The sequence below is a fragment of the Bacillus taeanensis genome (assembly GCF_003318295.1).
Classification (GTDB): domain Bacteria; phylum Bacillota; class Bacilli; order Bacillales; family UBA6769; genus Maribacillus; species Maribacillus taeanensis.
This window is the reverse complement of sequence record NZ_QOCW01000013.1, coordinates 57,672-115,342: the sequence shown is the minus strand read 5'-3', so window position 1 is coordinate 115,342 and position 57,671 is coordinate 57,672. Positions and strand designations below refer to the sequence as shown.

The window sequence follows — 57,671 nt, the reverse complement described above, 5'->3', positions numbered from 1 at the left end:
GACGTATATAAATATACCATCTCTATTTATATTGCGCAAGTGTTTTTTTGATTTTTTTAAAAAAATTTATATCCTTATCCTACTTGTAATAGGAATAGGAAAACGAGAGTCTGCCTCAGCATGCTCTCGCCCTTTTACCCTTCTTATTCTTCTCGATCCTCTTGTTCTTCTAAGTCTGATAGTGCTTCTTTTTCACTATCTTCTATTATTTCATTTTCTAACTCTTTATTTTCCAGCTCTTCGTTGTCAAGGTCCTCTTCATCTTCAGGCGCTACTTTTGCAACAGTGGCAACTTGTTCGCCATCTCCTAAACGAATAACACGAACTCCTTGTGTGTTTCTCCCCATTTGCGAAATTTCCTTCACACTTGTCCGAATTACGACACCACTTACTGTAATAATCATTAAATCTTCATCCGTGTTTACCGTATTAAGAGAGATAATATTACCATTTCGTTCTGTGATATTACATGTGCGAATTCCTTTACCGCCTCGACTTTGCACCCGATACTCTTCCATTGAAGTTCGTTTTCCATAGCCGTTTTCCGTTACAATTAATACGTCTTGGTCTTCTTCTAGAATACCAATCCCAATTACTTCATCATCTTCCTGAAGGTTAATTCCTTTTACACCTGTTGCTGTTCTTCCCATAGAACGTACATCTGTTTCATGGAAGCGAATCGCCATACCTTTTTTTGTTCCAATAATCATTTCTTTATCGCCATCTGTTAAACGAACAGCAATTAATTCATCATCTTCCCGGAAATTAATTGCGATTAGTCCGCCTTTTCGGATGTTTGCAAAATCTGAAAGGGTAGAACGCTTTGTTACACCTTGTTTTGTAACAAAGAATAAATGCCAGTCATCAACAAACTCTTCTACAGGAATCACTGCGGTAATGTATTCATCTTTTTCGATTTGCAATAAGTTAATAATTGGAATTCCTTTTGCTGTTCGACTAAGCTCAGGAATTTCATAACCTTTTAATCGATAAACTTTTCCTTTGTTTGTAAAGAAAAGAATCGTATCATGCGTCATCGTTGTGAAGAGATGTTCAACAAAATCTCCGTCATTTGTGCCCATTCCCTGTACGCCTCGTCCTCCACGCTTTTGGATTCGATACGTATCAATTGGAAGGCGTTTAATATAGCCATTATGCGTCATTGTAATCACAATATTTTGCTTTGGAATAAGGTCTTCATCTTCAATCATGTTCATTCCAATAGTAATTTCTGTACGACGCTCATCAGCAAATCTTTCTTTTACTTCAAGAAGCTCTTCACGAATAATTTCGAGAACTTTTTCTTCATCAGCTAATATGGCTTTTAATTCGGCAATCAATTTAACAAGTTCTTGGTATTCATTTTCAATTTTATCACGCTCTAAACCTGTTAAGCGCTGCAGACGCATATCTAAAATAGCCTGTGCTTGTTCATGAGATAACGAAAATGTTGTAATTAAGCCTTCACGTGCAATATCTGTTGTTTGTGAATTTCTAATTAACGCGATAACTTCATCTAAATGATCAAGCGCAATGCGCAGCCCTTCTAAAATATGAGCGCGTGCTTCAGCTTTTTTGAGCTCGTACATCGTTCTGCGGCGAATCACTACTTTTTGATGTTCTAAATAATGATATAAACACTCTTTTAAATTTAAAACTTTAGGCTGACCATCTACAAGAGCTAGCAGATTAATGCCAAAACTTGTTTGTAGGGCTGTATGTTTATATAAATTGTTAAGAAGCACATTTGCATTTACATCGCGGCGAAGTTCAATCACAATTCGCATCCCATTACGGTCGGATTCATCGCGTAAATCTGTAATTCCTTCAAGACGCTTTTCGCGAACAAGTTCTGCGATTTTCTCAATTAGTTTCGCTTTGTTCACTTGATAAGGAAGCTCTGTTACAACAATTCGAGTTTTACCATTGTCTTGCTCCTGAATTTCCGCCTTTGCACGAATAATAATAGAGCCCCGACCTGTGCTGTATGCTTTTCGAATCCCTTCACGTCCAAGTATTTCCCCTGCTGTTGGGAAATCTGGACCCGGAATATATTCCATTAATTCAGGGATACTAAGATCAGCGTCTTTACTTAATGCTAATACTCCATCAATCACTTCTCCGAGATGATGCGGCGGAATATTTGTCGCCATTCCAACTGCAATTCCTGATGCCCCGTTTACAAGAAGATTTGGAAAACGAGCAGGCATGACAATTGGTTCACGTTCTGATCCGTCATAGTTGTCTTGATAATCGATTGTATCTTTATTAATATCACGAACTATTTCCATTGAGATTTTAGACATTCTCGCTTCTGTATAACGCATCGCAGCCGCTGCATCCCCATCAATAGAACCAAAGTTACCATGGCCATCTACAAGCATGTGACGATAGTTAAAATCTTGAGCCATACGTACCATTGTCTCATATACAGCTGAATCACCGTGTGGGTGATATTTACCAATAACTTCACCAACAATACGTGCAGACTTTTTATATGCTTTATCTGCTGTCATGCCTAATTCATTCATTGCGTAAAGAACACGTCGATGAACAGGCTTTAGACCATCACGTACATCTGGTAAAGCACGACTAACGATAACACTCATCGCATAATCCATAAACGAGGTACGCATCTCTTGGCTAATATTAATTTCTTTCACTCTTGGATTTTGGATATCCGACATGCCGTAAACCTCCATCTTTCATTCATTAAAGTTAGAAAAACCCGGTTTGCAGTTAGGTAAACTGCTCACCAAAGTTTTTCTCATACTTTCATTTCTTATTTTCTTTCACATTAAATATCTAGATTTTTGACATAGTGAGCATTTTCTTGGATGAAGTTTCGGCGCGGCTCCACTTTATCACCCATTAAAATCTCAAATGTTTCATCTGCTTCAATCGCATCTTCTAAACTAACTTGTAATGTTGTTCGTGATTCAGGATCCATTGTTGTTTCCCAAAGCTGGGTTGGATTCATTTCCCCTAAACCTTTGTAACGCTGTACACTAGGTTTTGGAGACTGCGGCAGCTCTTTCATTAACTGTTCCATTTCACGATCATTATACGCATAAAGAACTTTTTTACCCTGCTGCACCTTATAAAGAGGAGGTTGGGCAATATAAACATAACCATTTTCCAACAGCGGACGCATATAACGATAGAAAAATGTTAATAACAATGTCCGAATATGAGCGCCGTCTACATCAGCATCCGTCATAATAATGATTTTATGATAACGAGCTTTTGTAATGTCAAAATCTTCGCCCACTCCCGTACCAAGCGCTGTAATAATGGCACGAATTTCATTGTTTGATAAAATTTTATCAAGCCTTGCTTTTTCAACATTAATAATTTTACCTCGAAGCGGCAGGATTGCTTGGAAATGACGGTCTCTTCCCTGCTTGGCTGATCCACCGGCAGAGTCACCCTCAACAATATAAATCTCCGAAATAGTCGGGTCTTTTGACGAACAATCAGCAAGTTTACCTGGAAGAGAACTTACTTCTAATGCACTTTTACGCCGTGTTAACTCACGTGCTTTTTTTGCTGCCATGCGGGCACGCGAAGCCATAATTCCCTTTTCGACAACTTTCTTTCCGTCTTGGGGATTTTCAAACAAATACTTTGAAAACTCTTCGCCAAAAACAGATTCGGTAATCGTTCTTGCTTCTGCGTTCCCTAATTTCGTTTTCGTTTGTCCCTCAAATTGCGGATCCGGATGCTTAATCGAAATAATCGCTGTTAATCCTTCACGAACATCATCACCAGTTAAATTTGGATCACTTTCTTTAAAAAGGTTATTTTTTCGCGCATAATCATTAATAACCCTTGTTAAGGCTGTTTTAAAGCCGAATTCATGTGTACCGCCTTCATGGGTTTTAATGTTATTTGCAAACGAATAAATGTGGCTTGCATAGCTGTCATTATATTGAACAGCAATCTCAACAGAAATGCCGTCTTTTTCCCCTAAAACAAAAATCGGCTCCTCATGCAGCACTTCACGAGAACGATTTAAATGCTCTACATAAGATTTAATACCGCCCTCATAGCAATATTCAAAGCGTTTCTCTTCAACACGCTTATCTTCAGAAATAATCGTTAAGCCGCGATTTAAAAAGGCGAGCTCACGGAGACGGTGATTTAAAATATCAAAATCATATTCTATTGTTTCGTGGAAAATTTCTGTATCTGGAATAAAGTGAATCGTTGTACCTGTTTGATCCGTTTCTCCAATCACTTCTAAATCCCCTTGAGGAACACCGCGCGCAAAAACTTGGTAATAGACTTTTCCATCGCGGTGAACGGTAACTTCCAGCTTACTTGAAAGAGCATTTACAACGGAAGCACCTACCCCGTGAAGTCCACCGGAAACTTTATAACCGCCGCCGCCAAATTTACCGCCTGCATGAAGAACGGTCATAATCACTTCAACGGCAGGACGTCCCATTTTTTCATGAATCCCTACTGGAATCCCTCGTCCGTTATCTGAAACGGTAATGCTGTTATCTTTTTCAACTGTTACGTTAATTGTCGTACAATAACCTGCTAATGCTTCATCAATACTGTTATCAACAATTTCCCATACAAGGTGATGCAGGCCTCTTACATCGGTGGAACCAATATACATTCCTGGACGTTTTCGCACTGCTTCAAGACCTTCTAAAACTTGAATTTGACTTTCATCATATGTTTGTTGTTCAAATGGTTCTGTCGTCATTTTTTCACCTACACTTCTCTCTCAATATCAGACAAGCTTAATTTTCAACATCCTCTAAAGGTTCAAACCCTGCCACCATTTGTGCCCTGCGTTTTAACGTAATAGAAGATAGTGGAGATAAATAAATAGTATCGGTTGTTACTACAATCGATTTTGCAATATCCCCGCTAATATCCACAACAAGTCCATCTTTTTTATAACGATCGATAAACTCATTTGTTACTTCAGATGTTGTAAGCAGCTGTCGATCTAAAATTGTCACCACATCACTTGAGCGAATTACAACATCTTCTCCTAAGTGAATAAACATATAGATCACCTCATTTAACTTGTGAAATTTCGCCGTTTACCACTTGATAGGTTGTCGCCCTTTTCAAGGTTTCATGGTGAATGCCGTCCACACTTGTTGTTGTGACAAATGTTTGTACCTTTCCTTGAATCGTATTTAACAGATGAGATTGCCTGTGATCATCAAGTTCTGATAAAACATCGTCTAATAAAAGAATGGGATATTCGCCAACCTCTGATTTAATCAACTCAATTTCAGCAAGCTTTATTGATAAAGCAGTTGTGCGCTGCTGTCCTTGCGAGCCAAACATTTGCACATCTTTCCCATTCACTAAAAAACCGAGATCATCCCGGTGCGGTCCTGCTAGTGTAACACCGCGGTCAATCTCCTTATCTTTTATTTTATCAAACTTTTTCTCAAGCATTTCTATTATTTTCGACAAATCCATCTCCTCTGATACATCTAAAGAGGGAAGGTATTGTACATTTAATGTTTCAAGCCCACGACTAATTCCTTGATGAATCGGTTCTGCCCACTCTTGGAGCAGCTTTAAGAAGTCAAAGCGCTTTTTAATCACTCTTCCTGCAGCTTCGACTAAACTAGCTGTTAAAACATCAAGCATAAGTAATTTTTCTTTACTTTTATGGCGCTGTAAATCTTTTAAAAGGGAATTACGCTGTTGGAGTATTTTTTGGTATTGGGTTAAATGATGAATATACACAGGATGAACTTGTCCAATTTCCATATCAATAAAACGCCTTCTTATGCCCGGACTTCCCTTAACCAAATTTAAATCTTCTGGGGCAAACATGACAACATTTAAGGCGCCGATATAATCGCTTAATCTTCTTTGTTCAAGCTCATTTAATTTTGCTTTTTTCCCTTTATTTGAAATGACAAGCTGAAGAGATAACGGACCGTTTCGCTTTTTTATCCTACCTTCTATTTTAGCATATTCTTCGTCCCAGCGGATTAATTCTTTATCACGTGATGTACGATGTGACTTTACCATTGCTAATACATAGATGGCTTCCATAACATTTGTTTTCCCTTGGGCATTTTCCCCCAAGATTACATTTACGTTATTTTCAAATGACACTTCTGCTTTTTTATAGTTTCGATAATTTGTTAACGTAATGGTTTCTATATTCAACGAAGCTCCTCCATTCAACGACGAGTCACTACGATTTCCCCAAATTCTTCAACTTGTACAATATCGCCTTTATAAAGCTTACGGCCACGGCGGTTTTCTTCCTCACCGTTCACATGAACAACATATTCAGATAAAAACCATTTCACCATACCGCCTGTTTCAATAACATCAGCACGCTTTAACAGCTGACCAAGTGTAATATATTCCGTTCCAATTGAAATTTTCTTTTGCATTTTATCACCTACTTTCAACTCTTCCCATCCTATCATTTTTTACATAGATCTTTAAATATATATACCTTCAACTTAATTTGTGGACAAACTGTTGATAATAGATTGCTCAATTTCTTCCTAAACAACTTTAATCAGTAATAAAAGAAAGCTATTAGTATGAAAATGGTTGTCATTAAATCACTTAATACTAATAGCTTTCAACTTTTTTAATACGTACGTACCGGTAAAATTAACTGAACAATGGAATCCTCATTAATTGGACGAATTAAGAACGGTCTCATCGCACCTGTAAAACTTACTACAACATCGGCGCTGTCAATGGCTTTCAAAGCATCCATCATGTATTTTGCACTAAAGGAAATTTTTACTTCATCTCCTTCAAAAGATTGCGCCTCTACATGTTCAAATACTTTTCCGATTTCTGGGGAATTGGAGGAAATTTCCATGTTTTTGCTTTCTAAGCTAACGAGCTTTACAACATTATTTCTTCCCTCTCTTGCAAGTAAAGAAGCACGCTCAATTGCTTGTAAAAATTTCTTTGTGGATAACACAACATCTGTTTTACTCTCATCTGGAATTAGCCGTGATGTATCTGGATAATTGCCATCTAATAGACGAGAATAAAACAAAATATTTTTTGCTTTAAATAAAATTTGATTTTCAGTTACCACAATATCAATTAATTCATTACCGTCGTCAATAATTTTCGAAAGCTCGCTCAAGCTTTTGCCTGGAATGACAACATTTGAAAATTTTAAGTCTGCTGTATTGCTTTCAATTGTCGCATGACGCATTGCTAGGCGGTGACTGTCCGTTGCCACACATGTTAATCTGCCATCCTCCATTCGCCAGTTGACACCTGTTAAGATTGGGCGTGTTTCTGATGTAGATACCGCAAATACTGTTTGGCGAATAATTTGTTTTAACAGATCTGCTTGAATACTGAATAAGTTCTCTTCTGCAATTTCAGGTAAGCGCGGGTATTCTTCAGGATCTAATCCATTTAAATTAAATTCAGATGCCCCGGATCGAATTCGTGTGGTAAGGCGTTCTAACACTTCGATTTCTACTTGACTTGCTGGAAGCTTCTTAACAATATCTGCAAAGAAACGAGCTTGAAGGACGATACTTCCCATACGCTGGACTTCAACATATTGCTTGTCATCTTCTTCAATGGGAATAAAGCGCTCAATTGAAATATCAGAATCACTTCCTGTAATCGTAATGCCCTCATCATGAGCAACAATTTTAATCCCCGTTAAAATTGGAATAGTAGTTCTAGACGATACAGCTTTCATTACATCTTGAACACTTTGAACGAGTTGGTCTTTATCAATAACAAAATGCATAATGGTCCTCCTTTATGATTACCGTTAAATTCATTTTAATTGGAACGTTAACTATATAAAATAATGGCCTGTGAATCAATGAAAATTAATCGTTATTATTTATATATTTATTATTAATAAAAGTAATAGTATTAGTAATAAGGGCTGTGGATTTGTGGAAAAGCCTCGAAAAACGTGATGTTTACTAGGTTTTGCATGTGGGTATAATGTGTATAACGTAGTAAAAATGTCCACAAGTTATCCACCGTTATCCACACTACTTGTTTATAATCTGCCCTTTACTTCTTCTACTACTTCATTAATTTGTTGCTTTAATTCAGGATCACTGTTAATAAGTTTTGAGATTTTTTCATGAGCGTGAATGACCGTTGTATGATCGCGTCCTCCAAATTCTTCGCCGATTTTTGGAAGCGAGTAATCGGTAAGCTCTCGCGATAAATACATGGCAATTTGTCGCGGGAATGCAACTGATTTTGTTCGTTTCTTTGCAGGAAAATCTTCAATTTTTACATTGAATTTTTCTCCGACTACTGCTTGAATATTTGGAATTGTAATAACTTTTGGTTTTGAAGATGGAATAATATCTTTTAAGGCCTCTGCTGCTAAATCTGCGTTCATGTCCTGGTTAATTAAAGATGAATAGGCAACAACTCGAATAAGCGCCCCTTCTAATTCTCGAATATTTGTATCAATTTGATTTGCAATATAAAGCATGACTTCATTTGGAATATCTAAGTTTTCAGCTTTGGCTTTTTTACGTAAAATTGCAATTCTAGTTTCGAGATCTGGGGGGGTAATATCTGTAATAAGTCCCCATTCGAAACGTGAGCGAAGCCGATCCTCTAATGTAGGAATTTCTTTAGGAGGCCGGTCACTTGAAATAACAATTTGTTTGCTCTCTTCATGAAGAGCATTAAATGTATGAAAAAACTCTTCCTGTGTTTGTTCTTTTCCTGCTAAAAATTGAATATCATCAATTAACAGCACATCAACATTTCGATACTTATTACGAAAATTGACAGTTTTATTATCACGAATGGAATTAATAAACTCATTCATAAATTTTTCTGAAGATAAGTAAACGACTTTAGCATTTTTATTATGATCAATTACATAATGACCAATTGCATGCATCAAGTGTGTTTTCCCAAGTCCTACCCCTCCATAAATAAATAGGGGATTATAAGCCTTTGCCGGCGCTTCTGCAACAGCAAGTGATGCAGCATGTGCAAAGCGATTTCCTGATCCAATTACAAATGTATCAAAAGTATATTTTGGGTTGAGCATGCTTTTTTGAGCTTCTTCAGATTCAATTGTAATTTTAGGCGGCTTCTTTATTTGTTCAAGCTCCATTTCTTCTTCAAGCTGGTTTGGGGGAATAATAAATTTTACATCAAGTGCTGTTCCCGTAATATCTTGAATCGTATCAGAAATCAGACCGGAATAGCGTGATTCCAACCAGTCTCGTGCAAATTCATTGGGGGCTGTAATAGTTAATGTATCTGCTTCTAATGAATGTGCTGCAGTTGATTTTAGCCATGTTTCAAAACTTGGCTTGCTTAATTTTTTTTCAATTTCCCCTAGTGCTTTGTTCCATAAATCACTGAGATTATTCAACAAGTTTCCCTCCTTCAACAAAAAAATAACAGCCAGGAATCTGCACGCTGCGTACAATGTAGTAAATTAGAACATTGTACAACATTTGTACAACCCGACTATTCATCATAAACCTATTTATTATTCACATAAAAAAAGGATAATAATAATATAGTAGAAAAACGACTTATCGACAGTTTTCACAATATCGCAACTATTATTATCCACAAAAGAAAATACCTGTAAATAAACTTATCCACACCGTGTGGATTACAATACGAAAACCAAAAGTTACTAACGAGAGAAAACACAACTATAATATCAGAATACCCCTTTAATTGCAAGGGGTTTTTAAATTTATCCACAGTAATCATACCCTGTTGATAACCACTTATCCACAAGGTATGATTATGTGCAAAACCTGTAGATAAGTGGTGTGGATAGTCGGAAAAAGAGGAATAAAAGTTATCCACAGAAAAAGAGGGAGAAAGCTGTATAAGGGATTTGTATAAAAAACGCCATTAAGAACAGAAATGCGTTGAAACATTTTAGCGATTGATCCAAAGCATTGTGGAAAAATGGTGGAGAGGTGAGAAAGAACTAAAAAAAGAGGGAAAATGGGGAAGAAAAATTACTCGAAGAAAGACTTGACATTTCCTTATTATTATCAATATAATTAGTAAGACTGCCTTAATAGTAGAACATTTACCTCAGGGAGGTGTAATAGAATGAAACCAACATTCCAACCAAATAACCGTAAACGTAAAAAAGTTCATGGTTTCCGTGCACGCATGAGCACGAAAAATGGACGTAAAGTGTTAGCTCGTCGTCGTCGTAAAGGAAGAAAAGTATTGTCTGCATAATAATAGGCCACTGAATAATCAGTGGTCTTTTTTCACGAAGACGTTTATAATGAGTGAGAATGAGTAAGACTTTCTAAAAGAGTATAATTGTGTAAAAAGAGGCTGCTTCAAACCGAGGCAACCTCTTTTGAAAGATTTTGATTATAATCATGGAGTGTCACAAATGAACAAAAAGTACCGCATTAAGAAAAATGATGAATTTCAAAAGGTATTTAAAGCAGGGAGTTCGTTTGCAAATCGTCAATTTGTTTTATATGTGCTTGATAAACCAGAACAAGATCATTTTCGAATCGGATTATCAGTAAGTAAACGAATTGGAAATGCGGTAACAAGAAACCGTGTAAAGCGGTTAATTCGTGAAGTGTTTTCGCAAATTCAAGATCATTTAGATATGCATAAAGATTATGTTGTGATTGCTAGAAAACCTTCTTCAGATATGGATTTTCATCAAACAAAAAGCAGCCTTATTCATGTTTGTAAAAGGGCGAAAGTTTATCAACAATATCCTGTGAAAAATGTGGATAAGAAATGATGAAGGTTTTTGTCATCAGTTTAATCAAGTTTTACCGTAAATTTATTTCTCCCGTTACTCCCCCTAGCTGTCGATTTTATCCAACATGTTCACAATACGGACTTGAAGCAGTAAGGCGTTTTGGCGCATTAAAAGGGGGATGGCTAACGGTAAAGCGAATCGTTAAATGTCAGCCTTTTCATCGGGGTGGGTTTGATCCTGTTCCGGAGAAGGATGAGTAGAGAGCTGCTTAGAGGGATAACCCTTTGATAATAGAAGAACAAGGTTAAGGAGGATATAGGTGTGAAGAAGAAGCTGGTCACCGCTATTGTGCTTCTTGGATTAATGATGGTAATGGCAGGATGTAGTGAAGTCAATGATCCAATTACATCAGAAAGCGAAGGAATTTGGAATCAGTGGTTTGTTTATCCGCTATCATGGCTTTTAACAGAAGTAGCAGAGTTTTTTAGCGGAAACTATGGATTATCCATTGTTATTGTAACGCTGTTAATTCGCTTTATATTATTACCGTTAATGATTCAACAAACAAGAAGTTCAAAAGCTATGCAGGCACTGCAGCCTGAAATTCAAAAGTTAAGAGAAAAATATAGTTCAAAAGATCAAAAAACACAGCAGCAGCTTCAGCAGGAAACGATGAAGCTTTTCCAACAAAATGGAGTCAATCCATTAGCAGGTTGTTTTCCATTAATTATTCAAATGCCAATCTTACTTGGTTTTTATCATGCTATTATGCGTACACAGGAAATTGCATCTCATAATTTCTTATGGTTTAGTCTTGGACAACCTGACTATGTATTAGCGCTGACTGCCGGTGTGACGACATTTATTCAACAAAAAATTATGATGGGGAATACAGATAATCCAAATCCTCAATTAAAAATGATGCTGTATATTATGCCAGTGATGATTGTTGTTTTCGCTATTAATTTCCCTGCAGCACTTTCATTATATTGGGTTATTGGTAATATCTTTATGATTGCACAAACATACTTTATCGCCAAACCACAGGTAAAAACAGGAGGAGCGAAAAAGTGAGAAAGGTTACGGTAACGGGGAAATCGGTCGAAGAAGCAGTGGTACAGGCATTAAAGCAGTTAAATACAGTGAGAGATCATGTAACGATCAATGTAATGGATGAAGGAAAAAAAGGTTTTTTAGGTTTTGGTGAAAGACCAGCTGTTGTTGAAGTAGCACTAATTCCTGATCCAGTCGAAGAAGCGGCATCTTTTCTTAAAGCAGTTGCTTTTGAAATGGGCGTTTCTCTTTCAATTGAAAGAAGTCGAATTGATCGAGAAGTAATGTTTCGGCTATCAAGTGAAAAAATAGCTTTGTTAATTGGAAAGCGCGGGCAAACATTAAATGCGCTGCAAAGCTTAGTAAATTTAGTGGCCAATCGTTATGCAGACGGTTATATACGTATTACTCTTGATGCTGAAAATTATCGTGAGCGCCGCAAAGAAACATTGGAACAACTAGCAAAGCGCCTGTCACAAAAAGCAATTCGCACAAACCGAAACGTTGTACTTGAACCGATGCCGTCTTTTGAAAGAAAAGTTATCCATGCGTTTTTAAAAGGAATTTCAGGCGTACAAACACGATCTCAAGGGGAAGAACCAAATCGTAATATTGTAATTATTCCCAAGCCTGTTCGTAAAAAATAGTGGATAAAAAATTTTCCTCTTAGGATTTATCCTAAGAGGTTTTTTATGTCCAGCTTTAGGCACCTTATGCTTTTCTTAAAGAGTAAGAAAATATAAATTTGGTGTCTAGCTCCAGCGCATACCCCCTCGAGTCAAATAACCTTATGCCGTAAAGGTAAAAAGCACCTTTTCGTCGTAAGAACATTTGCTTGTCGGGGGTGAGCAAGGCGCTTGCGCTTTTCTTATTGCTTTTATCTAATAAAATCAGTTAAACTAAAGGGTATTGTGGATAAATAAAAAGCATAAAAAGTTATCCACTTGTTGATAATTGGGGATACTTTAAATAAGTTTAAATGAAACGGCAGAAAGATGGATGTTTGGAATGAAACTGAACATAGCTCTTCCACATAGCATATTTAAAATATGTTATCCTATTGTGTTAGTAGTTATAACTAATTTGTGTAATATTTATATAAATTTTTAAGGATGAAGAAATAGAAAATTGAGGTGAAGAGATGGAATACGATACAATTGCCGCCATATCAACACCAATGGGAGAAGGGGCCATTGCGATTGTTCGTCTAAGCGGCGAAGAAGCAGTAGAAATAGCAGACCGGGTCTTTCAACCAAAAGGGAAAAAACGCTTAGTTGAAGTAGACTCCCATACCATTCATTATGGTCATTTAGTTGATCGAAAAGAGAACCAAACGGTAGAAGAAGTAATGGTATCTGTTATGAGGGCTCCAAAAACATTTACAAGAGAAGACGTGATTGAAATTAACTGTCACGGTGGTCTTGTCTCTGTAAATAGAGTGCTGAAACTTTTATTGAATAATGGAGCACGCCTAGCAGAACCAGGTGAATTTACAAAGCGTGCTTTTTTAAATGGCAGAATTGATTTATCACAAGCAGAAGCGGTGATGGATTTAATTCGTTCAAAAACAGATCGTGCCATGAATGTGGCATTAAACCAAATGGAAGGTCGTTTATCCACATTAATTCAAAAACTTCGTCAAACATTATTAGAAACGGTGGCACATGTAGAAGTAAACATTGATTATCCTGAATATGATGCAGAAGAAATGACACATGAAATGCTTCTTAACCAAACATCCTATGTAAGAGATGAGATTAATAAGCTTCTTGTCACAGCTCAGCAGGGAAAAATTTTAAGAGAAGGGTTATCCACAGTTATTATTGGACGACCTAATGTAGGAAAGTCTTCTCTTTTAAATAGTCTTGTTCATGAAAATAAAGCAATTGTTACTGATATTCCTGGTACTACTCGTGATGTAATTGAAGAATATGTCAATGTACGAGGTGTACCACTTCGTCTTGTTGATACGGCTGGTATTCGTGAAACAGAAGATATCGTAGAGCGAATTGGGGTAGAACGTTCTCGTCAATATTTAAAACAAGCTGATTTAATTTTACTTGTTTTAAATTATGGCGATGATCTTACAGAGGAAGATGAGCGATTATTTGAGGCTGCATCTGGTATGGACGTGATTGTAATTGTAAATAAAACCGACTTAGAGCAAAAAATTAATCTAGAACGTGTGAAAGAGTTAGCGGAGAATCACACATTGATTACAACTTCTTTGCTTCATGAAGAAGGAATAGACCGTTTAGAAGAAGCAATTGCTGCACTGTTCTTTCAAGGAGACCTCGAAGCACAAGATTTAACCTATGTCTCCAATTCCCGTCATATTGCACTTTTAGAACAAGCAAAAGGAACAATTGAAGAAGCAATGAATTCGATTGATATGGGGCTTCCGATTGATATGGCACAAATTGATATTACAAGAACATGGGAACTTCTCGGGGAAATTATTGGTGATACGGTTTCGGAAAGTTTAATCGATCAATTATTTTCACAATTTTGTCTAGGAAAGTAATCCACGTTCTTGTGGATAAGTTGTGAATAACGTTTGAAAGAATAGAAAGAATAAACATATTTTTAAGGAGGAGAATCAGCATGGGATATAATGCTGGAACTTACGATGTCATCGTAATCGGTGCTGGACATGCCGGTGTAGAAGCTGGCCTTGCATCAGCACGCATGGGTGCAAAAACCTTAATGATTACAATTAACCTTGATGCCGTTGCTTTTATGCCTTGTAATCCTTCAGTAGGTGGTCCTGCTAAAGGGATTGTTGTTCGGGAGATTGATGCTTTAGGCGGTGAAATGGGCCGTAATATTGATAAAACACATATTCAAATGAGGATGTTAAATACAAGTAAGGGACCTGCTGTACGTGCATTGCGTGCCCAAGCAGATAAATTTCTTTATCAGCATGAAATGAAGCGTACGATTGAACAAGAAGAAAACTGTACCCTTATTCAAGGAATGGTTGAACGTTTAATTGTAGAAGATGGCGTATGTAAAGGAGTTATTACAAAAACAGGTGCTGAATATCATTCAAAAGCGGTTATCGTAACAACGGGGACATATTTACGAGGAAAAATCATTATCGGTGATTTGGCATATGAGAGCGGTCCGAACAATATGCAGCCCTCGGTTAATTTATCTTATCATCTGCAGGAGCTTGGTTTTAAAATGGTCCGTTTTAAAACCGGAACACCCCCTCGTGTTAATAGTAAAACAATTGATTACAGTAAAACGGAAATTCAACCAGGTGATGATGAGCCGCGTGCCTTTTCATATGAAACAACAAAGTATATTACAGACCAACTGCCGTGCTGGCTAACATATACAGGGGAAAAAACACATGAAATTATTAATACGAACCTGCACCGCTCTGCAATGTACTCAGGTATGATTGAAGGAACAGGTCCGCGTTATTGTCCATCCATTGAAGATAAAATTGTTCGTTTTAATGATAAACCACGTCATCAAATTTTCTTAGAACCTGAAGGACGAAATACAGAAGAAGTTTATGTTCAAGGATTATCCACAAGCCTGCCTGAAGATATTCAAAATAAAATTTTGCAATCTATTCCAGGTCTTGAAAAAGCCCAAATGATGCGTGCTGGTTATGCAATCGAATATGATGCAATTGTTCCAACACAGCTGTGGCCATCTCTTGAGACAAAGCGTGTGGAAGGATTATTTACAGCAGGACAGTTAAATGGAACATCAGGTTATGAGGAAGCAGCAGGACAAGGCGTTATGGCAGGAATTAATGCAGCAAGAAAAGCTCAAGGGAAAGATCCAGTCATTCTTGATCGCTCTCAAGCCTATATCGGTGTGTTAATAGATGATCTCGTTACAAAGGGCACGAATGAGCCGTATCGCTTATTAACATCACGAGCAGAATATCGACTGCTTCTTCGCCATGATAACGCTGATCTTCGTTTAACAGATATTGCTTATGAAATTGGTATGATTAAGGAAGAACGTTATCAACGTTTTGTTTCTAAAAAAGAGAAAATTAAAGAAGAAAAAAATCGACTTGAAAAAGTTATTATTAAGCCAACCATAGAAGCTAAAAAAGTGTTAGAAGAAGCAGGTGCTGCCGCGTTAACAACAGGAATGTCTGCTGCTAACTTATTAAGAAGACCGGAAATTACGTATGCCCACATCGAAAAGCTTACAGCTGTAAATGAAGAACTGTCTGATGATGTAAAAGAACAAGTTGAAATTCAAATTAAGTATGAAGGTTATATTAATAAGCAGCTTCAGCAAATTGAGCGAATGAAAAAGATGGATAATAAGAAAATTCCTGATGATATTGATTACTTTGCAATCCAAGGACTTGCAACAGAAGCAAAACAAAAATTAAATGAAGTACGTCCCCTCTCAATTGGACAAGCTTCTCGCGTTTCTGGTGTTAATCCTTCTGATATTTCAATTTTACTTGTGTACATTGAACAAGGGAAAATTGTAAGAACTGCAAAATAACTTTAAAAGGCAGGAGATTGTATGAATGAACAGCAGTTTCAAGATCAGCTTTTGGAGAAAGGGATTTCCCTTTCCCAAGAGCAGTGTGAACAATTTTCATTATATTTTAAAATTCTCGTTGAATGGAATGAAAAAATGAATTTGACAGCTATTACAGAGAAAGAAGAAGTGTATGAAAAGCACTTCTTTGATTCTGTTACAGCTTCATTTACATACGATTTTTCAAACGTTCAGACTGTTTGCGACGTTGGAGCAGGCGCAGGATTTCCGAGTATCCCATTAAAAATTTGTTTTCCACATCTTCATGTAACAATTGTGGATTCATTAAAGAAGAGAATTGGATTTTTACAATATCTTGTGGATAAATTAAATCTTGAAAATGTTAACTTGTACCATGACCGTGCAGAGACATTTGGCCAAAAACCGGAAATTCGTGAGTCCTATGATCTAGTGACAGCTCGTGCTGTAGCAAGACTTTCAGTATTAAGTGAACTTTGCTTACCACTTGTGAAAACAGGGGGCACATTTATTGCGATGAAGGGTCCTCAGTTAAATGAAGAGTTAAAAGAAGCAGAAAAAGCGCTTCGCATATTAGGTGGAACCTTTCAATTACTAGAAAAAACAGAACTTCCAATTGAAAAAAGTGAACGTAACATTGTTATTATTAAAAAAGAGAAAAGAACACCAAAAAAATATCCACGGAAGCCTGGGACACCAAATAAACAGCCATTATAAACTTATTCAGTTATTCACAGGCAATACATTTGTTTCACGTGAAACAAATGTATTGTGGATAATTTTAGCGGTATTTTTGCAGGAATAGAACAAACAATCACGAAAAGATTAAGCAGTTTAGGAAAACTTGGCTTGTCGCCTCTTCTTTTTAGCGAAAGCTTTAGTTTTCTTTATACTTTAACCCTTTAAAAAAGGTCAACTTTCTTAAAGTGAAAATAAAGGTGGTGTTAGGCCGATGAAGCATCCGTTTTCACGTTTGTTGTTCGGTTTTGGGGATAGAACTGAAACGGTCGACGAAGAACAGGAGTACAAACAAGAAGTCGATACTAACCAAGTGCAGAAGATAACTGTGGATAAGATTATTCCAAACCAGTTTCAGCCTCGTTCTGTTTTTAATGAAGAACGGATTGAGGAATTAGCACAAACAATTGAAGAACATGGGATTATTCAGCCAATTGTAGTAAGAAAACGAAACGATCAATATGAACTTATTGCTGGAGAACGACGTTTACGGGCTGTACAAAAGCTGGGATGGGAGTCAATCTCTGCAATTGTAAAAGAAATGGATGATGAACAAACTGCTTCTGTAGCACTCATTGAAAACTTGCAGCGTGAAGAGCTAACTGCAATTGAGGAAGCGATTGCCTATGCAAAGCTTATTGAAATTCACGGTTTAACTCAAGAAGGTTTAGCAAAGCGTTTAGGAAAAGGACAGTCTACCATTGCAAATAAATTGCGTTTATTAAAGCTTCCTGAGCCAATTCAAGAAGCACTATTATTGAAGCATATTACAGAACGCCATGCGAGAGCTTTAATTTCATTAAAAGTACCAGAAAAGCAGGTTCAATTACTGCAGGAAATTATCGAAAAAAATTTAAATGTAAAACAAACAGAAGAGCGGGTAAAGCTGCTGTTAGAAGGTACCCAAAAGAAAAAGAAATCAGTCCGTAAATCATACAGTAAAGATATGCGTCTTGCTATGAATACCATTCGTGAGTCTGTTAATATGGTGCTTGAAACTGGTTTGACAATTGATACTGATGAAGAAGAACACGATGAGTATTACCAATTTACAATTCGAATTCCAAAAAATTAATGAAAGAGGTTGACCGGATAAGGTCAGCCTCTTTACGTTTTCCTTCCGCTCCTTTTTGATTTATATTTTCCACAAAAGTCCACATTATCCACAGTTTTTTATAAAACAATTGTATTTTTTGCAGGAATAAATGCTAGGAATGCAGAAAGAAAACGTTTAGAGATAGTTTTTGTACCTTTTAATAAAGTGTCATTGTTTTAGAAGATAAACGCATTTAAGTTGAGTAGGAATAACTTGTATTAAAAATAAAAAGTGCTGTAAGGTTGGGTAGGTGATTAAAATGGCAAAAACAATTGCTATTGCCAATCAAAAGGGCGGAGTAGGTAAAACGACAACATCTGTAAATTTAGGGGCATGTCTAGCTTCGCAGGGGAAAAAAGTATTATTAGTTGATGTAGATCCACAAGGAAATGCAACAACGGGTGTAGGTGTTGATAAAGGCGATGTAAACCAATGTATTTACGATATGCTTGTAGAAGATGTAGAAGCATCTGCCGTAATAAACAAAACAGTTGTAAATAATTTAGATTTAATTCCAGCTACAATACAATTAGCTGGAGCAGAAGTAGAGCTTGTGCCCACGATTTCAAGAGAAGTTCGTTTAAAGCGTGCCCTTGAAAAGGTGTCCAAACAATATGATTATGTAATCATTGATTGTCCCCCGTCAATTGGTTTATTAACAATTAATGCATTAACTGCAGCAGACAGTGTCTTAATTCCGGTACAGTGTGAGTATTATGCATTAGAAGGACTTAGTCAGTTACTAAATACAGTGCGTCTTGTTCAAAAACATTTAAATAAGCAGTTAATGATTGATGGTGTGTTATTAACAATGCTTGATGCTCGTACTAATCTCGGTTTACAAGTAATCGAAGAAGTAAAAAAATATTTCCAAGACAAGGTTTATCAAACCATTATTCCACGAAATGTTCGATTAGGAGAAGCACCAAGTCATGGACAGCCAATTATTATGTATGATCCGAAATCGAAGGGTGCGGGTGTATATACAGACCTCGCAAAGGAAGTGATTGCTAATGGCTAGAGGATTAGGGAAAGGGATGAGTGCATTCTTTCCCGACCATGAAAATAGTGAGGATGGCATTCAAGAGCTCCGTATTAATGAATTACGTGCTAATCCTTATCAACCTCGACAGCATTTTTATGAAGAAGCAATTGAAGAATTAAAACAATCGATTGTAACACACGGTGTTCTACAGCCGATTATTGCTCGAAAAAGTATTAAAGGTTATGAGATTGTAGCCGGTGAAAGAAGATTTCGGGCCGCAAAAGCAGCAGGATTAAAAACTGTTCCTGTTATTGTAAAAGAACTTTCCGATCAACAAATGATGGAATTTGCCTTGATTGAGAATTTACAGCGTGAAGATTTAAATTCCATCGAAGAAGCAAAAGCCTATGAACGGTTAATCAATGAGCTGCAATTTACACAAGATAAATTAGCAAAGCGTCTTGGTAAAAGCCGGCCATATATCGCCAATCATGTACGTCTTTTACAGCTTCCTGAAAAAGTCCAGCAGTATATTTTAGCAGATGAACTTTCAATGGGGCACGGAAAAGCTTTGTTAAGTCTAAAAGCAAAAGAGAAGATGCTGCCGCTTGCTGAAAAAGTAATGAGAGAAAAGATGAATGTTCGTCAGCTTGAGCAGTTTGTGCAGCAGTTAAATGAAAATGTTCCACGTGAAACAAAAGAAAAGCCTGTAAAAGATGTTTTTATTCGCGAAAAGGAAGAGTTATTAACAGAACGTTTTGGAACTTCTGTTTCCATAGTGAAAAATAAAAATAAAGGAAAAATTGAAATTGAATTTTTTACAGAAGATGATCTTGAGCGAATCTTACTGTTAATTGAGGAAAAGTAATAGGTGATAAACCATTCTATCATGGTTTATCTTTTTTTTATGGTTGATGACGGTTAAAATAATAGTAATATTATTAACGAGAACTAGGAAGAAAAAGAAGGGAAACAGAAAGGGGTAGAATAATGATCTACTTTGATCATGCAGCATCTTCATTTCCAAAACCAAGAACAGTGGTAAAGGCAGTGACAGAGGCTTTAACAGAGTATGGTGCAAATCCAGGCAGAGGCGGTCATAAATTAGCAGTTAGGGCTTCTTCTGTCATTTCTGAGGCGAGACATGAACTTGCTGAATTATTTGGATTGGAGGATCCAAAGCATGTCGCCTTTTACCAAAATGCCACTCATGCTTTAAACCAAGGAATAAAGGGAATTCCTTTTCAGGCTGGTGATCATGTATTAACAACTTCCTATGAACATAACTCGGTTCGCCGACCACTTGAAGCTTTAAAGCTTGAAAAGGGGATCGACGTTACATACTTTCAACCTAATCATAATGGAGAGATTGATGAAGTCGCATTTTCTAAAGCGATTCAACCTCATACAAAGTTAATTGTTGTAAGTCACGGATCAAATCTAACAGGTATGATCTTGAATATAGAAAAAATTGGTAAAATAGCAAAAGAGAATAATTGTTTATTTATGGTAGATGCTTCACAAACAGCTGGAATTTTGCCAATTAATATGGAAAAAATGAACATTGATTTATTGGCGTTTCCAGGTCATAAAGGATTATGTGGACCACAGGGAACAGGAGCGCTTTTATTTCAAAAGGGAATTGAACTATATACGCTTTTTCATGGAGGAACAGGCAGCCATTCAGAAGATATTGAGCAGCCGCAGATATTGCCCGATCGTTTTGAAAGTGGAACCTTAAATACGCCGGGAATTGCTGGACTTTTAGCGGGGATAAAAGCTGTTAAACAGAAATCACTAGAAAAAATTTATACACATGAAGCAGCTCTTACAAACTATTGCATCCAGCAGTTAAAGCAAATAGAAGACGTGGTTATATTTGGACCTGATGAGGAGGTGGCACGATTAGCTGTAGTTCCTTTTTATATTGAGGGAATTGACAGCCATGAAATTGCAATGATTTTAGATGAACATTATAACATTGCAGTTCGCGCCGGCCTTCACTGCACACCGCTTGCTCATGAAACGTTAGGAACAATAGGGCATGGTCTTGTACGTGTAAGTTTTGGAATAACAAATACTAAAGCAGAAATTGATCAGTTTATTGGAGCATTAGAAGAAATTAGAGCCGGGTATTTAGGATAAGCGATTATCCCCTTTTCAGCGAGATAGCAGTTATTTTAATCATGGTTTTTTCACATGAATAAATCAACATTAAAATGTTCAAGTTTCTGTTTCGATGCGGAATTTTAAACGTGAATCTATCTATACTCTCAATTTTTCAAAGAATAATAGTAAGAAAAACCTCTTATTAGCATACAACTAAGTAAGAGGTTTTTTATAATGGTTTAATGGGGTTTATTTTTGTTTTAATCGTTGATGTATTGTTTCGTTCCAAAATTGCTAAATGAAGGCTATCGGCAATAATATGAGCCATTGATATTACTAAATGAAGCCTTGTATTTTGCAGGACGAAGTACTCCATCATGCCGCTTACATTAACAATGCCGGTTAAGTGAATATTACCAACAGAAGGAAGCTCTTTTCGTACGCCCGCACCAGGTTTAACAGGTCCTTCCCCTATAGAAATCATGCCAACGCTGGAAACGCGGCCTAGACAAGCATCGACACCGATAATAAAAGGATCAACATGAGATTCTTTTATATAATTTAAACTTTCTCCTAAATTAACAGCATGAACCGGTGCCTCCAACGTACCGTATACAGTAAATGATGAATTGATTTTTTCCATAAGTCTTGAACCAACAAGCGGACCGAGAGCATCTCCTGTAGAACGATCTGTTCCAATGCAGACGATAATAATTTCTTGGTCTTTATCTTTCGGAAGAAGTTGATTAAGATAAGCAGTTACAGCCGCAAGGACATTCATTTCTTCATAGTGGATCCGAAAAGAACTAGGTTTTTTAGGAAAGATTTTTTCACGTAGATTCATAGGATCCTCTCCTTTGTAATAGTAGTAACAGTATACGGTAAAAATCTATTATCTATACATCGAGAAAAACAAAATCAGCTCATTTTGCTAAAAAGAGGAGGAGCGATAAGGGAGTATGGTTTAGTTTACTCTCTCGATCTAGGCAGTTGCCTTGTGCTTGTTGCTTTTGAAAAGGAATTTCACTAGGAGGGGAAGCATGGATGTGGCGAGCCGGATTTAAATGGATGTTTTTAATTATTGGCACAACAATTGGTGCAGGTTATGCATCCGGAAGAGAATTATGGCAATTTTTTGGTCATGAAAGTGTACTAGCCATTGGATTGTTTACGATTCTATTTACGATGTGCTGTTTTGTCATTATGAAGATTAGTTTTGATTATAAATCTGTTCACTATATCCCGCTATTAGAGCGTTTGCTTGGTAAGAAACTAACCAAGCTTTACGATTGGATGATTATTATTTATTTATTTTCTACGACCGTTGTTATGCTGGCAGGAGGAGGAGCAACATTACAAGCTTTGCATGTTCCATATTGGATTGGAGTTGCAATTATTAGCTTTTTAATTATTACGCTCTTTTTGTGGGAATCAAAAGGAATGGTCGCTCTTAATGCAGCGATTATCCCTATTTTAATTACCCTCCTTGTTCTTATTTTAGTAACGTTTATTCGTTCAAAGTCAGATGGGTTTTTACTTGATTTGCATCACCATTCCAATTGGCCGGCAGCTTTTACATTCACTGCGTTAAATATTATTTCCCTTCTTGCGGTGTTAGCCGGAGTGGGCAATGAAATGAAACAAAAAGGTGAAGTATGGATTGCAAGTATTGGGAGCGGCCTTTTACTTGGAAGCATTTCGTTATTATATAATCAATCTCTTATAAAGGTAGCTCACGAGCTCGTTGTCTATGAAATTCCACTTTTTGCAATTTTAAAGCATTATCCTTATATGATGATGCTTGTCATGTCAGTTCTTTTATGGTTTGCCATTTATACAACAGCTGTTTCAGGATTATTTGGATTAATTAGCCGCTTTCGTAAATATTTACAGGTGCCAACTTGGCTTTTAGCATCTATAATCATCATATGCATGCTTCCTTTAACGGCTTTTGGCTTTTCAACATTAATTGGTATTTTATACCCGTTATATGGGGTTCTTAATCTTTACTTATTAGGGTCCATTTTACTATATCCAATTGTAAAACGCTTTGAATGACTGATTGTTTTTTCGGAATAGACATGCTTAAAATAGTAGGAAAGGTGTAAAGGGGTTTTTTTATGGAGTGGCTTGTGAAACTGTGGAAGTCCATTTATGATTATATGATTAATTCAGAGATGTGGATTAATTTGGGGATAAAATCACTTCGTATTCTTGCTATTATTATCGGCACAATGATTATCATCCGCCTTACAAAATCACTTGTTAATAACATTTTTCAGGTACGGTTAAGAGCACCGCTTCGTCTTAATGAACGGCGTGAAAATACACTCGTAAAACTTATCCACAATGTATTAACATATGTGATTTACTTTATTTCATTTTTAATGATTTTAATGGAGTTTGAAATTGATGTCAAAGGACTTATTGCAGGTGCAGGGGTAGTTGGACTTGCAGTTGGATTTGGTGCACAAAACCTTGTGCGCGATGTGATTACAGGGTTTTTTATTATTTTTGAGCGGCAATTTTCAGTAGGTGATTACGTAAAGATTAGTAAATTTGAAGGATTTGTTGAAGAAATTGGCCTTCGTGTAACAAAAATAAAGAGCTGGACAGGTGAGCTGCATATTTTGCCAAACAGCAGCATTACTGAAGTAACAAACTTTTCAATCCATAACAGTATTGCCGTTGTCGATGTGAGCATTGCCTATGAAGAAGATATTCCACAAGCAGAGAAAGTCATTCAAGAGCTTTTAGAAGAACTTCCAAAAAAATATGAAGCAATGATAAAAACACCTGAATATTTAGGGGTGCAAACCTTAGGCGCTTCAGAAGTGGTACTGCGTGTTATTTCTGAAGTAAAGCCGATGGAGCATTGGGCAGCCGGCAGGGCAATAAGAAAAGAAATTAAACTGCATCTTGATGAGCATGGTATCGAAATTCCATTCCCGCGCTTAGTCATGTACCGGCGTGATGAAGAAAAGCAAGCAGAAGAAGGATAAAATGTGAAAAAAGCGGTTGGCTGGAAGGTGCCAACCTTTTTGTATTGTTAAAACCTCAGAAAATTATTAAAATATTAACAGTTTATCCACATAACTGTTGATAACATGTTAGTATATACGTTTAAATTAGAAATTCCACATTAAAACACGTTGTCTATAGATTTGCTAATTGCAAAGGAAACAGGATATGCAGTACAATTTTTTCTATAATTAACCGTTTAATCACAGAAGGGAAACTATATTTTAAAAATGAAAGGGGTTATAACATGGCAGAAAAAGAGTTTGGTCTAAACGATGTGGTCGAAATGAAAAAACCGCACCCATGTGGAAAAAATGAGTGGAAAATTATTAGAATGGGAGCAGATGTCCGCATTAAATGTCAAGGATGTGACCATAGTGTGATGCTTCCAAGGAGGGAATTTTCCCGTAAAATAAAACGTGTATTAATTAAAGCAGAAGAGTAAACAAGGAACAGCAATTAAGTAGGAAGTAATGAGGAGAGAGTAACGTGAGTGAGGTAAAAACAGCAGCCTGCCCATTAAACTGCTGGGATGCATGCGGCTTTCGGGTAACAATTGAACATGATCAGGTAAAAAAGATAGAAGGAAATCCTGATCATCCCATTACCCAAGGGAAAATTTGCGGACGGGGACGGCTTCTAAAGGAACGTACAAATGCCGGTGAGCGAATTGTTTATCCATTAAAACGAATAAACGGCCGCTTAGAGCGGATTTCTTGGGATCAAGCTTTAGATGAGATTGCAGATAAAATGAGAGATCTAAAAGAAACAGCAGGTACAACATCAGTTATGCACAGCCATGATTATTCCAATAGTGGCTTATTAAAAAATTTGGATCAACGTTTTTTTAACTGCTATGGAGGTGTAACTGAAGTAACTGGAAGTTTATGCTGGGGAGCCGGTATTGCAGCGCAAGCTTTTGATTTTGGCAATGCCTATAGTCATGCGCCAGAAGATATTTATAACAGCCGTCATGTTATTATTTGGGGGAGAAATGTGGTGAGAACGAATATACACCTCTTTTCCCACTTAAAAGAGGCGAAAAAGCGCGGCATCTCTTTATATGTGATTGATCCTATCCACAATGGAACTGCAAAAATGGCTGATCAATATATTCCAATTAAACCGGGAATGGATGGATTATTAGCACTCGGCATTATGAAAGAAATCACAAGGCTTGGTTTAGAATCATCCACATTTATTAACAAGTATTCACATGGATTTGGGGATATTGAAAAGCTTCTTAAAACCATTAGTATGGATGAAGTTGTGGATAAAACAAATGTTTCCCGTGGAACAATTGAAGAGCTTGCAAAAGTGTATGGAAATGGACCAACGACAACCTTTCTCGGGCTCGGGATGCAGCGTTATGCAAATGGTGGAAATACAATTCGAACGATTGACGCGCTTGCAGCAATGAGCGGGAATATTGGAATACCAGGCGGCGGTGTGAATTATGCAAATTTAGGTGTTGGGGAAAGCTTTAATAAAAAAGCATTAACACTGCCTGAGCGGAAACAAAATGTACGAACATTTACACGAATGAATCAAGCAGAACAAATTCTTTCTGCCCAATATCCTGCAGTTAAACTGCTGTTTGTCACAAGAAGTAATCCAATCGCTCAAGTACCGCATACATCAAAAATAAAGGAAGCTTTTCAGTCAATTGAAACAAAGGTCGTTGTCGATCAATTTTTAACAGATACAGCAGAAATGGCTGATTACGTGCTTCCGTGTACAACGACTTTTGAAGAAGAAGATATTTATTATTCATCAATGTATCATCATTTTATTAATTATGGTCCACAGCTTGTTTCGCCGCGTGGAGAAGCGAAATCAGATCTAGACATATGGCGCGAACTTGCAAATCGTCTCGGTTTTGGTGCAGATTTTAATTACAGCAAAGATGAATTTTTAAAAATGGGCCTCGGTAAGCTTGAAGATATAATTCCACTCGAGGAATTAAAAGAGATCGGACAATTTAAACTGCCTCTTGCCTCAGTACCGTGGCACAATTATAACTTCCAAACACCAAGTGGGAAGTATGAGTTTACTTCATTACGAGCTGAGGAAGAAGGCTTAGACGGGCAAATTAAAGTTCTCTTTCCAGTTGAATCAGTGGAACAAAGTCCAGAGCTTGCCAATAAATATCCCTATACCCTTTTATCCATACATCCCCTTCGTTCTAATCATTCTCAACATTACCCATTTATAGAGGCTATGCAGGATGTTGCAGTAGAAGTATCAATGGATATTGCCAAAGAAAAGGAACTTAAAGATGGCGATTCTGTCTATCTTTTTAATGATCGCGGTGAACTTAAAGGAAAAGTTAAAGTGCTGAAAGAATCAGCGCCCGGCGTCATTAATGTGGATGAAGGACAGTGGCAAAAATTTGGCGGAAGTGTGAATAATTTAACACCAACCGGGGAGTCAGATATAGGAGTTGGCAGCATTTTATATGACTGTTTAGTTAATATCGAGAAAAACAGTTAACAGAGTTACGCTTGTATTTTTGAAGTGTTCTCCCTATAATTATGATGGACAGTTATGCATATTAAAAGAGATATTTTTATCTTTAAATAAAAGGACGTGTAAACTATGGCTTTAACTACTGGTATTGTTGGTCTTCCAAATGTAGGAAAATCAACATTATTTAATGCAATTACACAAGCAGGAGCGGAATCTGCAAACTATCCGTTCTGTACGATTGATCCAAACGTTGGAATTGTTGAAGTGCCTGACCATCGTCTGCAGCGCTTAACAGAGCTTGTGCAGCCAAAAAAAACAGTGCCGACAGCATTTGAATTTACGGATATCGCCGGGATTGTAAAAGGAGCAAGTAAAGGAGAAGGCTTAGGCAATAAATTCTTATCACATATTCGTCAGGTTGATGCGATTTCTCACGTTGTGCGCTGCTTTGAAGATGAGAACATTACGCACGTAGCTGGTAAAGTAGATCCAATTGATGATATTCAAACAATTAATTTAGAGCTTGTATTGGCTGATATGGAAACTGTTGATAAACGAATTTCACGTGTAGAAAAGCTTGCAAAACAAAAAGATAAAGAAGCTCTTTCTGAATATGAAGCATTAAAAAAAGTAAAAGAAGCATTTGAAAATGAAAAACCGGCTCGAAGCGTTGAATTAACAGAAGAAGAGTTAAAAATCGTTCAAGGGCTCCACTTATTAACAATGAAGCCTGTTCTTTATGTTGCAAATGTAAGTGAAGAAGACATTCTTGAAGGCGATAATGAATATGTGCAAAAAGTACGTGCGTTTGCGGCGGAAGAAAATGCAGAAGTAATTGTTATATGTGCAAAAATCGAATCAGAACTTGCAGAACTAGATGGCGAAGAAAAGGCATCCTTTCTTGAGGAGCTTGGAATTGAAGAACCAGGTCTTGATCAGCTGATTCGTGCTGCTTATAACTTGTTAGGACTTGCAACATACTTTACTGCAGGGGTACAGGAAGTAAGAGCATGGACATTCCGTCAAGGCATGAAAGCGCCGCAAGCTGCTGGAATTATTCATACGGACTTTGAACGCGGTTTTATTCGTGCTGAAGTTGTGTCTTATGATGATCTTGTTGAAGCAGGGAATATGGGGACAGCACGTGAAAAAGGAAAGGTACGTTTAGAAGGAAAAGAATATATCGTCAAAGATGGCGATGTGATCCACTTCCGTTTTAACGTATAAAAAGACTTGTTTTAGGAAAAAGTGTTTGCTATAATATCTAGATGTGAGTAATGAGAAACTTTACTCCTTGTTCCTTCTTAGAAGGAACCGTTTAGACCAAAGGGAGGTGAAAATAATGCGTAAATACGAAATCATGTACATTGTACGTCCAAACGTAGAAGAAGAAGCACGCAAAGCAGTAATCGAGCGCTTCAGCGGCATTTTAACTGAAAATGGTGCGGAAGTAGAGAAAACTAATGAAGTAGGTATGCGTCGTCTAGCTTATGAAATCAACGACTTTAACCAAGGTTACTACGTTGTTTTAGACGTAAATGCAAACCCTGAAGCGATTAATGAATTCGATCGTTTAGCAAAAATCAACGAAGATATCATTCGTCACATGGCGATTCGCCCAGGTGTATAAATTGATTAGGGAGTGGTTCTGATGATCAATCGCGTCATTTTAGTAGGCCGGTTAACAAAAGATCCAGAGCTTCGTTATACTCCAAGCGGTGTAGCGGTAGCAACATTTTCTTTAGCTGTTAATCGTCCTTTTACAAATCAGCAAGGTGATCGCGAGGCTGACTTTTTTAATATTGTTGTATGGCGCAGACAAGCGGAAAATGCAGCAAACTTTTTAAAAAAGGGGAGCTTAGCAGGAGTGGACGGTCGTCTGCAGTCTCGTTCATACGAGAACAACCAAGGACAGCGAGTATACGTAACTGAAGTTGTAGCAGAGAGTGTTCAATTCTTAGAGCCAAAGTCTTCACAAGGTCAGTTCCAAGGTAGCGGTGCGTCAAGAGCAAACGATAACTTTGGACAAAGTCAGAACCAACCAAACCGGAACAACAAAGACTTTACGAGTTTTGATGATGATCCGTTTGCAAGTGATGGTAAGCCAATTGACATTTCTGATGATGATTTACCATTCTAATAACGGTTATTTGGACGAAATATAAATACAAAACATAAGAGAAGGGAGGAAATTCACATGGCACGTCAACGTAGAGGTCGTCGTCGTAAGGTTTGTTATTTCACAGTAAACAACATTTCTTACATCGACTACAAAGATGTAGAACTTTTAAAGCGTTTCGTTTCTGAGCGTGGTAAAATTCTTCCACGCCGTGTAACAGGTACATGCGCTAAATACCAACGTCAATTAACTCGTGCGATCAAACGCGCGCGTCAAATGGCATTACTACCATTCTCAACTGGTGAGTAAAAATAGCAAAGGGGCAGTCCATAAGGGCTGTCTCTTTTGTTTATACATAAATAAAATTTTTAAAAAATAACATTCATATTATAATAATAAATAACAGGCATGAAAATTGTGGAGATGAAGAGGAAATGAAATCGTTAAAAGAAATTAAATTTTTTGGTGGAAGAGTGATGAAGACCGGGATTGCTTCATCACTAACAGCATGGATTTGTCTTTCTTTAGATTTACCAGTTATGTTTGCCGTTATTACTGCTATTGTAACAACTGAACCAACTGCAGCGGATTCCATTCGAAAAGGATTGATTCGTTTCCCTGCAGCTGCCATCGGGGCAGCGCTTGCGATGGGGTTTAGTTTTTTATTCGATAATACTCCCATTACATATGGACTAGCAGCAATGTTTACAATTTTAATTTGTCACCGTCTTCACTTAGATGCTGGGATTCTTGTTGCCACACTGACAGCAGTTGCTATGATTCCCGGAACAACTGATCATTATTTTGAAGCTTTTGCATTAAGGCTTGGAACAACTTCTATTGGAATTGTCGTATCCACACTTGTAAATTTTTTTATTATGCCGCCAAAGTTTAGCAGTATGTTAACGAATAAAGTGGATGTTTTATATGAAGAGGCAGGTCAGCTGTTAAAGGCTGTCTGTGACCAAATTGTTACAGAGGAAAAGCTATTTACGGGAAGCAGGAAATATCAAAAACTAAGCCGGGAATTTGAACGAACCTTTCTTTTAAAACAGTATCAACGAGAAGAGTGGAAATATCGCCGCCATAACATTCACGATATTCGTTCCTTTAGTTTCTCAGAAAAAAAGCTAACCTATTTACAAAAAATTTTATATCATATTGGTAATTTGCAATTTGTAAAGCTTGAAGAGGAGCAGTTAACAGAGGAAGAAAAGCTTTTTTATCTTGAAACCGCTCAGTCTATTACAGATATTTTAAGAGATCCTGATCATCGCGTATCTGTTAAGCATTTCACATTAATTCAAAGATTAGATGATGAGTTTCGAAAAGCAAAACAGGAAACATCGCTTTCTACCGAAAGCCGTTATCATCATCAATTTTCAGGAAAAACAGTGCTAACGTATGAGCTGCTGTCTCTTCATGATGTTATTGAGGATTTAGCATATATTTGTAAGAGAGAGGACACATATGCTTAGTATTTATTTTCAGAGCGTTTAAAGAAGGATTAAAAATGTTTCATGTGGAACATTTTTAATCTTTTTAAATTTTATGTTGATACTTTTTCAGTTCTCGCATCGTTCTTTTTATTTCTCGGCGCTTTTCTTCTAATTTTTTAATTTTACGAAATGTGATAAGCGAAAGGGCAGCAATGAGAAGGTATTCAAAGTAATAATCGTTTGGTCCCTTTGAAATAATATTATTCATAAAATACCCCTTTTTTATGTTATAAGTTATTTTGGGATAATTTATAGCTGTAATAATTATCCTAGCTGTTATTATAAACAATATATCCACTCATTATAAAACTTTAAATATTACAATTCTATTAAAAAGCTAAAATGATGTTTCGTTTAATAGTTTTTTGGAAACAATACTTATAACAACATTCAAAAAACTATTTGGAGGCGTTTTAAATGAAAAGAATCGCATCAGAAAGTATTAAACTAGCACAGCGCATTCCGGCTTCGAAAGCAATTGAATTTGTTCAAAATGCTAAAAAATACAATGATCGTATTTATTTATACCATAAAACCCAAGCAATCAGCTGTAAGTCATTATCAGCTGTAGTTGCTCTTATGATGATGTTGAAAAGAGATGATGAGCTGCTTCTTATTGCAGAAGGAAAGGAAGCAAAGGATACGATTCAACATTTAAGAAGTTTCCTTATGAATCAAGCACCTCTTAAAGTAAAGGAAACAGCCGTTACATAAATATAGGCTGAAGCTGTCGATAATCGGCAGCTTTTTTATTATGTTTAGCTCCCTATTTCCTAATCGTTTCGTTATATGATAAGATGAAACTTCTTTAAATAGAGGAAGTGGGGAAAAAATTTCAAGGAAATATTTGATGCAAAGCAAAGAAACCCATAAAATAAGAAAGAGTGTGATCAATGAGGAGTGAATTGAAATGATGAAAAAAACGAATCTTATAACAGAAGCAGCTTTACTTGCAGCGATTTATACCATTTTCTTTATGATAAGTTTTTATGTTCCTCTGCTTAATACAATTGTCATGTGGGTCCTTCCGCTTCCATTTATTTTTATTATCGTACGCCATACGATAAAAGCGGGAATGATTTTATGGGCTGTTACGCTTGCATTAACTCTTTTATTTAGTGTGATGGCTCTTCCGTTAACCTTATTATTTGGCAGCGGAGGTATTGTAATGGGGGCTTTATATAAAAAACGAAAGTCTGCCTTTGCAATCTTACTTGGCGGTAGTTTAACATATATTGCAGGTTTTGTTTTATTATATATTGCCTCTATTTTGTTTTTAAAAATTGATATTATGAAAGATTCGATTACATTAATGAAAGATTCACTTGAAAGAGCTGATCAATTTTCTAAAATGATTGGTGGAGGCAATGAAGCGCAATTACAGTCGCTTTATGATAGTCTTGATGTGCTTCAATATTTAGCTCCAAGTGCCCTGTTGATTGTTGGAGTATTGTTTGCCCTTTTAACACAGCTTGTTGCGAATATGGTTTTAAAACGGTTTCGGATTGAAGTACCTCCATTTCCTCCATTTCGAGAATGGTCGTTTCCGAAGAGTTTTTTATGGTATTATTTAGGTATTATTCTTCTTTCTTTCGTAAGCAGTGAAGTAGGTTCACCGCTTTATATCGCAGCTGTAAATTTAATTTTAATTCTCGAAAATATTATGATTATTCAAGGGATTACAGTGATTTTTTATTTTAGTTATTTAAAGAAATGGCCGAAAGCTGTCCCGGTTATGGCTGTAATTTTTTCATTTTTATTAGCCTTGCCTCTTCAATTAATTAAGTTCTTAGGTATAATTGATTTAGGTTTTAACTTACGAAAGAGAATGAAATCTTAGGTAGGAGCTGAAAATATGCCAAAGTTTTTAACAAAACGGTGGCATGGTTATCATTTGGTAGCCTTGTTTGCACTATCGGTAATCTTTGTGGGAATGATTAGCTATTTTGATTGGGTCATTGGTTTAGTCTCGTTTCTTCCATTAATATTAGTGCTGTTTCTCGTCATCAAAGTTGAAGTAGCATTTCGAGATGACTTTAAAAAATATGTGACTACACTTTCTCATCGTGTAAAAAAAGTTGGCGATGAAGCCCTCATGGAAATGCCGATTGGGATTATTCTATATGATGAAGAATATCGAATTGAGTGGACCAATCCTTTTATGTCAGCATGCATTGGGGAGGATTCCTTTGTCGGAAATACATTAAATCATATTTCCTCTGATTTAATTCCTCTTATAAAGGGCGAAGAAAAAGAAGAACATATTAAATTAAATAAACGTTATTACAGAGTCCATTTAAAGCGTGAAGAACGTTTGCTGTATTTCTTTGATGTAACAGAAGCCAGTGAGATTGAACAGCAGTATTATGAGGAACAAGTTGTGCTTGGCATTATTTATTTGGACAACTATGAAGAAGTGACGCAGGGAATGGATGATCAAGTTCGAACAAATATTAACAGCCAAGTAACGCAAGTATTAAATCAATGGGCGGTGGAGCATGGTATTTTTCTTAAGCGGAGCTCCTCGGAAAAATTCTTTGCTGTTTTCAATCAGCAAATTTTAAAGGAACTTGAGAAAACGAAATTTTCATTATTAGATGAAGTGCGGGAGCTTACCTCAAAGCAAAATATTCCAATTACATTAAGTATTGGTGTTGGTTCAGGATCTATGGAGCTTCCGGAGCTTGGACAGCTGGCCCAATCGAGCTTAGATTTAGCACTTGGCCGCGGCGGCGACCAAGTGGCAATTAAGCAATTGGATGGAAAAGTGAAATTTTACGGTGGGAAAACAAATCCTATTGAAAAGAGGACTAGGGTTCGGGCAAGAGTTATTTCTCATGCCTTACGTGAGCTCATTCTTGATAGCGATCAAGTCATTATCATGGGGCATAAACGACCTGATATGGATGCAATTGGCGCATCCATTGGCATTTTAAAAGTAGCACAGGCAAATGAACGTGACGGATTTATTGTATTTAATAAAAATGAAAAAGAAAGCAGTGTTCATAAGCTGATTGAAGAAGTAGAAAGAGATGAAAAACTTTGGCAGTCTTTCATTGATCCTGAAGAGGCCTTAGAACAGGCGACACCAAATACACTTCTTGTTGTTGTTGATACACATAAGCCTTCAATGGTAATTGAAGAAAAGCTTGTTCATCGTCTTGATCGAGTGGTCGTGATTGATCACCACCGCCGCGGCGAAGAGTTTATTCAAGATCCAGTTCTTGTTTATATGGAGCCTTATGCGTCTTCCACTGCAGAGCTTGTAACAGAGCTTTTAGAATATCAGCCAAAAAAATTAAAGATGAATATGCTTGAAGCAACTGCTCTTCTTGCGGGAATTACAGTCGATACGAAAAGCTTCACGCTCAGGACAGGTTCGCGGACATTTGATGCTGCCTCTTATTTACGAGCGCATGGTGCAGATACGATTCTTGTTCAAAAAATATTGCGTGAAGAATTGGATGATTTTATTACTCGTGCTAAACTAATTGAAAACTCATCTATTTATCGCGAAGGCATTGCGATTGCAAAAGGACATCCGAATCATCCTTATGATCAAGTATTAATTGCCCAAGCCGCCGATACATTATTGTCGATGAGTGGTGTGATTGCATCATTCGTGATCTCTTCTAGAAATGATGGTAAAATAGGTATTAGTGCTCGTTCGCTTGGAGAAATCAATGTACAGGTAATTATGGAAGGTTTAAATGGTGGCGGTCATTTGACAAATGCAGCCACACAGCTGGCCAATAGTACAATTGAAGAAGCTGAAGAACAATTAAAATTTGTCATTGATCAATATTTAGAAGAATTAGAAGGGGGAGAAGAGTGATGAAAGTTATCTTCTTAAAAGATGTAAAAGGAAAAGGGAAAGCAGGAGAAATAAAAAATGTAGCAGATGGTTATGCGAGAAACCACCTTTTCCCAAATAATTTAGCAGTAGAAGCATCACAAGGAAATTTAAAAACATTACAAGCGCAGCAAAAGAGTGAAGAAAAGAAAGCGGAACAAGAACTTGAAGAAGCAAAGCAGTTAAAAGAAAAGCTTGAAAGTTTAACGGTTGAACTAAAAGCAAAATCCGGAGAAGGCGGCCGCCTCTTTGGATCGATTACAAGCAAACAAATCGGTGAAGAATTAAAAAAGAAAAAGTTTAAAATAGATAAACGAAAAATTGAATTAAATGAACCAATTCGTGCTCTTGGCTACACAAATGTACCTGTGAAAGTTCACCCAGAAGTAACTGCAACAATAAAAGTCCACGTTACAGAAAAATAAGTATTTTCCTAGGTGAATAACGTTTAAGCGCACAAGTTTTAGTTCGGGACATAGAGACAGGAGGAGTCATCATGAGTGATTTATTTGCAGATCGTACCCCGCCTCAAAATATTGAAGCTGAGCAAGCTGTTCTCGGTGCTATTTTTCTTGAGCCGGAAGCCTTAACAGGAGCTTCTGAACGTTTAACACCAGAAGATTTTTATCGGGCAGCACACCAAAAGATTTTTAACGTAATGTTAGATCTTTCCGATCGAGGAGAACCAATTGATCTTGTTTCTGTAACAGCAGAGCTTCAAGATCGGAAGCTTCTTGAGGAAATTGGCGGGGTTTCTTATTTAAGCGATCTTGCCAATGCCGTACCGACTGCAGCAAATGTAGGGTACTATAGTAAAATTGTTGAAGAGAAATCTATTTTGCGTCGTTTAATTCGAACAGCAACAGACATTGCTCAAGAAGGTTATGCAAGCGAAACGCAAGTGGACACTGTCTTAAGTGAAGCTGAAAAAAGCATTCTTGAAGTCGCGCAGCGGAAAAGCTCAAGCTCATTTAAAGCCATCAAAGATGTTCTTGTTGAAACATATGACAAAATTGAATTGCTTACAAACACAAAAGGCGACATTACAGGAGTGCCAACAGGGTTTGTAGAGCTTGACCGCATGACTGCAGGATTTCAGCGCAACGATTTAATTATTGTAGCGGCGCGTCCTTCTGTTGGAAAAACCGCATTTGCCTTAAATATTTCGCAAAATGTCGCCACGAAAACGAATGAAAATGTGGCGATTTTTAGTTTAGAGATGGGTGCTGACCAGCTTGTGATGCGTATGCTTTGTGCGGAAGGAAATATTAATGCCCAAAGTCTTCGTACAGGTGATTTATCTCCAGAAGAATGGGAGAAATTGACGATGGCGATGGGAAGTCTTTCAAATGCTGGTATTTATATTGATGATACACCGGGTGTACGCGTCAATGAAATTCGGGCAAAATGCAGGCGTCTTAAGCAGGAACATGGGCTAGGTATGATTATGATTGACTACCTGCAGCTTATTCAAGGAAGCGGACGCTCTGGGGAAAACAGACAGCAGGAGGTTTCTGAGATTTCAAGGACCTTAAAAGGAATCGCCCGGGAGCTCCAAGTTCCGGTGATCGCTTTATCCCAGCTTTCTCGTGGTGTTGAGTCTCGTCAAGATAAGCGTCCAATGATGTCTGATATTCGTGAATCAGGGAGTATTGAGCAGGATGCGGATATTGTTGCATTCCTTTATCGCGATGATTACTATGATAAAGAAAGTGAAAATAAAAATATTATTGAAATTATTATTGCAAAACAGCGTAATGGCCCAGTAGGAACAGTAGAGCTTGCTTTTGTAAAGGAATATAATAAGTTCGTAAACTTAGAGCGCCGTCATGAGGAGAGCGGAATGCCGCCTGGTGCATAAGAAAAGCGCAAGCGCCTTGTTCACCCCCGACAAGCAAATGTTCTTACGACGAAAAGGCGCTTTTTGCCTTTAAGACGTAAGGTTATTTGACTCGAGGGGGTGAACAAGGCGCTGAAGCTGGACACCAAAACTTATACTTCCTTATTTTTTTAAAGCCTTTTGCAAACAAGCAAAAGGCTTTTATGATTTTAATCACTTTTTTTAAAAAAATGTAAACGTTTCATCTTATTTAAAATAAAAAATAAGCCATACTATACATTGTGTAAGAAAACTAGACGATTAGAGATATAAACGAACAAAACATACTTAAAAACAAATTAATGTTCGGATTTTATTGACTTTTCAAGTGTAAACTGATACACTAACTTTGGTTTTGAAATTGAAATTATTACAAACTTAAATTTAATTTGCTAGAGCCGATGGAGGTGCTTGATATTGTCATCTGTTGTTGTTGTTGGTACGCAATGGGGAGATGAAGGAAAAGGGAAAATCACTGATTATTTATCTGAAAATGCAGAAGTGATTGCCCGTTATCAAGGTGGAAATAATGCGGGTCATACGATCGTATTTAACGGAAAAAAATATAAGCTTCATTTAATTCCATCTGGAATCTTCTATAGTGAAAAAACGTGTGTCATTGGAAATGGTATGGTAGTGGATCCGAAAGCGCTTGTTGAAGAGTTAAACTATTTACATGATCAAGATGTAAGTACAGATAACTTACGTATTAGCAATCGTGCCCACGTCATTTTACCTTATCACTTAAAGTTAGATGCCCTTGAAGAAGAGCGCAAAGGTGCAAATAAGATTGGAACAACGAAAAAAGGAATCGGTCCTGCTTATATGGATAAAGCTGCTCGTGTTGGTATCCGTATTGCTGATCTCCTTGATAAAGAAGAATTTAAAGCAAAATTAGAAATTAATCTAAAAGAGAAAAATCGCCTTCTTGAGAAAATGTATGAATCAGAAGGATTTAAGATTGAAGACATTTTAGATGAGTATTATGAGTATGGTCAGCAGTTTGCAAAGTATGTTGTGGATACATCTGTTGTATTAAATGATGCACTTGATGCAGGGCGCCGCGTGTTATTTGAAGGTGCTCAAGGCGTTATGCTTGATATTGACCAAGGTACATACCCATTTGTAACGTCTTCGAACCCAATTGCCGGTGGGGTTACAATTGGTTCAGGTGTAGGTCCATCTAAAATTAACCATGTTGTGGGTGTTTCAAAAGCTTACACCACTCGTGTTGGTGATGGTCCATTCCCAACTGAGTTAGATAATGAAATTGGTGAAAGAATTCGTGAAATTGGCAATGAGTACGGTACAACAACAGGGCGCCCTCGCCGTGTTGGTTGGTTTGACAGCGTAGTGGTTCGTCATGCTCGTCGTGTAAGTGGAATTACTGACTTATCACTAAACTCCATTGATGTTTTAACAGGGCTTGAAACAGTAAAAATCTGTGTTGCTTATAAATATAAAGGTGAAGTAATGGAAGAATTTCCAGCAAGCTTAAAGATCTTAGCGGAATGTGAGCCTGTGTATGAAGAAATGCCTGGATGGGAAGAGGATATTACAGGAGTAAAAACATTAGGTGAACTTCCTGAAAATGCCCGTCATTATTTAGAGCGCGTTTCACAGCTTACAGGTATTCCATTATCGATCTTTTCCGTAGGACCTGATCGTAATCAAACCAACATGATTCGCGGAGTATTCGGTCAATAATTAGAAAAGTAGAAGTCTGGTGAGCTTCTTATGTTTACCGGACTTCTTATTTTTAAAATAAAAAACTTGCGCAATGATAAATATAATGATATTATAATAAATGTCGCTAATTTGAGCCATTAGCTCAGCCGGTAGAGCATCTGACTTTTAATCAGAGGGTCGGAGGTTCGAATCCTCCATGGCTCACCATTTTTATAAAAAAATCTTTACATGCAGCAATAAAATATGCTATGATTTTACTTGTAGTTTTAGTGAACTAGTTATTGGTCCCGTGGTGTAGCGGTTAACATGCCTGCCTGTCACGCAGGAGATCGCCGGTTCGATCCCGGTCGGGACCGCCATTTTCATACATGTATTTGGCTCGATAGCTCAGTCGGTAGAGCAGAGGACTGAAAATCCTCGTGTCGGCGGTTCGATTCCGTCTCGAGCCACCATTTTATTTAAAACATTTCAAGCATGATAGAATTTCTATCATGCTTTTTTGTGCTATTTTCACTAGACTCACCCAAATTATTATCTATATAGTTTTCTCTATTTAAATTCCATATTTTTCAATAATCATTATCAATTCGACAAAAAAGGCGATATTTTTTACACCTATAATACATTTATATTACAAATAGTTTACAAAGACTATTATGAAGAGATTTTATGATAACCTTCTAAAGGTGAATATTGTCCTACTTTTAGTTGTTAGGAAGACCATTTAGGAGGAAATAAAAAATGAGCGCAGCAAAGAAGCGTCTACATAAAATAACACGAGAAAAATTAAAATCTACCCATAAACAAATAAAACGTATTCCAAAGGCTGCATGTGCTTTTATGATTGCTGCTTCTATTTTTACAGCGGCACCCAGCAGTCAAGTTTCTGCCGCTTCTCTAGATATAAGCATCATTCAAACCGTTTATGAAGTACAAGTAAATGGGGAGCCGGTTGGAACGGTTACAGATAAACATGAAGTACTGCAGCAGGTGTATGACTATGTCGCTGAAATGGCAGAGGATTATAATGGGATGCAGCTGACAATTGGTTCAAATATTGAATTTGTTCCAAAGAAGGAATTTATGCCTCAATACGACAATGCTGAAGTTGTTGAAAAACTAAGTGATATGTTAGCGATTAAAGCAGAAGCTATAAAAATAGTGATTGCTGATAAGACGGTTGGATATGCAAAAGATGAAGCGTCCGCACAAGCAATTATTGAGCAGTTTAAAGCACAATATGTATCAGAAGAAGTCATGCAGGCATTAGAACAAGGTGAAGAGGTAAAAGCAGCAGATGGTGAGTCTGTTATTCAATCTGTTGATTTATCTGCAGAAGTAAATTTAACTCAAGAAGAAGTACTGCCGGATCAAATTTTACCGAACGATAAAATCCTTACTCTTTTAAATAAAGGGACATTAGAAGAAAAGAAATATATGGTTAAAGAAGGAGATGTGTTAGGGGAAATCGCTGTTCAGTATGATTTATCTGTTGACGATTTAATTGCCTTGAACCCTTCTTTATCAGAGGAATCATATCTTCAAATTGATCAAGAACTAGCTGTAACAGCATACGAACCTTTTCTAAAATTGATCGTTCAGGAAGCTTTAAAAAAGGAAGAAGCAATGCCTTATGAAACAGAAATTCAAACGACTGAGGATCTCTTAAAAGGGGAAACAAAAGTTGTACAAGAAGGAAAAGAAGGTTTACAAGAAGTTACTTATCAAATTATGAAAGAAAATGGCCAAATCATAAAGCGTGGAGTAACAAATAAACAGGTAATTGAAGAGCCAACAACCAAAATTGTTTTAAAAGGAACCAAGGTCATTCCATCACGAGGAACAGGCAGTCTTGGCTGGCCGGCAGATGGCGGTGTCATTACAAGTCATCAAGGAATGCGTTGGGGAGCTTTTCATAAAGGGATTGATATTGCAGGTCCTCGTACGCGCTCGATTTTAGCAGCTGATAATGGGACAATTGTTTCTGCAGGAAGCAATGGTGGATATGGCAATCAAATCGTGATTAACCATAATAATGGCATGCGAACTTCTTATTCTCATTTAGCTTCTATTAATGTTTCAGTTGGTCAAGTTGTTTCAAAAGGTCAGTCAATTGGAGTAATGGGTTCAACTGGCGATTCAACGGGTGTTCATTTACACTTTGAAGTATATAAAAGCGGTGAGCTTCAAAATCCAATGGACTATTTAAAATAAATAGGAAGAAACCTCTAGGCTGAAAAGACTAGAGGTTTTCTTGCATTGTGGAATTCGTGTAACACCTGCAGTCATTGTGGTAGAATATAAGAGATGTTTTTAAAAAGATAATTTTAAATAGATAATTGGAACCTCTACTTAAAGGAGTGTAAACGATATGCCAAAGAAAATACTTGTAGTAGATGATGAACAGCCAATTGCAGATATTTTGCAATTTCATTTAGAAAAAGAAGGCTATGAGGTCCTTGTTGCTTACGATGGAGCTGATGCCCTTCAAAAAGTAGAAGATGGACAGCCAGATCTAATGCTGCTGGATATTATGCTTCCTGAAAAAGATGGAATGGAAGTATGTCGAGAAGTGAGAAAGAAATATCAATTTCCGATTATTATGCTGACAGCAAAAGATTCAGAGATTGATAAAGTGCTTGGTCTTGAACTTGGTGCAGATGATTACGTAACGAAGCCATTTAGTGCAAGAGAATTAATTGCCCGGGTAAAAGCAAATCTCCGCCGCCATCAAAATGATGCACCAGCACAAGAAAGTGGGAAGGTTGCTGAAATTGTCGTTGGTGAACTTTCGATTCACCCGGATTCTTATATTGTCACAAAACGCGGGGATAAAATTGAGCTTACCCATCGTGAATTTGAGCTGCTTCACTATTTAGGAAAACATATTGGTCAAGTTATGACGCGCGAACATCTTTTACAAACGGTATGGGGTTATGATTACTTCGGTGATGTTCGAACAGTTGATGTAACAGTAAGACGTTTGCGTGAGAAAGTAGAAGATAACCCAAGTCACCCGCTTTGGATTATTACAAGACGAGGAGTAGGGTATTATTTGCAAAACCCTGATCAGGAGCAGTAAGAAATGGGTAAAGTGAAATTTTTTCGTTCGATACATGTTAAATTAGCGCTTATTTATGTACTGCTTATTTTAGTTACAGTTCAAATTATTAGTGTGTATTTTATTCAACAGCTCGAAGCAAAGCTGAGAGATAATTTTATAAAATCTGTGAATGAGCGAGTTGAATTACTCGCTTATAATCTTTCTGAAGAATTTGAGAGTGAATCCGCTAATAAAAAAGATAATTTTAAAGTACGTATTGCTGATATTGTGAGAAATTCTCAATCGGAAACAATTCGCGAAATTCAAGTTATTGATTTTAATGGAGAAGTGATTGCAAAAAATATTATTACAGGGGTTGGAGGACAGCGGACGAGTGATCCGCGTGTCAAGATTGCCTTACTTGGTTCATCAGAAGGCGAGGTTTTAAGAGATCCTAATACAGGACATCGTATTTATGTACTCGCTATGCCAATTAAAAATAATGATACAGTTAAAGGCGCTATTTATATCGAAGCGTCAATGGAAGATATTTACACACAGATGAAAGATATTAACAAAATTTTAGTAACAGGTACAATTATTGCCCTGGTAATAACGGCTATTTTAGGAATTGTTTTAGCACGCACCATTACAAAACCGATGACAGATATGCGAAAACATGCCCTTATTATGGCGCGTGGGGATTTTTCACGTAAAGTAAAGGTTTACGGGGATGATGAAATTGGTCAGCTTGCCTCTGCGTTTAATGACTTAACAAAAAGGCTGCAGGAAGCCAATGCGATTACAGAAGGGGAACGCAAAAAGTTAAGTTCGGTGTTGTCCTATATGACTGATGGCGTTATTGCGACAGATAGCGATGGGATGATTATTTTAATGAATGACCGATCTGAACAGATGTTAAATGTATCAAGACAAAATGTGTTAGGGACACCGCTGTTAAATTTGCTTCGTCTATCCAAAGATTTAACATGGGATGATCTTTATATTGGCTCGGACTCGATGCTTCTTGACTTTAGCAATGATGAACAAACTTATATTTTGCGAGCAAACTTCTCGCTTATTCAAAATGAAGAAAATGAAATTAACGGGTTAATTACTGTTCTGCATGATGTGACAGAGCAAGAACAGATTGAACAAGAACGCCGAGAGTTTGTTGTGAATGTGTCACATGAACTGCGCACACCGCTGACAACATTAAAAAGCTATCTTGAAGCTCTTCAAGACGGGGCGTGGCAGGATCCAGATATTGCTCCAAAATTTTTAAGCGTGACACAGAATGAAACAGATCGCATGATTCGCCTTGTAAATGATTTGCTTCAGCTTTCAAAAATGGATAAAAAAGAATATCAGCTTACAATGGTAAGCTTTGATTTTGTGGAGTACTTTCATAAAATCATTGATCGCTTTGAAATGTCTAAAAATGAAAATATTCAATTTGTAAGGCAGCTTCAAGATTTAAAAGTAGTTGTTTACGGAGATAAAGATAAACTAACACAAGTTCTTGATAATATTATTTCTAATGCCCTTAAATATTCTCCTGAGGGAGGAACAATTACATTTCGCTGCTGGCTGCAGGGTAAAAAAATTCGTGTAAGTGTAAGTGATGAAGGTGTAGGCATTCCAAAAGCAAATCTATCTAAAATCTTTGATCGTTTTTATCGCGTTGATCGAGCAAGGTCACGTCAATTAGGAGGAACGGGGCTTGGTCTTGCGATTGCAAAAGAGATGATTCATACCCATGGCGGTGATATTTGGGCAGAAAGTGAATGGGGAATCGGAACAACAATTTACTTTACTCTTCCCTATAAGAAAGTAAGTGAGGTTGGTCGCCGATGAGTATTGAAAAAATTAAAACCTTTATATTATATGTTCTCGTGCTCTTAAGCGCTTTTTTAACGTGGCAGTTATGGGTCTATCAACCGTACTTAGAAACACTTAAAAATATTGAATTAGTAAAAAAATATACGGTTGGAAAAGAAGAAAGCTTAAGTGATATTATCCGTCCGGAACAGGTTGTTCTCCATGTAAATAATCAGCATTTAAGCACATTTGATACGGGTCATCATTCACCGTTTTACGAAAAGCTGCTTGAAGCATCTTTTGATAACTTTCGAGATAAATCCCTTGACCCTGAAGCTCGTGAAGAACTTCTTTCATTGTTAGAGAGAAAAGATAGCCTGGAATTTATTTTCCCAACCGCCATTTCAATGGAAATGTATGCTCAATTGTTTGAATTTAATGATGAACAATCAACATTACAGCTCGTAGATCGCATTATTATTTATGAAGATAATAACCGAACAATGGCTCGGTTTATTTCTTATACTGAAGGAAGTTTTATTGAAGCAAGGCTAATCAATCAATCCTTTGCTCATTATAACAAACTAGTTGAAGAAGAAAGCCAGGCTTATGAACGATTTTTTATGGAAATATTAAACGAAGCAAAACCACCTGTTTATTTACCTGAAAAACCTGTTAATATTACAGGTTATGATACCTATCCGCCGCCGTTAGATGAGGATGAGTTTATGCATGCTCTCTTTAACGATATAAGTTTTGTAAGAAAAAGCAGTGATACAGGTGGGGAAACTCTTTATACAGATGGGAGTCATGAATTAAAGGTAAATAATCAGCTGCAATCACTAATTTATATTAATCCATCAAGAAATAATGAAAATGAAACAGATACAGAGTCATCGATTGTAAAAAGTTTCCGCTTTATTAATGGTCATGGTGGCTGGACTGATCCATTTGTATTGTACAATTGGACTCCAAGAAACATTAATGAAATTAACTATCGTCTCATATTTAACGGTTATCCATCCTTTGGTTCACCGGCAAGTAAAATTGAAATTGAATGGCAGGGAGCAGAAGTATTAAAATATGAACGGTCTCTTTTAAGTATTGAGCGCTCTATTAGTCCTACACCGCGCGGAGAAACAACCCTATCTTCAGGATATGAAATCATGGATTACTTAAAATCGAATTCAAAGTATGAGATTTCTAAAGTTAATAAAATTGCAATCGGTTATTCGATTACAACGCAAAGTACTCGTCTTAGTTTTACACCTACTTGGTTTGTCAATTACCAAGGAAAGTGGGAAGCGTTGATGGAAAGCAAACAGTTAACTTATGAAGCAGGAGAAAGGTGGCCTTATGGATTGGAGTAGAACGAAAACGATTTTTATTTTAACTTTCCTTGTCCTTAATCTATTTCTTGGCTTTCAATTAATTGAAAAGAAAAATGAGAATCAGTTTGATTTTATTCCTGTTTCTTCGATAGAAGAACAGCTCAAACAATCTAAAATTACGTATAAAAAGCTTTCTCAAGCACCTGAGAAGTTAGCGCCTATTAGTGGACAAGTTCAAAAATTTGATGAAGAAAAGATCAAGCAGTTAGAAGGAAAAAATTTAAACATTCAATTAATTGAAAATCAGACATTATTGACAGGTTCCTTTAAAGAACCGGGAACAATGCCAAGTACAGAGGCCCAACTGTTAAACTTTTTACAAACATATACGTTCAACAGCACAGATTATATAAGATGGACTGATCATCATCAAGAGAATGAAAGTGTAATTTTAACTCAAACATATGAAGGACGTCCTATTTTTTATAATCTTGAAAGCAAACGAGGCCAAATTCATCTATTCAAAAATGATGAAGGGGAATTAACAGGTTATACGCAAAGTTATTTAAATATTACAAAACAAGGAAATGAACATCCGATTTTAGAACCTATTAAAGCCCTTTATCGACTTTATGAAAACAATGATATTGTTTATGAGGATAACATAACAAGAATGGAATTAGGTTATTACAGTGCAGTAGAAGGCGAAATCCAAGTATTTGTCCCAACATGGTATATTGAAGTAAACAATGAGCGCAGTTATCTTGTAAACGCTGTGTATGGATTAATTGATAAACGAGCTGCTGGAGATAAGGGAGAGAAAACATCATGAGTTTACAGTTTAGCGTACTTGCAAGCGGCTCAAGCGGTAATGCAATGTACGTCGCAACAGACAAACAAAAATGGTTAATTGATGCAGGGTTAAGCGGCAAACAGCTTGAAGCACTGTTTTCAAAAAGAGAAATTAATCCAAAAGAATTGAACGGTATTCTTGTCACGCATGAGCATAGTGATCATATTAAAGGACTTGGGGTGCTGGCAAGGCGTTATAAACTTCCTATTTACGCGAATACAAAAACATGGCAGGCAATGGAAGGGCTAATTGGCAGTATTCCATTAGATCAGAAGTTTCATTTTGAAATAGAGACAGTCAAAAGCTTTGATGATTTAAATATTGAATCATTTGGTGTTTCTCACGATGCTGCAGAACCAATGTTTTATGTCTTTCATCATCAGGGAAAGAAGCTGACTTTAATTACAGATACAGGATATGTAAGTGATCGCATGAAAGGTACGATTCAGAATTCAGATGTATTTGTATTTGAATCAAATCATGATGTTGATATGTTAATGATGGGACGTTATCCATGGAATGTAAAGCGCCGCATTTTAAGCGATGTTGGACATGTCTGTAATAAAGATGCTGCCCTTGCTCTTTCTGATGTGATTGGAGATCAAACAAAGCGTATTTATTTAGCGCATTTAAGCAAAGATAATAACATGAAAGACTTGGCACGAATGACTGTTCAGCAAATGCTTGAAGAGCAGGGATTTGTCATTGGAAATAACTTAAAATTAATGGACACGGATCCTTCTGTTCCAACAGGCCTTGAAGTTTTGTAACAGAAACTGCTCATCGTGTGTTTAGAATGGAATGTGAGTGGGAAGAAAGAAAAGCAAAGTTCTTTTCGAGGATTGATTGGAGCAACAATTAAAATATCAAATGAATATGGAAAAATGTCAAAAACGTACCATATTCTGCGGGAATTTTGTCTTTCATTTTATAATATAAATAGGCAAATTGAAATTCCCTTAGTCGAAAGGAAAGGTGACAGTTGTGGGGTATTATGATGAAGACTATACGACGCGTTCCCAAAAACAAAAAGGAAATCGTGGAGGTTGGTTTTTAGCAGGATTATTAGGGGCGATTCTTGGCGCATTTTTAATATTGATTTCCGTTCCAGCACTTTCAGAATGGGGACTGCTTCCAAATATTCAAAGCAATGAAGCGGTCATTGAAAGCGAACCTAACATAGAAGATGGCAATGCAATGACACAGACGATTAACGTAGATGTAAATACGGATATAACAAAAGCTGTGGAAAAAGCGAAGGATTCTGTTGTGGGGGTCATTAATTTACAGCAAACAAGTCTTTGGGAAGAAGGATACGGTGAAGCTGGATCAGGTTCAGGTGTGATTTATAAAAAAGAAGGTGAAAATGCTTTTGTCGTAACGAATCACCATGTCGTAGAAGGTGCGAACCAGCTTGAAATTAGTTTAAGCGATGGAACGAAAATTCCAGCAGAATTAATTGGTTCTGATCCGCTCATGGATTTAGCAGTATTAAGAGTGGATGGTGCAAAAGTTAACAGCATTGCCCAGTTTGGCAGTTCAGAAGCATTAAAGCCTGGAGAGCCGGCAATTGCGATTGGAAACCCTCTTGGATTCTTAGAAGGAACTGTTACACAAGGAATTGTAAGTAATCCTGATCGTACCATTCCAGTCGATTTTGATGGGGACGGTGTATCAGACTGGCAGGCAGAAGTGATTCAAACAGACGCATCGATTAATCCAGGTAACAGTGGAGGGGCCCTTATTAATATTGCTGGACAAGTAATTGGAATTAATTCAAGTAAAATTGCTCAAGAAGCGGTTGAAGGAATTGGTTTCTCTATTCCAATTAATATTGCAGAACCAATTATTACCTCATTGGAGCAAACAGGAAAAGTTGAGCGGCCATTTATAGGTGTTAATTTGCGCTCTTTATCAGAAGTGCCAACCTATCATTGGAATCAAACATTAAAGATTCCAAACGATATTGATTATGGAATTGTTGTGATGAGTGTTGTACCAAATTCTCCAGCCCAACGAGCAGGAATGGAAGAACTTGATGTTATTACAGAATTAGATGGTCAAAAAGTAGAAGATGTGGTAGAATTACGGAAATATTTATATAAAGAAAAAGAAATTGGCGAAGAGCTTAAAATTACCTTTTATCGAAACGGTGAAAAACAAACAGCAGCATTAAAGCTTACACAAGAACAAGGATTATAATTGCAAGAAACAGGTGCTCCCTGTTTCTTTTTTTCTTTAGGAGAAAAGAAAATCACTTTAAAGGGTTAAAATATTAAGAGCACCGGATACTTTCAAACGCGAATGTGTATAAAAAAGGTGATGGGATTCGAGGAAAATTTAAATGTGATATACTTGCCGTGAAAGGAGTCGAAAAAGATGATTTATTGCTGTAAAGAACATATAGAATTAGCACTTGATTATGCTGTTGATAAATGGGAAACCCCGCCAGTATTAGAAGAATTCACAAATGATACAAAAGATTTCACAAAATGCGAATTTTGCCAAAACGAGGCAGCATATGTTGTATCGAACTAGTATTCCCATACAGGATGTGGATAAAAGCTGTGTATATGTGGATAAGTTCTGTGGATAGTTTTAGATTTTGGGGGATAAATGTATGAATCTATCAATTATTTCAGTTGGAAAATTAAAAGAAAAATATTTAAAACAAGGAATTGCCGAATATGAAAAAAGGCTCGGACCTTATGCAAAGCTTACCATTATTGAAATACCCGATGAAAAAGCACCTGAAACATTAAGTGAAGCAGAAATGAATGAAGTAAAGCAAAAAGAAGGGGAGCGGATTTTGGCAAAAATTTCGCCAGATACATATGTCATTGCCCTTGCGATTAACGGCAAGCAGCATTCATCAGAGCAATTTGCTAAAAAGCTTGATCAGCTTGCAACATACGGAAAAAGCAAAGTTGCCTTTATTATTGGTGGATCGCTCGGTTTAAGCGATGAGGTTCTAAAACGAGCTGATGAAGAGCTGTCATTTTCAAAGATGACGCTTCCCCATCAATTAATGAAACTTGTTTTAATTGAGCAGATTTACAGGGCATTTCGGATTAATCGCGGTGAACCGTACCATAAGTAAGCATAAAGTCACTTCCACATCAAGTGAAAGTGACTTCTTAGCTGTTATCCAAAAATTCGAATTTAATTGTCTACTTTTTTACGATATTCATTAGGTGTAAATCCCACCATTTTTTTAAAGACTTTACTAAAATATTTATCATCTTGATAGCCAATTTGATTAGCAATTTCATAGATTTTCAAATGCGGATTTTTCAGTAGTGTTTTTGCTTTTTCAATGCGTATTTTTATGATGTAATCGGAAATATTTTCATTAAATTCCTGTTTGAATTTCCTTGAAATATATTCACGGCTTAAAAAGAATTGATCGGCTATTTCTTGAAGCTTGATGTCTTTTTGATAATGGTTGTGTAAGTATTCTTCAATTTGCTGCATGCTGTTTTTTTCTTTTCGATATTCAGTATCATACAGTGTTTTAATTAAATCGTGAAATTCTTTTTGTTTTTCTTCTTCAAATTTTTCAAATGAAAAATCACCGTTATCAAGCCAATAATCAAATCCTCTATAGAGAGAAGGCTGATCACTAATTTCATATTCTTTTAACCAGTGATTTTTTAGAAGTTCAATTTCATTTTCCCATACTTTTAACTGCTCGAGTGATAAGTAATGTTGGTTTTTAAATGGTTGATAAATTTTTTGCAATGTCTGATCAACTTGTTCAATACTTGCACTTTGGACAGCTAACTTAATTTCTTGTGAATAATCTAAAAGGTGTGTCAAGGGATGTAATGTTAGGTCTTGTTTTGTATAAATTTTGTTTAACTTTTTATTTTCTAACAAATTATGCTTTAATAATACGTGAACAGCTGATTGATAAGCAGGAACTAATTCACCATTAGCCGGATGTTTTTGGCCAACTGCAATCATACATTTTACTTTTAAACATTGGTAAATAGAAGAGAAAATTTCTTCAATAAGCTGATTGATATTTTTGTGTTTCCATAAAATAATAATAAGTTCAAATTCGTTATTCATATTGCGAAATGCAAATCCGGTTTGAGAGGTTTTTAACATTTCATTACAAATATTTAATACGGTAAAAAAGGCAAGATCTACATCGCCTTGGAACTGTTTATTAATAATAACTTTCATTGGAATTAGTGCAATTGTACACTGTTCATTACATAAGTTAACATGAAATTCCTTTTCTATTTTAGCTATTTCCGAACTTGAAATTGTTGATTGCTGCAAAAGCTTTGAGAAGAAATGATTCCAATATAAGGGTTTAACTTCATTAATGACGATATTTTGTTCTAAAAGTGACTGTCGTTCAAGATCCTGCTTTTTCCATTCCTTTACAGCCTTTTCTAATGTTTGATGAAGGACATCTGGATCAATAGGTTTTAATATATAATCAAAACTTCCGTAAAAGAGAGCGCTGCGCATATATTGAAAGTCATCATAGCCGCTGATTACAATTGTTTTACTATGAAGGTCAGCTTCCTGAATCCATTTCAGCAGTTCAATGCCATCTTTTTTTGGCATTCTCATATCTGTAAAAATAAATTCAGGACGATGCTGTAAAATAAGCTCGATTGCTTGATCACCATTTTCAGCTTCATAAATCGTCTCGATTCCATAGCTTTCAAAGTCGCCTAGCAGTAAAAGTCCTTCTCGTACGTGTTTTTCATCATCGACGATAATTGCTTTCATAGTTCCCCGCCTTTCTCGTTAATTGGAATTTTTATTATGACACAAAGTCCGCCGCTTTCTCGATTGGAAAAGTTTAAAGAAGCACTTTCCCCGTAGTAAAGCTTTAAACGATCGTGAACATTTTTTAAGCCAATGCTTTCTCGTTCTGCTTCATTTCTTCGTTTTCCCGTTTCAAGATGAAGTCGAATTTCTTCTAGTCGTTCTTCTTGGATGCCTGTCCCGTTATCACAAATTTTTATAAGTAAAAAGTTATTGATTTTTCTTCCTCTCATTTCAATTTTTCCTATTTCTTGGCGAATATCAAAGCCGTGCTGAAAGTAATTTTCAATGAGCGGCTGCAAAATCATTTTTGGAACAAGAATTTGCATGACGTCTTCATCGACATCAATGGTATAGTCAAGGCTATCGGTAAAGCGTTCTTTTTGCAATAAATAATAGCTTTTCGAGTGATTAATTTCCTTTGTTAACGGAACCATATCTTCCTGCATATTCATCCCATACCTCATAATTTGAGAAAGATGAGTAATCAGTGTATAAATTTGAGGTACTTTATTTTTAAGTGCAATTGTCCCAATTGATTGCAACGTATTGTATAGGAAATGCGGATTAATTTGCGATTGGAGCACTTTTAATTGATTGGTTTTATTTTCAATTTCAAGCTTATATTCGCGGTTAATTAAGTGATTGATCTTTTCAATCATTCTTTTAAAACGTTCACCAAGCACGCCAATCTCATCATTTCCTAATGATTTAAACTGGACTTTCATGTTTCCTTCTTCAATTTCTTGAATATTTTTCACCAATATTCGAATAGGGGAAGTAATTTTAAAAGAAACGAACAATGTTGCAAAAATAACGAGAATTAACACGAAAACACCGATTAAAATATTCATCTTTGTTACGTTAAAAGCACTTTCATATAAAGTTGTATAAGGAATGCGTTTTACGATCACCCAGCCGCCTTGAGAAGGAGCGATGCGGTCATAAATCATTACGCCGTTAAACGTATTATCTTGCCATTCTAATGCCCCATTTTCTGTTGAAGCTGCTAATAATTTTGAGATCCACTCTTGGTTCGTCTCGGGATTTGAGGCATTTTTGTGAGAGTTATAAAAAATATCTCCATCTGGTGTTAAAATATAAAATTCTTCTGTTTCTTTATTAAAGAGATTTTCACTAAGCTCGAACACTTTTTCTGGTAACACATCAATTGACATATAGCCAATGATTTCATCAGAAGGAATATTAATAATAGCGCGATGTACGGTAAACACCTGTTTTGGTACAGTGTTATTTTCAAGTGGATCATAAGAACCTTGAAAATGGAGTGGTTCAATATACAGGTGAGAAGGATTGCTTTTTATTTCATTATAAATTTTTTGGTTTTTCATATTTTCCTTTTTTTCAAATACCATTGTAGATGTTTTGGAAACATAAAACGATTTGTTTTGTTTCACGATATGCATATAAACTCGTTCTACACTTTCTTCCACATACAAAAGAGTTTGCATAAAATTTTTTACTGTTCCCATTGTGACATAATCATTTTCCTGAGAAGGAGAACGCAAAAAGTTCATAAATTTCGGTTGACTGTAAATCGATAAAGCAAGGCCGTGAATGTCTTCAAGATACGTTTGAAAATTGCTTTTTCCTTGATAGAGAAGGTTAATATTTTCTTGAATAGCTTGATCTTTTAACGATTCCTTCGTATACATATAGGTGAGAATGATGGAACTTCCAAATGGCAAAATGGTTACTAAAAGTAAAAGAAGAATGAGCTTATTGCGAATATTATTTTTAAACACTTTCTAATCACCTCAATTCCTCAGTATACAGAAGATAAAAATAGAAAGCATGTTTATAATAAACATGCTTTCCATATAAGTTAATAACCGATTATTTTAAGTTATCCCAAGAAGTTTGAAGCTTTTCAAGAAGCGTATCGTAATCAATTTGGCCAGCAGCATATTCTTGGATTGCTGCAGCAAACTCTTTGTTTGCACCATCCGGCCATCTGAACCAAGTCCAAGGAATTGTTTGCTCGTCTTTTGAGTATGCTAAGATGTCTTCGCCAAGAGCACCTAATCCAGCTGGTTCAATGTTATCAAACGCTGGGATGAATTTAAATTCTTCTGTAATGTAACGTTTACCAGTTTCAGAAGATACCATCCAGTTTAAGAATGTTTTTGCTTCTTCAAGATGCTCAGAGTTTTTGTTAAGTACCCAGTTATTAGGAACTCCTACAGGTAAACGGTCTGCATCAGCTTTATCATCGCTAAGAGGAATTGGTAAGAAGCCCATGTTGATGTCAGGGTTAATCTCATAAATCATGTTTTCTGTCCAGTTACCTTGCTGAAGCATTGCTGCTTCACCAGCTGCAAATAGTGTAACTTGTGTGTTGTAATCTGTTGTTAATGGATTATCATTAGAGAATTTAATTTCTGTATCTAATACTTCTTTAAAGTTTTTAAATTGTTCATTTCCAGTGATTGTTGTTGAACCGTCATATAATCCTTTAATAAATGCTTCAGAATCTCCCTGCTGTGCGAATGGAATGTTTAATAAGTGCTGACCGATAACCCACCATTCACCATATCCTGCTGCAAAAGGAATGATACCCGCAGCTTCAAGTTTCTTAGCCGCATCTTTAAGCTCAGAAATTGTTGTTGGTTTTTCAGTAATGCCAGCTTTTTCAAATAAATCTTTGTTATAAATAAAGCCATATCCTTCAAGGTTTACAGGCATACCATAAAGCTTGCCGTCTTCATCTGTCATTGGAACTTTACCGATAGGAAGAACGTTTTCAGCCCAAGGCTCATCAGAAAGATCTGCTAAATGCTCTTTCCAAAGCTCTAATTCTTTAAACCCACCATTGTTAAAAATATCTGGTGTTTCACCTGATGCTACTTTTGATTTTAATGCCGCACCATAGTCAGCGCCGCCGCCAACTGTTTCAAGATTTACTTGAATGTTTGGGTGTTCTTTTTCAAATTCATCAATCATAGCCTGCATTTGATCCGCAATTTCAACTTTGAATTGAAACATATCAAGTGTGACAACATCGCCATCTGCACCAGCGTCTTTATTAGTATCGGATGCTTCTTCGCCGCCAGAACATCCGGCAAAGATTCCAACCATTAAAGCAAGTGATAAACCAAGCATTAACAAGCGTTTCATAAAAATTAACCTCCCTAATGATGTTTTATATAGTAGTGCTATTTTATTTTCGTATCTCTTTGATTAAAAAGGATACAAAAGTTGATAACGTGATCAAGTTTTAGAGTCAGCAATCGCTTACAAATTATTTAATTGAACCAGCAGCGATTCCTTTAATAATGTGTTTTTGTAAGAATAAGAAGAAAATAATAATCGGTGTAATACCTAATACAAGCGCAGCAAGTCCCATATCCCATTGTTTTGTATATTGAGCAAAAAATGAGCTTGTTGCAAGTGGAATTGTTCTTAATTCTGGATCTTGCAGAACAAGAAGCGGTAATAAGAAATCATTCCAAATCCAAAGTGTGTTTAAAATGACAACCGTTACTGTAATTGGTTTTAATAGTGGAAAGACAATTCTCCAAAATACCCCGAACTGACTGCATCCATCAATTCTTGCTGATTCTTCAATTTCAAGTGGAACTGTTTTCACAAAACCGTGATAAAGAAATAATGATAGTGGTACACCAAAACCAAAGTACATCATAATAAGTCCTGGAATGCTGTTTGTAATGCCGAGCATTCCACCAAGCTTCATCAGTGGGATCATCACTGTTTGGAATGGAATAACCATCGCTGATACGAAAAAGATAAATAAAATTTTATTAAATTTGCCAGGGGTTCTCACCATTTTCCATGCAGCCATGGAACTAATGATTACAAGGCCGATATTACTACATACCGTAATAATTAGTGAATTCCAGAATACTTTCGGAAAGTTAATAATGTCCCACACTTTCGTAAAGTTTGAAAATAAAATTTCTTTCGGTAATGCTGCTGCATCAATTAAGATCGCTGAAAAGCTTTTTACAGAATTTACAAGTACAAAATAGAAGGGAATCAAGAATAGGATCGCGATCAAAATCCCTAAAATTTCTAATATAAATGTGGTTTTTGTATATTTTTCACCCATTATGCTTCCACCTCTTTTTTCTTTGTAACCATTACTTGAATTGTTGTAAAGATTACTACAACGATAAAGAATAGAATTGACTTAGCTGTTCCTAGTCCATATCGGTTGTTTTGGAATGCTTCTTGGTAAATATTAATTGCTACAGACTGAGTCGAGTTAAACGGTCCGCCGCCTGTTAATGAAAGGTTCAAGTCAAAGATTTTAAATGCCATTGAAATCGTTAAGAAGAAACAAATTGTAAACGCCGGGATAATTAATGGAATAATAATTTTTGTTAGGATTGTAAAATTGTTTGCTCCGTCAATTCTAGCTGCTTCTAAAAGAGAATTATCAACACCTTGTAAGGCTGCGATATAAATAATCATCATATATCCGCTAATTTGCCATGCGAATACGATGACAATTCCCCAGAAAGCTGTTTTCGTATCTCCGAGCCATGGAAGCTGAAAGAAGGCAATATCGGTCATTTTTCCAACTGCCGCAAATCCTTTTACAAAAATAAACTGCCAAATAAATCCTAGTAATAGTCCGCCAATAACGTTTGGAATAAAAAAGGCCGTACGTAAAATGTTGCGCGTTTTTAATGCTTGATTTAGAAGGAGGGCTAAGCTAAACCCAATTAGGTTACTAATCACAACTGCTGCAAACATAAATTTCGTTGTAAACATAAAGGAATCAAAAAACTTCGGATCATTTGTAAAAATTTGAATGTAGTTTTGAAAACCTATCCATTCAATCGTTGTGCTTACTCCATTCCAAGATGTAAATGAATAATATACACCCATTAGAAACGGAATGATTTGAATGACAAGGAAAAATAATAACGCTGGTCCAACAAATGCTGAATACGTAAGGAAATTTTTCAGTTTGTGTTTTCGTTTTGCCTTTTTTGCCGCTTCGTCTTTATTCTTAAGTTGTTTTGTTTCACTGTGAGTTGACGCTTTTAATGCTTCAGATTTCATCTTTGCTCACCACCTATTTGTAATCGCTTTCAGTTTTAATTATAAGGGATAGCTTATGCAATGAAGAGGGGGTTAGATTGACTAAAAAGGTATAAAATTTTGACCCCTTCACAATTTTACACCTTTTATGATGATCTTTTATGGCTGCGTTTATGATAGATGAGGCGGATATTTAAATGATACCTTCTATGTTTTTAATGGCTGTAAAACGGGAATATAACGAGCAAGAAAACAGGAGGGATTTATGATGAAGCGGTTAATAAAAGCTGCGGTGAAGTATGGTCCAATTCTTTATCCAATTGCAAAAAAACTAATGAATAAACGAAAAGCAAAGCGTCTAAAAAATTCTTCGTATTCAAAATAGAAAAAACTGACTTATCAAGGTTTGCCCCTTTAAGTCAGCTTCTTTGAGTTTTTTAGTTAATAAAAATTTCTTTTTTATAAGTGAGTCCTTTTATTTCGTAATAGCTTAGATAGAAGTGCCTGCACCTTTTAGATAATAGAAGAATAGTGTAAAAATACAGAGGTTTATAGGGAGGGAACTTTATGCCGGTATCAGTTGTGTTTAATCAAATTGCAGTAAATGCAATTAATGAAAATGCTACTATTGCGACTGGTCAAAACAACCAACAAGATTGGTCATGGCAAGGGAAAAATAATTTTGCTGCTGGCGTGCCGATTGGATTTGTTGTTGCGACTAATAACTTAAATACTGTAATTGACAATGATCTATTTGATACACCAATTTTTAGCCCTAATATTGTAAATCCACAGCCTACTATTCAATATTAAGGTGAACAGATGAGTATTCAATTTGATTCAATTCAAATCAATTATATCCATGCGAATTCAGGATTTTTTGTTGGTGAGAACACTCAGGTGAATTGGAAAACACAATACAAAGAAAATAATGCTTTAGGAGAAGTAATTGGGGATCAAAATATACTCATTCAGAACGTTAATGTCGTTTATGATAATGACATTATAGATACGCCAATTGAAAATATTTCTTATGGAGAAGAACAAAAGATAGATGAAAAAGGGAAAAAAGATTAATGTTCTCCCTTTTTCAGCTTTTCTTTAAGTAAAGTTTGCATCCACTCCGGAATGTTATGTTCTTTGCTATTCACGAGTAAATCCATGATTGCAGAATCATTCAGTAGTGAACGCAAGCCTTCAATATTGTTGTGATCGCCGCTTATGGAACCTAATCCTTGATTTTGTTTTTTATAGCTCTCAAATCCTGTTGGTGTGTTGTTACCGAAATTTATACAGGAAGCACCTTCAACTGTTCCGATGCGAATCGTGCCGATGAAAAAGTTGGGTGAAAGCATCCCCATTTTATTCCTCCTTTTGATGAAAAGAAAAAGAATATCCGTCTTTCGTTTTTTTTATCGCTCGCTTTTCATTTTGATGTTTCTGTTTTAAATTCTGTTTTCTATTCTTCTGTTCCCCAATTGAAACACCAAAATTGTTTCCTAGATTTAATGCCCCGCTCAAATCCTCAATATCCAATTGATCAAGTGTAAACGATAATTGTTCGAGTGTCGGATTATGAATATCAACGTGATTAATATGAAAATGATATTCAATGGGTTGCTTTCTTGATGATGCGATCTCCAATTGTAAATCTTTTATTTGGTTTTGTAATTCGCTAATTTCTTTCTTATAGGTATTGTTTTTTTTCCAGAACCACATTACTCTTTTTCCTGCCCGTTTTTTCTTTTCATTACTACATGCTTATTATTAAAAAGCACATTATGATCTCCATTAATCATTCCATTTCCTTCATTTTTCTTCCCGATAGATGAGAAGTTAGTCTGATAATTATCTCCCGAAAACACACCAGAAGAATCGGAAAGGTTATCAATAGAGAAAGAGTGAAAAGTGAATTTCGCCATTTTATCACCTCCCTAATGGGATAGCAATGAAAGGAAAATAACTTGTGAACAGATCTTTGAATAAATAAGGAAAACAAGTGCGTTTATAGTTCTGTTTTCGTCTGAGGCGATTAAAAAAATAGTAAAAATTTCCTAATTTGAATTTATTCTTCAATATTTATAATAATATCTTCTTCTTGGGCTGCTTTTTGAATTCGAATTTCGAGTAAACCATTTTTATATTGGGCTTTTATATCTTCTGCTTTATAATGAAATGGAACCGAGATTACACGTTTAAATTTTCCGGAAAAGCGTTCATTTTGCAAAAGTTTCTCTTGCTCAACTGGATAGGTATAACCAATATTTCCATGTAAAATCAGTTCAGTTCCATTTTGCCGAATTTGAATATTATCCATTGATGTCATCCCTGGTAATTCAACAATGATAACACCCTCTGTTTTGGTTTCATACATATCAAAGGAAGGCCCACGTTTTGGAATGACATGATGAAGGTCATTCCAAAAATCTTCTCCAAGAACTTGATCGATATTTTCAGAAAAACGAGACCAATTTATTCTTCCTTTTTTCTTTTCCATAATTAACACCTCTAATTCATTTATATGCATAGAAATGATATTCATGAAATGGAAGGGAAGAGGCGTTATCTCATTTAAGGATAATAGGGAGGTTAGTTTCGTCTTCCATCCGAAGATTAAAAGAGCTCTTCCAGGCGGAGTGGCCTTTGTTTATCACTCATAAGCAGGCGCTTTACACTTATTTTTAATAAGTTGTAAATTGAAAAATCTTTTGCAGAATATACATAATGTATTTAAAAACAGGCAGTGAATTTTCATATGCTTCGTATTCAAGTGTATAGCTTGCGTCTTTGTTGTTCCAAATTCTTTCAAAGTATGAATCAACATCCTGTACAAGCTTACTCGTTGAATGAGCCTGCAGTTTAATGTTTGCTTCAAGGTTGTAATCATCTAAATTACGGGATGTATAATTTGCCGAACCGCCAATAATTGTGCTGTCTTTTTCTCCTTTTATATAAATAAGCTTTGTATGATATTGCTCTTTATTTGTGTTATACCAGCGGATCGTTAAATGTTTTTTTCGTGTTTTATACAGTTCAGCCGCAATCGGGATATTCGGTAAGCCCATTTTTTCAGAGCCAAAGGCATT

At 36.3% G+C, this 57,671-nt stretch carries 57 protein-coding genes and 3 tRNA genes (1 of these 60 only partly in view); 41 read left to right on the top strand and 19 right to left on the bottom strand.

What is annotated here, in order from left to right:
• Positions 1–143 precede the first annotated feature (143 nt).
• The 7 genes from gyrA to dnaA form a co-directional block, all read right to left on the bottom strand.
• On the bottom strand, positions 144–2,687 hold the full coding sequence (gyrA, locus tag DS031_RS13465; protein WP_113806588.1) for a DNA gyrase subunit A: 2,544 nt from the start codon (positions 2,685–2,687) through the stop codon (positions 144–146).
• A 110-nt stretch (positions 2,688–2,797) separates the two neighbouring features.
• The gene (gene gyrB, locus DS031_RS13460) at positions 2,798–4,720 is read right to left on the bottom strand and encodes a DNA topoisomerase (ATP-hydrolyzing) subunit B (RefSeq protein ID WP_113806587.1); all 1,923 of its coding nucleotides are present in this window, start codon (positions 4,718–4,720) and stop codon (positions 2,798–2,800) included.
• 37 nt (positions 4,721–4,757) lie between these two features.
• Entirely contained in the window at positions 4,758–5,030 is a 273-nt protein-coding gene (gene remB, locus DS031_RS13455; protein ID WP_113806586.1) for an extracellular matrix regulator RemB, read from the bottom strand.
• Between the two features lie 10 nt (positions 5,031–5,040).
• Positions 5,041–6,162 (bottom strand): DNA replication/repair protein RecF, encoded by a 1,122-nt coding sequence (gene recF, locus DS031_RS13450; RefSeq protein WP_113806585.1) that lies wholly within the window; start codon positions 6,160–6,162, stop codon positions 5,041–5,043.
• Between the two features lie 14 nt (positions 6,163–6,176).
• Positions 6,177–6,395 (bottom strand): S4 domain-containing protein YaaA, encoded by a 219-nt coding sequence (gene yaaA / locus DS031_RS13445; RefSeq protein ID WP_113806594.1) that lies wholly within the window; start codon positions 6,393–6,395, stop codon positions 6,177–6,179.
• A 206-nt stretch (positions 6,396–6,601) separates the two neighbouring features.
• Entirely contained in the window at positions 6,602–7,744 is a 1,143-nt protein-coding gene (gene dnaN, locus DS031_RS13440) for a DNA polymerase III subunit beta (protein ID WP_113806584.1), read from the bottom strand.
• A gap of 264 nt (positions 7,745–8,008) precedes the next feature.
• The gene (dnaA, locus tag DS031_RS13435; protein WP_113806583.1) at positions 8,009–9,361 is read right to left on the bottom strand and encodes a chromosomal replication initiator protein DnaA; all 1,353 of its coding nucleotides are present in this window, start codon (positions 9,359–9,361) and stop codon (positions 8,009–8,011) included.
• Positions 9,362–10,068: 707 nt separating this feature from the next.
• Here dnaA and rpmH point away from each other — a divergent pair.
• The 12 genes from rpmH to DS031_RS13375 all read left to right on the top strand — a co-directional run bounded on the left by rpmH (position 10,069) and on the right by DS031_RS13375 (position 21,222).
• Positions 10,069–10,203: a 50S ribosomal protein L34 gene (rpmH, locus tag DS031_RS13430; RefSeq protein ID WP_113806582.1), complete on the top strand. Its 135-nt coding sequence runs from the start codon at positions 10,069–10,071 to the stop codon at positions 10,201–10,203.
• Between the two features lie 163 nt (positions 10,204–10,366).
• Positions 10,367–10,735 (top strand): ribonuclease P protein component, encoded by a 369-nt coding sequence (gene rnpA, locus DS031_RS13425; protein WP_113806581.1) that lies wholly within the window; start codon positions 10,367–10,369, stop codon positions 10,733–10,735.
• The gene (yidD, locus tag DS031_RS13420) at positions 10,735–10,956 is read left to right on the top strand and encodes a membrane protein insertion efficiency factor YidD (protein ID WP_181833149.1); all 222 of its coding nucleotides are present in this window, start codon (positions 10,735–10,737) and stop codon (positions 10,954–10,956) included. The genes rnpA and yidD overlap by 1 nt, the downstream gene beginning before the upstream one ends.
• Positions 10,957–11,017: 61 nt before the next feature.
• The gene (gene spoIIIJ / locus DS031_RS13415) at positions 11,018–11,770 is read left to right on the top strand and encodes a YidC family membrane integrase SpoIIIJ (protein WP_113806579.1); all 753 of its coding nucleotides are present in this window, start codon (positions 11,018–11,020) and stop codon (positions 11,768–11,770) included.
• Positions 11,767–12,396, top strand: coding sequence for an RNA-binding cell elongation regulator Jag/EloR (gene jag, locus DS031_RS13410; RefSeq protein ID WP_113806578.1), 630 nt, complete (start codon positions 11,767–11,769; stop codon positions 12,394–12,396). Before spoIIIJ ends, jag begins: the two co-directional genes overlap by 4 nt.
• A gap of 494 nt (positions 12,397–12,890) precedes the next feature.
• On the top strand, positions 12,891–14,273 hold the full coding sequence (gene mnmE / locus DS031_RS13405) for a tRNA uridine-5-carboxymethylaminomethyl(34) synthesis GTPase MnmE (RefSeq protein WP_113806577.1): 1,383 nt from the start codon (positions 12,891–12,893) through the stop codon (positions 14,271–14,273).
• Between the two features lie 80 nt (positions 14,274–14,353).
• On the top strand, positions 14,354–16,240 hold the full coding sequence (gene mnmG, locus DS031_RS13400; protein WP_113806576.1) for a tRNA uridine-5-carboxymethylaminomethyl(34) synthesis enzyme MnmG: 1,887 nt from the start codon (positions 14,354–14,356) through the stop codon (positions 16,238–16,240).
• 21 nt (positions 16,241–16,261) lie between these two features.
• Positions 16,262–16,975, top strand: coding sequence for a 16S rRNA (guanine(527)-N(7))-methyltransferase RsmG (gene rsmG / locus DS031_RS13395; protein ID WP_113806575.1), 714 nt, complete (start codon positions 16,262–16,264; stop codon positions 16,973–16,975).
• 235 nt (positions 16,976–17,210) lie between these two features.
• Entirely contained in the window at positions 17,211–18,071 is an 861-nt protein-coding gene (gene noc, locus DS031_RS13390) for a nucleoid occlusion protein (RefSeq protein WP_113806574.1), read from the top strand.
• Between the two features lie 280 nt (positions 18,072–18,351).
• Positions 18,352–19,113 carry a ParA family protein gene (locus DS031_RS13385; protein ID WP_113806573.1) on the top strand — a complete coding sequence of 254 codons (762 nt, stop codon included), beginning with the start codon at positions 18,352–18,354 and terminating at the stop codon, positions 19,111–19,113.
• Positions 19,106–19,945: a ParB/RepB/Spo0J family partition protein gene (locus DS031_RS13380; protein WP_113806572.1), complete on the top strand. Its 840-nt coding sequence runs from the start codon at positions 19,106–19,108 to the stop codon at positions 19,943–19,945. The genes DS031_RS13385 and DS031_RS13380 overlap by 8 nt, the downstream gene beginning before the upstream one ends.
• A gap of 122 nt (positions 19,946–20,067) precedes the next feature.
• Positions 20,068–21,222: an aminotransferase class V-fold PLP-dependent enzyme gene (locus tag DS031_RS13375; RefSeq protein ID WP_113806571.1), complete on the top strand. Its 1,155-nt coding sequence runs from the start codon at positions 20,068–20,070 to the stop codon at positions 21,220–21,222.
• Positions 21,223–21,415: 193 nt separating this feature from the next.
• Here the strand turns inward: DS031_RS13375 and yyaC are convergent, their stop codons facing one another.
• Positions 21,416–22,030, bottom strand: a complete 615-nt coding sequence (gene yyaC, locus DS031_RS13370) for a spore protease YyaC (protein WP_113806570.1) — start codon at positions 22,028–22,030, stop codon at positions 21,416–21,418.
• Between the two features lie 200 nt (positions 22,031–22,230).
• Here yyaC and DS031_RS13365 point away from each other — a divergent pair, with 200 nt between their 5' ends.
• The 9 genes from DS031_RS13365 to DS031_RS13325 all read left to right on the top strand — a co-directional run bounded on the left by DS031_RS13365 (position 22,231) and on the right by DS031_RS13325 (position 30,273).
• Positions 22,231–23,244, top strand: a complete 1,014-nt coding sequence (locus DS031_RS13365; RefSeq protein WP_113806569.1) for a YkvI family membrane protein — start codon at positions 22,231–22,233, stop codon at positions 23,242–23,244.
• A 62-nt stretch (positions 23,245–23,306) separates the two neighbouring features.
• Complete coding sequence (locus DS031_RS13360) at positions 23,307–24,188, top strand: mechanosensitive ion channel family protein (protein WP_113806568.1); 882 nt, start codon at positions 23,307–23,309, stop codon at positions 24,186–24,188.
• A 266-nt stretch (positions 24,189–24,454) separates the two neighbouring features.
• On the top strand, positions 24,455–24,652 hold the full coding sequence (locus DS031_RS13355) for a DUF951 domain-containing protein (RefSeq protein WP_113806567.1): 198 nt from the start codon (positions 24,455–24,457) through the stop codon (positions 24,650–24,652).
• Between the two features lie 44 nt (positions 24,653–24,696).
• Positions 24,697–26,700 (top strand): molybdopterin-dependent oxidoreductase, encoded by a 2,004-nt coding sequence (locus tag DS031_RS13350; protein ID WP_113806566.1) that lies wholly within the window; start codon positions 24,697–24,699, stop codon positions 26,698–26,700.
• Between the two features lie 105 nt (positions 26,701–26,805).
• Positions 26,806–27,903 (top strand): redox-regulated ATPase YchF, encoded by a 1,098-nt coding sequence (gene ychF, locus DS031_RS13345; RefSeq protein ID WP_113806565.1) that lies wholly within the window; start codon positions 26,806–26,808, stop codon positions 27,901–27,903.
• Between the two features lie 115 nt (positions 27,904–28,018).
• The gene (rpsF, locus tag DS031_RS13340) at positions 28,019–28,306 is read left to right on the top strand and encodes a 30S ribosomal protein S6 (protein ID WP_113806564.1); all 288 of its coding nucleotides are present in this window, start codon (positions 28,019–28,021) and stop codon (positions 28,304–28,306) included.
• Between the two features lie 21 nt (positions 28,307–28,327).
• A complete protein-coding gene (gene ssb, locus DS031_RS13335; protein WP_113806563.1) occupies positions 28,328–28,816 on the top strand; it encodes a single-stranded DNA-binding protein in 489 nt (162 codons plus the stop codon).
• A 57-nt stretch (positions 28,817–28,873) separates the two neighbouring features.
• The gene (gene rpsR / locus DS031_RS13330) at positions 28,874–29,104 is read left to right on the top strand and encodes a 30S ribosomal protein S18 (protein WP_113806562.1); all 231 of its coding nucleotides are present in this window, start codon (positions 28,874–28,876) and stop codon (positions 29,102–29,104) included.
• Positions 29,105–29,229: 125 nt separating this feature from the next.
• The gene (locus DS031_RS13325) at positions 29,230–30,273 is read left to right on the top strand and encodes an FUSC family protein (protein ID WP_113806561.1); all 1,044 of its coding nucleotides are present in this window, start codon (positions 29,230–29,232) and stop codon (positions 30,271–30,273) included.
• Between the two features lie 64 nt (positions 30,274–30,337).
• Here DS031_RS13325 and DS031_RS23705 read toward each other — a convergent pair whose 3' ends face one another.
• Positions 30,338–30,502, bottom strand: coding sequence for a hypothetical protein (locus DS031_RS23705; RefSeq protein ID WP_181833148.1), 165 nt, complete (start codon positions 30,500–30,502; stop codon positions 30,338–30,340).
• Positions 30,503–30,711: 209 nt separating this feature from the next.
• On the opposite strand from DS031_RS23705, the gene DS031_RS13320 reads away from it, so the two are divergent.
• From DS031_RS13320 to rlmH, 18 genes are all read left to right on the top strand, one after another.
• Entirely contained in the window at positions 30,712–31,008 is a 297-nt protein-coding gene (locus DS031_RS13320; RefSeq protein WP_113806560.1) for an HPr family phosphocarrier protein, read from the top strand.
• 196 nt (positions 31,009–31,204) lie between these two features.
• Positions 31,205–32,134: a YybS family protein gene (locus DS031_RS13315; RefSeq protein ID WP_113806559.1), complete on the top strand. Its 930-nt coding sequence runs from the start codon at positions 31,205–31,207 to the stop codon at positions 32,132–32,134.
• Between the two features lie 15 nt (positions 32,135–32,149).
• Positions 32,150–34,129: a DHH family phosphoesterase gene (locus tag DS031_RS13310; protein ID WP_113806558.1), complete on the top strand. Its 1,980-nt coding sequence runs from the start codon at positions 32,150–32,152 to the stop codon at positions 34,127–34,129.
• Positions 34,129–34,572, top strand: a complete 444-nt coding sequence (gene rplI / locus DS031_RS13305; protein WP_113806557.1) for a 50S ribosomal protein L9 — start codon at positions 34,129–34,131, stop codon at positions 34,570–34,572. The genes DS031_RS13310 and rplI overlap by 1 nt, the downstream gene beginning before the upstream one ends.
• Positions 34,573–34,643: 71 nt before the next feature.
• The gene (gene dnaB / locus DS031_RS13300) at positions 34,644–36,008 is read left to right on the top strand and encodes a replicative DNA helicase (protein ID WP_113806556.1); all 1,365 of its coding nucleotides are present in this window, start codon (positions 34,644–34,646) and stop codon (positions 36,006–36,008) included.
• Positions 36,009–36,443: 435 nt separating this feature from the next.
• Positions 36,444–37,733 (top strand): adenylosuccinate synthase, encoded by a 1,290-nt coding sequence (locus tag DS031_RS13295; protein ID WP_113806555.1) that lies wholly within the window; start codon positions 36,444–36,446, stop codon positions 37,731–37,733.
• Positions 37,734–37,846: 113 nt separating this feature from the next.
• A tRNA-Lys gene (locus DS031_RS13290) sits at positions 37,847–37,922 on the top strand.
• A gap of 76 nt (positions 37,923–37,998) precedes the next feature.
• Positions 37,999–38,074, top strand: a tRNA-Asp gene (locus DS031_RS13285).
• A 17-nt stretch (positions 38,075–38,091) separates the two neighbouring features.
• Positions 38,092–38,167 (top strand) — tRNA-Phe (locus tag DS031_RS13280).
• Positions 38,168–38,456: 289 nt separating this feature from the next.
• Positions 38,457–39,929: a peptidoglycan DD-metalloendopeptidase family protein gene (locus tag DS031_RS13275; RefSeq protein WP_113806554.1), complete on the top strand. Its 1,473-nt coding sequence runs from the start codon at positions 38,457–38,459 to the stop codon at positions 39,927–39,929.
• 157 nt (positions 39,930–40,086) lie between these two features.
• On the top strand, positions 40,087–40,797 hold the full coding sequence (gene yycF, locus DS031_RS13270; RefSeq protein ID WP_113806553.1) for a response regulator YycF: 711 nt from the start codon (positions 40,087–40,089) through the stop codon (positions 40,795–40,797).
• 3 nt (positions 40,798–40,800) lie between these two features.
• Positions 40,801–42,615, top strand: a complete 1,815-nt coding sequence (walK, locus tag DS031_RS13265; RefSeq protein ID WP_113806552.1) for a cell wall metabolism sensor histidine kinase WalK — start codon at positions 40,801–40,803, stop codon at positions 42,613–42,615.
• On the top strand, positions 42,612–43,949 hold the full coding sequence (locus tag DS031_RS13260; protein WP_113806551.1) for a YycH family regulatory protein: 1,338 nt from the start codon (positions 42,612–42,614) through the stop codon (positions 43,947–43,949). The genes walK and DS031_RS13260 overlap by 4 nt, the downstream gene beginning before the upstream one ends.
• Positions 43,936–44,742 (top strand): two-component system regulatory protein YycI, encoded by an 807-nt coding sequence (locus DS031_RS13255; protein ID WP_181833147.1) that lies wholly within the window; start codon positions 43,936–43,938, stop codon positions 44,740–44,742. Before DS031_RS13260 ends, DS031_RS13255 begins: the two co-directional genes overlap by 14 nt.
• On the top strand, positions 44,739–45,533 hold the full coding sequence (locus DS031_RS13250) for an MBL fold metallo-hydrolase (RefSeq protein ID WP_113806549.1): 795 nt from the start codon (positions 44,739–44,741) through the stop codon (positions 45,531–45,533). Before DS031_RS13255 ends, DS031_RS13250 begins: the two co-directional genes overlap by 4 nt.
• Before the next feature lie 214 nt (positions 45,534–45,747).
• On the top strand, positions 45,748–46,965 hold the full coding sequence (locus DS031_RS13245; protein WP_113806548.1) for a S1C family serine protease: 1,218 nt from the start codon (positions 45,748–45,750) through the stop codon (positions 46,963–46,965).
• 177 nt (positions 46,966–47,142) lie between these two features.
• Positions 47,143–47,301 carry a CxxH/CxxC protein gene (locus DS031_RS13240; RefSeq protein WP_113806547.1) on the top strand — a complete coding sequence of 53 codons (159 nt, stop codon included), beginning with the start codon at positions 47,143–47,145 and terminating at the stop codon, positions 47,299–47,301.
• 82 nt (positions 47,302–47,383) lie between these two features.
• Positions 47,384–47,863: a 23S rRNA (pseudouridine(1915)-N(3))-methyltransferase RlmH gene (rlmH, locus tag DS031_RS13235; protein ID WP_113806546.1), complete on the top strand. Its 480-nt coding sequence runs from the start codon at positions 47,384–47,386 to the stop codon at positions 47,861–47,863.
• A 62-nt stretch (positions 47,864–47,925) separates the two neighbouring features.
• Here the strand turns inward: rlmH and DS031_RS13230 are convergent, their stop codons facing one another.
• From DS031_RS13230 to DS031_RS13210, 5 genes are all read right to left on the bottom strand, one after another.
• Positions 47,926–49,515: a response regulator gene (locus DS031_RS13230; protein WP_113806545.1), complete on the bottom strand. Its 1,590-nt coding sequence runs from the start codon at positions 49,513–49,515 to the stop codon at positions 47,926–47,928.
• A complete protein-coding gene (locus DS031_RS13225) occupies positions 49,512–51,320 on the bottom strand; it encodes a sensor histidine kinase (protein ID WP_113806544.1) in 1,809 nt (602 codons plus the stop codon). Before DS031_RS13225 ends, DS031_RS13230 begins: the two co-directional genes overlap by 4 nt.
• Before the next feature lie 91 nt (positions 51,321–51,411).
• Positions 51,412–52,692, bottom strand: coding sequence for an ABC transporter substrate-binding protein (locus DS031_RS13220; protein WP_113806543.1), 1,281 nt, complete (start codon positions 52,690–52,692; stop codon positions 51,412–51,414).
• 124 nt (positions 52,693–52,816) lie between these two features.
• Positions 52,817–53,644, bottom strand: coding sequence for a carbohydrate ABC transporter permease (locus DS031_RS13215; RefSeq protein ID WP_113806542.1), 828 nt, complete (start codon positions 53,642–53,644; stop codon positions 52,817–52,819).
• Positions 53,644–54,606, bottom strand: coding sequence for a carbohydrate ABC transporter permease (locus tag DS031_RS13210; RefSeq protein WP_113806541.1), 963 nt, complete (start codon positions 54,604–54,606; stop codon positions 53,644–53,646). The genes DS031_RS13215 and DS031_RS13210 overlap by 1 nt, the downstream gene beginning before the upstream one ends.
• A gap of 546 nt (positions 54,607–55,152) precedes the next feature.
• Here DS031_RS13210 and DS031_RS13205 point away from each other — a divergent pair.
• Both DS031_RS13205 and DS031_RS13200 read left to right on the top strand, forming a co-directional pair.
• Positions 55,153–55,398, top strand: a complete 246-nt coding sequence (locus DS031_RS13205) for a hypothetical protein (protein ID WP_113806540.1) — start codon at positions 55,153–55,155, stop codon at positions 55,396–55,398.
• A 9-nt stretch (positions 55,399–55,407) separates the two neighbouring features.
• Complete coding sequence (locus tag DS031_RS13200; protein WP_113806539.1) at positions 55,408–55,662, top strand: hypothetical protein; 255 nt, start codon at positions 55,408–55,410, stop codon at positions 55,660–55,662.
• On the opposite strand, the gene DS031_RS13195 is transcribed toward DS031_RS13200, so the two are convergent.
• The 5 genes from DS031_RS13195 to DS031_RS13175 form a co-directional block, all read right to left on the bottom strand.
• Positions 55,659–55,946 (bottom strand): hypothetical protein, encoded by a 288-nt coding sequence (locus tag DS031_RS13195; protein WP_113806538.1) that lies wholly within the window; start codon positions 55,944–55,946, stop codon positions 55,659–55,661. The genes DS031_RS13200 and DS031_RS13195 overlap by 4 nt on opposite strands.
• A gap of 1 nt (position 55,947) precedes the next feature.
• On the bottom strand, positions 55,948–56,304 hold the full coding sequence (locus DS031_RS13190) for a hypothetical protein (RefSeq protein WP_113806537.1): 357 nt from the start codon (positions 56,302–56,304) through the stop codon (positions 55,948–55,950).
• Positions 56,304–56,507 (bottom strand): hypothetical protein, encoded by a 204-nt coding sequence (locus DS031_RS13185; RefSeq protein WP_113806536.1) that lies wholly within the window; start codon positions 56,505–56,507, stop codon positions 56,304–56,306. Before DS031_RS13185 ends, DS031_RS13190 begins: the two co-directional genes overlap by 1 nt.
• A gap of 143 nt (positions 56,508–56,650) precedes the next feature.
• A complete protein-coding gene (locus DS031_RS13180; protein WP_113806535.1) occupies positions 56,651–57,082 on the bottom strand; it encodes an Hsp20/alpha crystallin family protein in 432 nt (143 codons plus the stop codon).
• Between the two features lie 184 nt (positions 57,083–57,266).
• Positions 57,267–57,671, bottom strand: the end of a protein-coding gene (locus DS031_RS13175; protein ID WP_113806593.1) for a phospholipase D family protein. It continues 1,071 nt past the right edge of the window; the window shows 405 of its 1,476 coding nt (coding positions 1,072–1,476); its start codon lies beyond the right edge, outside the window; it ends in the stop codon at positions 57,267–57,269.

Bases quoted from the DNA above. Each gene is read 5' to 3' on its own strand.
- DS031_RS13195 (WP_113806538.1), bottom strand. From the start codon at position 55,946: ATGGGGATGCTTTCACCCAACTTTTTCATCGGCACGATTCGCATCGGA.
- walK (WP_113806552.1), top strand. From the start codon at position 40,801: ATGGGTAAAGTGAAATTTTTTCGTTCGATACATGTTAAATTAGCGCTT.
- rpsR (WP_113806562.1), top strand. From the start codon at position 28,874: ATGGCACGTCAACGTAGAGGTCGTCGTCGTAAGGTTTGTTATTTCACA.
- DS031_RS13210 (WP_113806541.1), bottom strand. From the start codon at position 54,606: ATGAAATCTGAAGCATTAAAAGCGTCAACTCACAGTGAAACAAAACAA.
- ssb (WP_113806563.1), top strand. From the start codon at position 28,328: ATGATCAATCGCGTCATTTTAGTAGGCCGGTTAACAAAAGATCCAGAG.
- DS031_RS13310 (WP_113806558.1), top strand. From the start codon at position 32,150: ATGCCAAAGTTTTTAACAAAACGGTGGCATGGTTATCATTTGGTAGCC.
- DS031_RS13275 (WP_113806554.1), top strand. From the start codon at position 38,457: ATGAGCGCAGCAAAGAAGCGTCTACATAAAATAACACGAGAAAAATTA.
- rpmH (WP_113806582.1), top strand. From the start codon at position 10,069: ATGAAACCAACATTCCAACCAAATAACCGTAAACGTAAAAAAGTTCAT.
- ychF (WP_113806565.1), top strand. From the start codon at position 26,806: ATGGCTTTAACTACTGGTATTGTTGGTCTTCCAAATGTAGGAAAATCA.
- rsmG (WP_113806575.1), top strand. From the start codon at position 16,262: ATGAATGAACAGCAGTTTCAAGATCAGCTTTTGGAGAAAGGGATTTCC.
- DS031_RS13215 (WP_113806542.1), bottom strand. From the start codon at position 53,644: ATGGGTGAAAAATATACAAAAACCACATTTATATTAGAAATTTTAGGG.
- rplI (WP_113806557.1), top strand. From the start codon at position 34,129: ATGAAAGTTATCTTCTTAAAAGATGTAAAAGGAAAAGGGAAAGCAGGA.
- DS031_RS13385 (WP_113806573.1), top strand. From the start codon at position 18,352: ATGGCAAAAACAATTGCTATTGCCAATCAAAAGGGCGGAGTAGGTAAA.
- yyaC (WP_113806570.1), bottom strand. From the start codon at position 22,030: ATGAATCTACGTGAAAAAATCTTTCCTAAAAAACCTAGTTCTTTTCGG.
- DS031_RS13380 (WP_113806572.1), top strand. From the start codon at position 19,106: ATGGCTAGAGGATTAGGGAAAGGGATGAGTGCATTCTTTCCCGACCAT.
- DS031_RS13230 (WP_113806545.1), bottom strand. From the start codon at position 49,515: ATGAAAGCAATTATCGTCGATGATGAAAAACACGTACGAGAAGGACTT.
- yaaA (WP_113806594.1), bottom strand. From the start codon at position 6,395: ATGCAAAAGAAAATTTCAATTGGAACGGAATATATTACACTTGGTCAG.
- rnpA (WP_113806581.1), top strand. From the start codon at position 10,367: ATGAACAAAAAGTACCGCATTAAGAAAAATGATGAATTTCAAAAGGTA.
- yidD (WP_181833149.1), top strand. From the start codon at position 10,735: ATGAAGGTTTTTGTCATCAGTTTAATCAAGTTTTACCGTAAATTTATT.
- remB (WP_113806586.1), bottom strand. From the start codon at position 5,030: ATGTTTATTCACTTAGGAGAAGATGTTGTAATTCGCTCAAGTGATGTG.
- DS031_RS13180 (WP_113806535.1), bottom strand. From the start codon at position 57,082: ATGGAAAAGAAAAAAGGAAGAATAAATTGGTCTCGTTTTTCTGAAAAT.
- gyrB (WP_113806587.1), bottom strand. From the start codon at position 4,720: ATGACGACAGAACCATTTGAACAACAAACATATGATGAAAGTCAAATT.
- rlmH (WP_113806546.1), top strand. From the start codon at position 47,384: ATGAATCTATCAATTATTTCAGTTGGAAAATTAAAAGAAAAATATTTA.
- yycF (WP_113806553.1), top strand. From the start codon at position 40,087: ATGCCAAAGAAAATACTTGTAGTAGATGATGAACAGCCAATTGCAGAT.
- DS031_RS13325 (WP_113806561.1), top strand. From the start codon at position 29,230: ATGAAATCGTTAAAAGAAATTAAATTTTTTGGTGGAAGAGTGATGAAG.
- DS031_RS13220 (WP_113806543.1), bottom strand. From the start codon at position 52,692: ATGAAACGCTTGTTAATGCTTGGTTTATCACTTGCTTTAATGGTTGGA.
- DS031_RS13365 (WP_113806569.1), top strand. From the start codon at position 22,231: ATGTGGCGAGCCGGATTTAAATGGATGTTTTTAATTATTGGCACAACA.
- DS031_RS23705 (WP_181833148.1), bottom strand. From the start codon at position 30,502: ATGAATAATATTATTTCAAAGGGACCAAACGATTATTACTTTGAATAC.
- mnmE (WP_113806577.1), top strand. From the start codon at position 12,891: ATGGAATACGATACAATTGCCGCCATATCAACACCAATGGGAGAAGGG.
- DS031_RS13185 (WP_113806536.1), bottom strand. From the start codon at position 56,507: ATGGCGAAATTCACTTTTCACTCTTTCTCTATTGATAACCTTTCCGAT.
- DS031_RS13360 (WP_113806568.1), top strand. From the start codon at position 23,307: ATGGAGTGGCTTGTGAAACTGTGGAAGTCCATTTATGATTATATGATT.
- mnmG (WP_113806576.1), top strand. From the start codon at position 14,354: ATGGGATATAATGCTGGAACTTACGATGTCATCGTAATCGGTGCTGGA.
- DS031_RS13250 (WP_113806549.1), top strand. From the start codon at position 44,739: ATGAGTTTACAGTTTAGCGTACTTGCAAGCGGCTCAAGCGGTAATGCA.
- rpsF (WP_113806564.1), top strand. From the start codon at position 28,019: ATGCGTAAATACGAAATCATGTACATTGTACGTCCAAACGTAGAAGAA.
- dnaB (WP_113806556.1), top strand. From the start codon at position 34,644: ATGAGTGATTTATTTGCAGATCGTACCCCGCCTCAAAATATTGAAGCT.
- DS031_RS13260 (WP_113806551.1), top strand. From the start codon at position 42,612: ATGAGTATTGAAAAAATTAAAACCTTTATATTATATGTTCTCGTGCTC.
- gyrA (WP_113806588.1), bottom strand. From the start codon at position 2,687: ATGTCGGATATCCAAAATCCAAGAGTGAAAGAAATTAATATTAGCCAA.
- DS031_RS13315 (WP_113806559.1), top strand. From the start codon at position 31,205: ATGATGAAAAAAACGAATCTTATAACAGAAGCAGCTTTACTTGCAGCG.
- noc (WP_113806574.1), top strand. From the start codon at position 17,211: ATGAAGCATCCGTTTTCACGTTTGTTGTTCGGTTTTGGGGATAGAACT.
- DS031_RS13200 (WP_113806539.1), top strand. From the start codon at position 55,408: ATGAGTATTCAATTTGATTCAATTCAAATCAATTATATCCATGCGAAT.
- DS031_RS13320 (WP_113806560.1), top strand. From the start codon at position 30,712: ATGAAAAGAATCGCATCAGAAAGTATTAAACTAGCACAGCGCATTCCG.
- DS031_RS13240 (WP_113806547.1), top strand. From the start codon at position 47,143: ATGATTTATTGCTGTAAAGAACATATAGAATTAGCACTTGATTATGCT.
- DS031_RS13205 (WP_113806540.1), top strand. From the start codon at position 55,153: ATGCCGGTATCAGTTGTGTTTAATCAAATTGCAGTAAATGCAATTAAT.
- dnaN (WP_113806584.1), bottom strand. From the start codon at position 7,744: ATGCATTTTGTTATTGATAAAGACCAACTCGTTCAAAGTGTTCAAGAT.
- DS031_RS13255 (WP_181833147.1), top strand. From the start codon at position 43,936: ATGGATTGGAGTAGAACGAAAACGATTTTTATTTTAACTTTCCTTGTC.
- DS031_RS13375 (WP_113806571.1), top strand. From the start codon at position 20,068: ATGATCTACTTTGATCATGCAGCATCTTCATTTCCAAAACCAAGAACA.
- DS031_RS13355 (WP_113806567.1), top strand. From the start codon at position 24,455: ATGGCAGAAAAAGAGTTTGGTCTAAACGATGTGGTCGAAATGAAAAAA.
- DS031_RS13190 (WP_113806537.1), bottom strand. From the start codon at position 56,304: ATGTGGTTCTGGAAAAAAAACAATACCTATAAGAAAGAAATTAGCGAA.